Origin of the sequence: Meridianimarinicoccus marinus (genome assembly GCF_040689105.1) — a bacterium.
In the GTDB taxonomy this organism is placed as follows: Bacteria; Pseudomonadota; Alphaproteobacteria; order Rhodobacterales; family Rhodobacteraceae; genus Meridianimarinicoccus; species Meridianimarinicoccus marinus.
In genome coordinates, this window is record NZ_JBFBVU010000016.1 from 1 (window position 1) to 57671 (window position 57671).

At 66.1% G+C, this 57671-nt stretch carries 47 protein-coding genes, 2 tRNA genes and 1 pseudogene (1 of these 50 running past the window's edge); 25 read left to right on the forward strand and 25 right to left on the reverse strand.

Annotated elements, in window-relative coordinates; genetic code table 11:
• A pseudogene (locus AB0T83_RS12890) lies at positions 1-136 on the forward strand (IS481 family transposase); the annotation flags it as partial.
• Positions 137-306: 170 nt separating this feature from the next.
• On the opposite strand, the gene AB0T83_RS12895 reads toward AB0T83_RS12890, so the two are convergent.
• The 4 genes from AB0T83_RS12895 to AB0T83_RS12910 form a co-directional block, all read right to left on the reverse strand.
• Positions 307-382, reverse strand: a tRNA-Thr gene (locus tag AB0T83_RS12895).
• A 42-nt stretch (positions 383-424) separates the two neighbouring features.
• A complete protein-coding gene (locus AB0T83_RS12900) occupies positions 425-1921 on the reverse strand; it encodes a heme biosynthesis protein HemY (RefSeq protein ID WP_366193547.1) in 1497 nt (498 codons plus the stop codon).
• A gap of 11 nt (positions 1922-1932) precedes the next feature.
• Positions 1933-3606 carry a COG4223 family protein gene (locus AB0T83_RS12905; protein WP_366193548.1) on the reverse strand — a complete coding sequence of 558 codons (1674 nt, stop codon included), beginning with the start codon at positions 3604-3606 and terminating at the stop codon, positions 1933-1935.
• A gap of 63 nt (positions 3607-3669) precedes the next feature.
• The gene (locus AB0T83_RS12910; RefSeq protein WP_366193549.1) at positions 3670-4386 is read right to left on the reverse strand and encodes a uroporphyrinogen-III synthase; all 717 of its coding nucleotides are present in this window, start codon (positions 4384-4386) and stop codon (positions 3670-3672) included.
• Between the two features lie 99 nt (positions 4387-4485).
• Here AB0T83_RS12910 and tsaD point away from each other — a divergent pair, with 99 nt between their 5' ends.
• The 3 genes from tsaD to AB0T83_RS12925 all read left to right on the forward strand — a co-directional run bounded on the left by tsaD (position 4486) and on the right by AB0T83_RS12925 (position 6353).
• Positions 4486-5586 carry a tRNA (adenosine(37)-N6)-threonylcarbamoyltransferase complex transferase subunit TsaD gene (gene tsaD, locus AB0T83_RS12915; RefSeq protein ID WP_366193550.1) on the forward strand — a complete coding sequence of 367 codons (1101 nt, stop codon included), beginning with the start codon at positions 4486-4488 and terminating at the stop codon, positions 5584-5586.
• Between the two features lie 72 nt (positions 5587-5658).
• The gene (locus AB0T83_RS12920; RefSeq protein ID WP_366193551.1) at positions 5659-5931 is read left to right on the forward strand and encodes a YciI family protein; all 273 of its coding nucleotides are present in this window, start codon (positions 5659-5661) and stop codon (positions 5929-5931) included.
• Complete coding sequence (locus AB0T83_RS12925) at positions 5931-6353, forward strand: EVE domain-containing protein (protein WP_366193552.1); 423 nt, start codon at positions 5931-5933, stop codon at positions 6351-6353. The genes AB0T83_RS12920 and AB0T83_RS12925 overlap by 1 nt, the downstream gene beginning before the upstream one ends.
• 196 nt (positions 6354-6549) lie before the next feature.
• On the opposite strand, the gene speB is transcribed toward AB0T83_RS12925, so the two are convergent.
• The 4 genes from speB to speA all read right to left on the reverse strand — a co-directional run bounded on the left by speB (position 6550) and on the right by speA (position 11879).
• On the reverse strand, positions 6550-7401 hold the full coding sequence (speB, locus tag AB0T83_RS12930) for an agmatinase (protein WP_366193553.1): 852 nt from the start codon (positions 7399-7401) through the stop codon (positions 6550-6552).
• 9 nt (positions 7402-7410) lie between these two features.
• Positions 7411-8598 (reverse strand): carboxynorspermidine decarboxylase, encoded by a 1188-nt coding sequence (locus tag AB0T83_RS12935; RefSeq protein ID WP_366193554.1) that lies wholly within the window; start codon positions 8596-8598, stop codon positions 7411-7413.
• A 115-nt stretch (positions 8599-8713) separates the two neighbouring features.
• Positions 8714-9925: a saccharopine dehydrogenase family protein gene (locus AB0T83_RS12940; protein WP_366193555.1), complete on the reverse strand. Its 1212-nt coding sequence runs from the start codon at positions 9923-9925 to the stop codon at positions 8714-8716.
• Positions 9926-9998: 73 nt separating this feature from the next.
• The gene (gene speA, locus AB0T83_RS12945; RefSeq protein WP_366193556.1) at positions 9999-11879 is read right to left on the reverse strand and encodes a biosynthetic arginine decarboxylase; all 1881 of its coding nucleotides are present in this window, start codon (positions 11877-11879) and stop codon (positions 9999-10001) included.
• 220 nt (positions 11880-12099) lie between these two features.
• On the opposite strand from speA, the gene AB0T83_RS12950 reads away from it, so the two are divergent.
• The 4 genes from AB0T83_RS12950 (at position 12100) to AB0T83_RS12965 (ending at position 18245) form a co-directional block, all read left to right on the forward strand.
• On the forward strand, positions 12100-14232 hold the full coding sequence (locus tag AB0T83_RS12950; RefSeq protein WP_366193557.1) for a hypothetical protein: 2133 nt from the start codon (positions 12100-12102) through the stop codon (positions 14230-14232).
• A 101-nt stretch (positions 14233-14333) separates the two neighbouring features.
• The gene (locus AB0T83_RS12955; RefSeq protein ID WP_366193559.1) at positions 14334-15242 is read left to right on the forward strand and encodes a sulfotransferase family protein; all 909 of its coding nucleotides are present in this window, start codon (positions 14334-14336) and stop codon (positions 15240-15242) included.
• Between the two features lie 226 nt (positions 15243-15468).
• Complete coding sequence (locus tag AB0T83_RS12960) at positions 15469-16953, forward strand: lipopolysaccharide biosynthesis protein (protein ID WP_366193560.1); 1485 nt, start codon at positions 15469-15471, stop codon at positions 16951-16953.
• Positions 16950-18245, forward strand: coding sequence for a glycosyltransferase family 4 protein (locus AB0T83_RS12965; protein ID WP_366193561.1), 1296 nt, complete (start codon positions 16950-16952; stop codon positions 18243-18245). Before AB0T83_RS12960 ends, AB0T83_RS12965 begins: the two co-directional genes overlap by 4 nt.
• On the opposite strand, the gene AB0T83_RS12970 is transcribed toward AB0T83_RS12965, so the two are convergent.
• Entirely contained in the window at positions 18215-19750 is a 1536-nt protein-coding gene (locus AB0T83_RS12970; protein WP_366193562.1) for a GMC oxidoreductase, read from the reverse strand. The genes AB0T83_RS12965 and AB0T83_RS12970 overlap by 31 nt on opposite strands.
• A gap of 10 nt (positions 19751-19760) precedes the next feature.
• Positions 19761-20732 (reverse strand): NAD-dependent epimerase/dehydratase family protein, encoded by a 972-nt coding sequence (locus AB0T83_RS12975; protein ID WP_366193563.1) that lies wholly within the window; start codon positions 20730-20732, stop codon positions 19761-19763.
• Positions 20733-20991: 259 nt separating this feature from the next.
• On the opposite strand from AB0T83_RS12975, the gene AB0T83_RS12980 reads away from it, so the two are divergent.
• The 3 genes from AB0T83_RS12980 (at position 20992) to AB0T83_RS12990 (ending at position 24256) form a co-directional block, all read left to right on the forward strand.
• Positions 20992-22341, forward strand: coding sequence for a nucleotide sugar dehydrogenase (locus AB0T83_RS12980; RefSeq protein WP_366193564.1), 1350 nt, complete (start codon positions 20992-20994; stop codon positions 22339-22341).
• A gap of 95 nt (positions 22342-22436) precedes the next feature.
• Entirely contained in the window at positions 22437-23153 is a 717-nt protein-coding gene (locus AB0T83_RS12985; protein WP_366193565.1) for a potassium channel family protein, read from the forward strand.
• Positions 23150-24256, forward strand: a complete 1107-nt coding sequence (locus AB0T83_RS12990) for an AI-2E family transporter (protein ID WP_366193566.1) — start codon at positions 23150-23152, stop codon at positions 24254-24256. Before AB0T83_RS12985 ends, AB0T83_RS12990 begins: the two co-directional genes overlap by 4 nt.
• 4 nt (positions 24257-24260) lie before the next feature.
• On the opposite strand, the gene AB0T83_RS12995 is transcribed toward AB0T83_RS12990, so the two are convergent.
• Together AB0T83_RS12995 and AB0T83_RS13000 are read right to left on the reverse strand one after the other, a co-directional pair.
• Positions 24261-26210, reverse strand: a complete 1950-nt coding sequence (locus AB0T83_RS12995; RefSeq protein ID WP_366193567.1) for a hypothetical protein — start codon at positions 26208-26210, stop codon at positions 24261-24263.
• A gap of 253 nt (positions 26211-26463) precedes the next feature.
• Positions 26464-26540 (reverse strand) — tRNA-Met (locus AB0T83_RS13000).
• Positions 26541-26717: 177 nt separating this feature from the next.
• Between AB0T83_RS13000 and AB0T83_RS13005 the strand changes: the two genes are divergently transcribed.
• The 4 genes from AB0T83_RS13005 to AB0T83_RS13020 all read left to right on the forward strand — a co-directional run bounded on the left by AB0T83_RS13005 (position 26718) and on the right by AB0T83_RS13020 (position 32234).
• Positions 26718-28337, forward strand: a complete 1620-nt coding sequence (locus AB0T83_RS13005; protein WP_366193568.1) for a thiamine pyrophosphate-binding protein — start codon at positions 26718-26720, stop codon at positions 28335-28337.
• On the forward strand, positions 28324-29520 hold the full coding sequence (locus tag AB0T83_RS13010) for a CaiB/BaiF CoA transferase family protein (protein ID WP_366193569.1): 1197 nt from the start codon (positions 28324-28326) through the stop codon (positions 29518-29520). The genes AB0T83_RS13005 and AB0T83_RS13010 overlap by 14 nt, the downstream gene beginning before the upstream one ends.
• A gap of 130 nt (positions 29521-29650) precedes the next feature.
• A complete protein-coding gene (locus tag AB0T83_RS13015) occupies positions 29651-31006 on the forward strand; it encodes a tetratricopeptide repeat protein (RefSeq protein WP_366193570.1) in 1356 nt (451 codons plus the stop codon).
• A 22-nt stretch (positions 31007-31028) separates the two neighbouring features.
• Positions 31029-32234: an OpgC family protein gene (locus AB0T83_RS13020; protein ID WP_366193571.1), complete on the forward strand. Its 1206-nt coding sequence runs from the start codon at positions 31029-31031 to the stop codon at positions 32232-32234.
• An 8-nt stretch (positions 32235-32242) separates the two neighbouring features.
• Here AB0T83_RS13020 and AB0T83_RS13025 read toward each other — a convergent pair whose 3' ends face one another.
• From AB0T83_RS13025 to AB0T83_RS13035, 3 genes are read right to left on the reverse strand one after another with little or no spacing between them, the layout of a single operon-like run.
• On the reverse strand, positions 32243-33079 hold the full coding sequence (locus AB0T83_RS13025) for a CE1 family esterase (RefSeq protein WP_366193572.1): 837 nt from the start codon (positions 33077-33079) through the stop codon (positions 32243-32245).
• On the reverse strand, positions 33076-33546 hold the full coding sequence (locus AB0T83_RS13030; protein WP_366193573.1) for a rhodanese-like domain-containing protein: 471 nt from the start codon (positions 33544-33546) through the stop codon (positions 33076-33078). Before AB0T83_RS13030 ends, AB0T83_RS13025 begins: the two co-directional genes overlap by 4 nt.
• A gap of 34 nt (positions 33547-33580) precedes the next feature.
• Positions 33581-34102, reverse strand: a complete 522-nt coding sequence (locus AB0T83_RS13035) for a YHS domain-containing (seleno)protein (RefSeq protein WP_366193574.1) — start codon at positions 34100-34102, stop codon at positions 33581-33583.
• Between the two features lie 205 nt (positions 34103-34307).
• Here AB0T83_RS13035 and gatB point away from each other — a divergent pair, with 205 nt between their 5' ends.
• Complete coding sequence (gene gatB, locus AB0T83_RS13040) at positions 34308-35819, forward strand: Asp-tRNA(Asn)/Glu-tRNA(Gln) amidotransferase subunit GatB (RefSeq protein WP_366193575.1); 1512 nt, start codon at positions 34308-34310, stop codon at positions 35817-35819.
• Between the two features lie 58 nt (positions 35820-35877).
• Here gatB and AB0T83_RS13045 read toward each other — a convergent pair whose 3' ends face one another.
• Complete coding sequence (locus AB0T83_RS13045) at positions 35878-36249, reverse strand: hypothetical protein (RefSeq protein WP_366193576.1); 372 nt, start codon at positions 36247-36249, stop codon at positions 35878-35880.
• A gap of 252 nt (positions 36250-36501) precedes the next feature.
• Here AB0T83_RS13045 and AB0T83_RS13050 point away from each other — a divergent pair, with 252 nt between their 5' ends.
• On the forward strand, positions 36502-36837 hold the full coding sequence (locus AB0T83_RS13050) for a DUF4177 domain-containing protein (protein ID WP_366193577.1): 336 nt from the start codon (positions 36502-36504) through the stop codon (positions 36835-36837).
• A 4-nt stretch (positions 36838-36841) separates the two neighbouring features.
• Positions 36842-38227, forward strand: a complete 1386-nt coding sequence (locus AB0T83_RS13055; RefSeq protein ID WP_366193578.1) for an arylsulfotransferase family protein — start codon at positions 36842-36844, stop codon at positions 38225-38227.
• Positions 38228-38233: 6 nt separating this feature from the next.
• Here the strand turns inward: AB0T83_RS13055 and AB0T83_RS13060 are convergent, their stop codons facing one another.
• Positions 38234-38491, reverse strand: a complete 258-nt coding sequence (locus AB0T83_RS13060; RefSeq protein ID WP_366193579.1) for a BolA family protein — start codon at positions 38489-38491, stop codon at positions 38234-38236.
• A 95-nt stretch (positions 38492-38586) separates the two neighbouring features.
• On the opposite strand from AB0T83_RS13060, the gene AB0T83_RS13065 reads away from it, so the two are divergent.
• From AB0T83_RS13065 to AB0T83_RS13095, 7 genes are all read left to right on the forward strand, one after another.
• The gene (locus AB0T83_RS13065; RefSeq protein ID WP_366193580.1) at positions 38587-39219 is read left to right on the forward strand and encodes a DnaJ domain-containing protein; all 633 of its coding nucleotides are present in this window, start codon (positions 38587-38589) and stop codon (positions 39217-39219) included.
• 52 nt (positions 39220-39271) lie between these two features.
• Complete coding sequence (locus AB0T83_RS13070) at positions 39272-40468, forward strand: BaiN/RdsA family NAD(P)/FAD-dependent oxidoreductase (RefSeq protein WP_366193581.1); 1197 nt, start codon at positions 39272-39274, stop codon at positions 40466-40468.
• A gap of 90 nt (positions 40469-40558) precedes the next feature.
• Entirely contained in the window at positions 40559-41545 is a 987-nt protein-coding gene (gene cobS / locus AB0T83_RS13075) for a cobaltochelatase subunit CobS (RefSeq protein ID WP_366193582.1), read from the forward strand.
• Positions 41546-41687: 142 nt separating this feature from the next.
• On the forward strand, positions 41688-43235 hold the full coding sequence (locus AB0T83_RS13080; RefSeq protein WP_366193583.1) for a CYTH and CHAD domain-containing protein: 1548 nt from the start codon (positions 41688-41690) through the stop codon (positions 43233-43235).
• A 114-nt stretch (positions 43236-43349) separates the two neighbouring features.
• The gene (cobT, locus tag AB0T83_RS13085) at positions 43350-45224 is read left to right on the forward strand and encodes a cobaltochelatase subunit CobT (protein ID WP_366193584.1); all 1875 of its coding nucleotides are present in this window, start codon (positions 43350-43352) and stop codon (positions 45222-45224) included.
• A gap of 97 nt (positions 45225-45321) precedes the next feature.
• A complete protein-coding gene (locus AB0T83_RS13090; protein ID WP_366193585.1) occupies positions 45322-47130 on the forward strand; it encodes an aminopeptidase P family protein in 1809 nt (602 codons plus the stop codon).
• Between the two features lie 81 nt (positions 47131-47211).
• Positions 47212-47574 carry a DUF427 domain-containing protein gene (locus tag AB0T83_RS13095; RefSeq protein ID WP_366193586.1) on the forward strand — a complete coding sequence of 121 codons (363 nt, stop codon included), beginning with the start codon at positions 47212-47214 and terminating at the stop codon, positions 47572-47574.
• A 3-nt stretch (positions 47575-47577) separates the two neighbouring features.
• On the opposite strand, the gene AB0T83_RS13100 is transcribed toward AB0T83_RS13095, so the two are convergent.
• The 8 genes from AB0T83_RS13100 to AB0T83_RS13135 all read right to left on the reverse strand — a co-directional run.
• Positions 47578-49263, reverse strand: coding sequence for a chloride channel protein (locus tag AB0T83_RS13100; protein WP_366193587.1), 1686 nt, complete (start codon positions 49261-49263; stop codon positions 47578-47580).
• Between the two features lie 81 nt (positions 49264-49344).
• A complete protein-coding gene (gene recN, locus AB0T83_RS13105) occupies positions 49345-51000 on the reverse strand; it encodes a DNA repair protein RecN (protein ID WP_366193588.1) in 1656 nt (551 codons plus the stop codon).
• A 33-nt stretch (positions 51001-51033) separates the two neighbouring features.
• The gene (locus tag AB0T83_RS13110) at positions 51034-51882 is read right to left on the reverse strand and encodes an outer membrane protein assembly factor BamD (RefSeq protein ID WP_366193589.1); all 849 of its coding nucleotides are present in this window, start codon (positions 51880-51882) and stop codon (positions 51034-51036) included.
• A gap of 121 nt (positions 51883-52003) precedes the next feature.
• Positions 52004-52924 carry a UDP-3-O-acyl-N-acetylglucosamine deacetylase gene (gene lpxC / locus AB0T83_RS13115; protein WP_366193590.1) on the reverse strand — a complete coding sequence of 307 codons (921 nt, stop codon included), beginning with the start codon at positions 52922-52924 and terminating at the stop codon, positions 52004-52006.
• A 220-nt stretch (positions 52925-53144) separates the two neighbouring features.
• Positions 53145-54740: a cell division protein FtsZ gene (ftsZ, locus tag AB0T83_RS13120; protein ID WP_366193591.1), complete on the reverse strand. Its 1596-nt coding sequence runs from the start codon at positions 54738-54740 to the stop codon at positions 53145-53147.
• A 148-nt stretch (positions 54741-54888) separates the two neighbouring features.
• Positions 54889-56220 carry a cell division protein FtsA gene (gene ftsA, locus AB0T83_RS13125; protein ID WP_366193592.1) on the reverse strand — a complete coding sequence of 444 codons (1332 nt, stop codon included), beginning with the start codon at positions 56218-56220 and terminating at the stop codon, positions 54889-54891.
• A complete protein-coding gene (locus AB0T83_RS13130; RefSeq protein WP_366193593.1) occupies positions 56217-57104 on the reverse strand; it encodes a cell division protein FtsQ/DivIB in 888 nt (295 codons plus the stop codon). The genes ftsA and AB0T83_RS13130 overlap by 4 nt, the downstream gene beginning before the upstream one ends.
• On the reverse strand, positions 57092-57671 hold the 3' portion of the coding sequence (locus tag AB0T83_RS13135; protein WP_366193594.1) for a D-alanine--D-alanine ligase. 356 nt of this gene lie beyond the right edge of the window; 580 of the gene's 936 nt are visible here — the last part of the coding sequence; the start codon falls outside the window, past its right edge; the stop codon is at positions 57092-57094. The genes AB0T83_RS13130 and AB0T83_RS13135 overlap by 13 nt, the downstream gene beginning before the upstream one ends.

A 57671-nucleotide genomic window follows, 5' to 3' on the forward strand; every position in this document is an offset into this window, starting at 1 on the left:
CATCGCAGCCTACAACTTCGCCCGCAGGCTCAAGACCCTCAGCGGGCTTACGCCTTACGAATACATCTGCAAGATCTGGACTTCAGAACCAGATCGATTCACCATCGACCCGATCCACCAAATGCCGGGACTGAACAGGGTGGGGGTACGCGCTCCACAACGCAATCCAGCGTACCCCCAAACATACCCCCATCCTGGGGGTATGTCATCGGATGAGATCGGACGCAGCAGGACATCAAAAAAGAGACGAAGCCCCTTATATAAAGGGGCTTCGTGGATGTCTTTGGCTGATTTTGGATAGTATAGTGGTGCCGCTGAAGGGACTCGAACCCCCGACCCCATCATTACGAATGACGTGCTCTACCAGCTGAGCTACAGCGGCGATGGCGCGGTTGCTATCAGGACTTTCCGACGGGGGAAAGCCCTAGTTTGCAACCTTTTCAGCCTCCTTGACCTCTTCCACTTCGGTGGCCGTCTGGTCGAGAATATCGGCCTCGGGCTCATCAACTTCGGCGGGTTCGGGCTCTTCGGATTTGTCCTCCAGCGCGCCGACGATCAGTGGCAGCATGGCCATTCCAGTACCATCGACCACAGCGCCGCCCTTCTGGGCTTCCTTCCAACTCAACGTGTCGAAGGCATCGCAATTGTCGCAGATTGCGGTCCAGCCGACGTGCACATGGCCGCAATTCTCGCAGACCCATTGCGGCCCGCGCGACGCGGTCAGCGCCTTGGCCAGCCAGGCCTTGACCGTGGTGTCGTCCGAGCCTTCGCCGCGTTCGATCGCCGCCATCAGGGTCAGCGTGCGGGCGTTGGGCATGGTCTCGGGCAGATCTCCCAGGGCCTTGCGCGCTGCCGGGAAGTTCTCAGCGGCGATTTCCAGTTCGGCCAGAAGCATCTTGCTTTCGGGATGGGCCGGTTTGAGCTTCAGCAAGTTGCCGAACCGACTGATCCGGGCCGCCGGGGTTTCGCCCGGTTCGATGGCGGCAAAGGCGGCTGCCAGATCGGGGTGCGGTTCGGTCATCCAGGCCGTCTTGATGACTTTCACGGCGTTGCGCGGCTTGCCCATCGCGGTATAGGCGCGGGCGGCCATGGCGGCGGCGGGCACCAGCGTCGGCGACAGGCGCGCGGCCTCGATCGCCTCGTCATTGGCCATGTCCAGATCACCGGCGGCAATGCGCGCCTCGGCATCGGCCAGCGCCAGCACCGCATCGCGGCGCTTGTGCAGGTCACGCGGAACAGAGCCGTATTTCAGCTTGGCCCCCAGCGTCTTGCGGGCACCCTTCCAGTTGGATTTCTGCGCCTGCAACTGCAACAGCGTGTCCGAGGTTTCCGAGTGACGCGGCTTCAGCACGAAGGCTTTTTCCGCCAGCTTCAGCGCAGTATCGGTGTCGCCCTCGGCCAGTTTCTGCTTCATCAGACCGCGCACGCCGACGAACCGCGTGCGATCGTCGCCCAGCAGCTTCTTGTAGGCTTCCATGGCCTTGGTCTTGTCGCCGGTCATCTCGGCTGCCTGCGCCCGGATCAGGTTGGTCAGGTCGGGACGGCGCAGCAGGCGTTCGGCTTTCGAGGCCTTGCTCACGGCCTCGCTGCCCTCGCCCGCTGCCAGGGCGGTGAAGGCCTCGGCCAGCGCCTTGAAGCCGCGGCGTTCGCGGTTGCGCGAGAAATAGCGGGTGATGGCGGTTTCATCCCCGGCCAGGAACCGCAGGGTGGCAATCAGCAGCCCCAACACCTTCAGGACGATCCAGACGGTCAGCAGCAGCAGCGCGGCGGCCACCAGGGTCTGGACCGGACCGAGGGTGAATTCCCAGTTGGCCACGGCAAGGTGCAGGCCCTCGCCTTCGGTCATCAGAAGTTCCACCCCGAAAATCAGGGCGGCGATGATGGCCACGAAGAGAAGGATCTTGATCAGCGAAATCAGCATGGGGGGCCTCCTCAGTTGGCCAGCAGGGTTGCAGCCAGATCCGACGCGGCAGAGGCCACATCACGGCGCGCTTGCGCCGCCGTGATCCAGTCCGCCAGTTCGGCCTGACCCGCCGGCGGCAACAGTGCCAATTCGGCCAGGGTAGTATCCAGATCTCCGGCGACCAAGGCCGCCTCGGCCCGCGACAGGACCGCATCCGGGTCGTTACCTTCTTTCGGGGTCAGCGACCGGGCACCGGTCTGCGACCTCAGGAAGGCAACAACGCGTCCCGTCGTGTGATCCGCCACGGTTTCACGGATGGACGCGTCCAGCGCCGCGCGCGCCTGTTGCGGAAACGCGCTGCGCAACTGCGCGAGCGATTGCACGCCGTCCTCGGCATGGGCGCTCAGAACCTCGGGCACCTCGGTCAGGTCAGACAGGATCGCCAGAGGGGTCACGTAGGGCGCACCGCGATGGATGGCCCCGTCGAGACTGGCCAGCGCTTCGCGCATGGCGGCGGCATTGGCCTTGGCCTCGGCCGCCGCGGCAGCTTCGGCGGCCTGGGCCTGGGCGGCGGCGGCAACTTCAGCGGCCTGGGCCTGCGCCGTCGCGGCGACCTCGGCGGCCTGCGATTTGGCTTCTTCCTGAAGCGCACGGGCCTGATCGGTGACGGCGGCCATTTCGGCGTTGACCTGTTCGTTCAGCGCCTGTGCTTCTTCCAGTGTCTTTTTCAGCCCGTCCAGCTCGCGCTCATAGGCTTCGAAGGCCGCTTTGGCGGTTTCCGAGCTTTCCTGAAGCGGGCGTTTTTCAACGGCGGTCAGGCGTTCGTTGATCGCCGCCAGCCGGCCATCGAGATCGTTCAGCCCCGATTGCACGCCGGAAATGGCGCCGCTGAGGGAGCTTTCGACATTGCCCACGGTACCGACCACGGCCTCCAGCCGCGAAGCCATGTCGCCGAACTGCCCCTGAAGGGTGGTTGCCACATCGCCAAGCTGGCCCTGAAGCTGCTGGCTGAGCGCCGCGATTTGATCCTCGGCGCCGGTGTCGGCGGGTTTGGACACGGCGTCGGCGATCTCGCCGATCCGGGCTTCCAATGCGCCCATCCGTTCCGATTGGGTCGCCAGCGACTGCGCGGTGCCGTCGTCCTGTGTGCCGAGATAGGTGGCACCACCGAAACCAAGGCCTGCGGCCACCAGCCCGCCCAGAACGGCAGGCAGGAAGCCACCGCCGGATTTTTCTGCGGCCGGTGCCGGCGCGGCGGCGGCGACGGGCGAAGGCTCGGGTGTGGGGTCCTCGACCGGAGCCGTGTCTTCGGCAGCCGATGCCTCGGCCTCGGCCTCGGACAGGTCATCGGCCGTTTCCGTCACCGCAGCTTCGGCCAGTGCATCGGCATCTGCCGCAGGATCGCCCGCGAGCTCCTCGGGCGCGATGCTGTCTTCCCCGGTGGTGTCCTCGGCCTTCGATTCGACGTCGTCCGGGTCGTCGTCGGCCCGCTCCTGATCCTCGGCGGTGTCGGCGGTGTCGTCGCTATCCTCGGTCAGATCCGTGAACTCGGCATCTTCAACCGATTCCCCGGTCTCTTCCGCAGGCTTGGCACCTTCGACGTCATCGGAATCCTGTCCGATTTCGCTTTCCTGAGCGCCATCGAGCTTGTCTTCGATCTCGGGGGTCTGCTCCGGATCGTTTTTCTTGTCCTTGGAACTCAAAACCAAATTCCTTCCCTGTCTCCAGCGTGGAGCATATCCCGCGCACTGGTCACGCTCAAGAAATCATCCCCGCTCCGACAGGTGCTGAATGAGATCCAGCATGGCATCGGCATCGGGGGTGGGCGCAACTTCCATTCGGACGCCACTTTGCACCTGTCCTGCCTCGGCAACAGCAGGGCTGATTGCCGCAAGCCGCAATTCGGCGCGGGCGCGGGACAGATCCGGGGCCAGCAGGCGAGCGCTGCGCGGCGAAAACAGCGGGACCAGCACCGGGTCCGGTCCCTGCAGGCAGGTCCGGGCTTCCTCGGTCAGCGGGCGGGGGTGCTGATCGTAGATCGCCAGATGCGTTGCCGCGATTCCCCGGTCGGCCAGATCGGCCACCAGATCGCGCGCCAGATGCACGCCGCCAAGGTGCAGGACGCGGCCTTCTGGCGGGTGCCGGGCGATCAGGCGCACCAGCCCGCGCGCGTTGCCCGGCCCCTGCAGGGCATCCAAGCCGCAGGCGCGCGCGGCCTCGGCGGTGCGCTCGCCCACGCAAAAGGCCAGAAGCCGACGGCCCCGCACATACCGCGCAAACATCGTGACCGCGTTTTCGGAGGTGAAGGCCAGGGCCCCGACCCCGTCCCAGGTGGCGTCCTGGGCAAGCGTGCGCGCCGCGGGGGTTTCGACAATGTCCAGAACCGGCGCGATCACGATCCGAAACCTGTCGCCCAGCCGCGCGCGCACCTGTGCGGCAAAGCGCGCCGATTGCGCGGCGGGGCGGGTCAAAAGCAGGATCATCGCAGGTCTCCGACGCTGGTGCGGCGGATGCTTGCCGCCTTGCGCCGCCAGTGGTAGCTGGCAGGCATCCCCGACACAACGTCACCGATCGCCCCGCCCATGTCCCCTGCCCCTCTCACCCTGCTCGGTCTGGAAAGCAGCTGCGACGACACCGGTGCCGCAGTGGTGCGGACCCGTGCCGATGGCGGCGGCGAGATCCTGTCCAATGTGGTGATCAGTCAGGACGATCTGCACGCGGCCTTCGGCGGTGTGGTGCCCGAGATCGCCGCCCGCGCCCATGCCGAGAAGATCGACATCGCCGTCGAACAGGCGCTGTCCCGAGCCGGCCTTCGGCTGGATCAGATCGACGCCGTGGCGGTGACGGCGGGACCGGGTCTGATCGGCGGTGTGCTGTCCGGCGTCATGTGCGCGCGCGGGTTGGCAGCCGGGGCGGGTCTGCCGCTGGTGGGGGTGAACCACCTGGCTGGCCATGCGCTGACCCCGCGCCTGACCGACGGGCTGGCGTTCCCCTATCTGATGCTGCTGGTCTCGGGCGGGCATTGCCAGTTCCTGATCGCCCATGGCCCCGACCGGTTCACCCGCCTTGGCGGCACCATCGACGACGCCCCCGGAGAGGCCTTCGACAAGACCGCACGACTTCTGGGCCTGCCGCAACCCGGCGGTCCGGCAGTGGAAGGCGCGGCACGGGACGGCGACGCGCGCCGGTTCGCTTTCCCGCGCCCGCTGCTGAACCGTCCGGGGTGCGACATGTCCTTTTCGGGTCTGAAAACCGCTGTGCTGCGCGCCCGCGACCAGTTGCTTGCGGCGCAGGACGGCCTTTATCCTCAGGACGTCAACGACCTCAGCGCCGGGTTTCAGGCGGCGGTGGCCGATGTCCTGACCGAAAAGACCCGCCGCGCGCTGGCCGCCTATCTGGACCTTCAGCCCCCCGCCCCGACCATCGCCGTCGCCGGGGGCGTTGCCGCAAATGATGCACTTCGCAGCCGCCTGTCGGCGCTGGCCGCCGAGCACGGCATTTCCTTCGTGGCCCCGCCGCTGGCGCTCTGCACCGACAACGCGGCGATGATCGCCTGGGCCGGGCTGGAACGGCTGCGGGCGGGGCTGACCGACGATGCCGCCGTCATCGCCCGCCCACGCTGGCCGCTGGACCCGGATGGACCGGCCCTGCTTGGCGGCGGCCGCAAGGGCCCCAAGGCCTGATCGCGAAAGGCGGCTTGTCCCGCCCCGGTCCGCGCCCTAGCCTGCGCCCGAACCCACCACACGGAGACCCCCATGCTGCACGTGCTCATCTGCCAGGACAAACCCGGCGCCCTGGAAACCCGCAAGGCCAACCGCGAGGCGCATCTGGCCTATCTCAAGGACAGCGGCATCGTCGCCCAGGCCGGGCCGGTGCTGAACGAGGCCGGCGAGATGGCGGGCTCCATCATCGTGCTGAACACCGACAGCCGCGCCGAGGCCGAGGCCTGGGCCGCAGGCGATCCCTACGCCAAGGCCGGTCTATTCGCTTCGGTGCAGATCCAGACCTGGAACAGGGTGATCGGCTGATGGCCTACTGGCTCTTCAAATCCGAACCCTCCACCTGGTCCTGGGAGGATCAGGTGGCCAAGGGCGCGGCGGGCGAGGAATGGGACGGCGTGCGCAACTACCAGGCCCGCAACCACATGCGCGACATGAAGATCGGCGACCGCGGGTTCTTCTACCACTCGCAGAAGGAAAAGGCCGTGGTCGGCATCGTCGAGGTCTGCGCCGAGGCCCATCCCGACAGCACCACCGAGGATGACCGCTGGGACTGCGTCGACATCAAGGCCATCCGCCCCTTCGCCACCCCGGTGACCCTGGCCGATTGCAAGACCAATCCGGCGCTGGAAAACATGGTTCTGCTGAACAACACCCGCCTGTCAGTGCAACCGGTGACCGAGGCCGAATGGCAGGCTGTCTGCAAGATGGGCGACACCGACCCGGACTGACCCTCAAACAGGGGGCGGCTCCCGCCCTCTGTCGATGCAAGGCATCTCCGCCGGTTGGGCCCGGCAGCGCCGTACCGGCGCTGCGCCCGCGCCTGAGTGCCCGGTCGCAAAGCCGGCTCAAGGTCCTGTTTTCTTCTTGGCGAAAATACTCCCGCCGGAGGCAAGAAATCTCGGGCCGCTGCCACACGGCACACACTCAGGCCAGCGCCATCACCCCGTAGGCCACCTGCGCCGCGGTGAAATCCGACACGGCACCCCCGGGCCGGGGCGCCAGTTCCACCACGTCACAGCCGACCAACTGCCGCCCCTTCAGGGCATGGGCAACAAGGTGCAGCGCCTGCCAAAACCCCAATCCTCCAGGCACCGGCGTGCCCGTGTCCGGCATCACGGCCGGGTCCAGCCCATCCACGTCGAAACTGACATAAACCTGCCGCGGAAAGTCTCCCGGCAGATCCACCGCATGCAGCCCGCCAGTGACCAATTCCTCGGCATCTACATGGAACACCCCGAACTTGCGACGATAGTCCGCTTCCTGCGCGCACAGGGCGCGCACCCCGAATTGCGCCAGCGCGATGTTTTCTTCCTCGACCAGCAATTGCATCACCGAGGCGTGGGAGTACCGCTCGCCCTGGTAGGCCACTCTCAGGTCCGCATGGGCGTCGATCTGCACGATGCCCACGGGACCCGCCAGCGCTGCCGCCACGCCGCGCACCGCGCCGTAGCTGAGTGAATGCTCGCCGCCCAGCACCACCGGCACCCGGCCCGCCGCCACCGCAGCCTGCGTGCGGGCGGCTATCCGCGCCATCACATCCGGCAAGGGGCCATCACAGGCCACCGCGGCTTCGGTGAAAATCCCGGCCTCGCAGGGCTCCCCCCCGCGCCACAGGCGCTCCAACTCGACACTGGCCGCCAGCAGGGCCGCCGGGCCACCGGCGGTGCCCGCGCCATAGGACACCGTGCGTTCCAGCGGCACCGGTATCACCCGGAACTTCGCGGTTTCGGGGTCACACTCGGCGGCGCTCAACTCACCATCCAGAAATGGGGTCATGACGGCTCCTCAGCCCAGCCGCATGCGAAAATCGTCATAGCCGAATTCGCGCAGCACATTCAGTTGGTCGGTGTCGGAATTCCACAGGGCAAGCGCCGGCAGCGGCACCCCGTTGAACGTATTGGTCTTCACCATCGAATAATGGGTCTGATCCAGAAAGGCGAAACGTTCGCCCACGGCAAACTCCGTTGCCGGGCGGAAATCGCCGATCACGTCGCCGGCAAGGCAAGACGGCCCGCCGATGCGGATCTCTCCGCCGGTGCCTTCGGGACGTTCGCCCAGCAGATCGGGACGATAGGGCGCTTCCACCACGTCGGGCATATGGCAAGTGGCCGACAGGTCCGAGATTGCCAGCGGCACCTCGTTCTCGGTGCGATCCAGCACCTCGCCCACAAGGATCCCGCTGTGCAGGACCACCGCCTCGCCGGGCTCCAGGAACACCTCGACCCCGTGGTCCTCACGGATCCTGCGGATCAGCGCGATCAGCCCGTCGCGGTCGTAATCCGGCTGGGTGATATGATGGCCGCCGCCGAGGTTGAGCCAAGACAGGGCGTCCAGCCAGGGCCCCACGGTCGGAGCAATCGCCTCCCAGGTGCGAGCCAGCGGCGCGAACCCCTGCTCGCACAGGGTGTGCATGTGCAGCCCGTCGAGGCCCGCCAGATCCTCGGCCCGGATCTGCGACACCGGATGACCCAGCCGCGAACAGGGGGCTGCCGGGTCATAGCGGTCGGTCCAGCCTTCGGAGTGCTGCGGGTTGATGCGCAGGCCGATCTCGACATCCTCGCCGTTCCACCGCGCCTCCTCCACCAGTGGGTGAAAGCGCCGCAACTGGCCCAGAGAGTTGAAGATCACATGGTCCGACAGGGCCAGAACCTCCTGCAGGTCCTCGGGCTTGAACCCGGCACTGAAGGTGGCGACCTGGCCGCCGAACTCCTCGCGCCCCAACCGCGCCTCGTGCAGACCCGAGGCCGCCGTGCCCGCCAGATAACGCGTCACCACCGGCGCCAGCGCCGGCATCGAACAGGCCTTCAGCGCCAGGAATATCTGCGCGCCGGAGGCTTCGGCCACTTCGGCCAGGATCTCGCAGTTGCGCGCCACCTGCGCCTCATCGACCACGAAACAGGGCGAGGGCACCGAGGTCAGGTCAAAACTGGCAAACCGCGCACGGCTGTCGGCGGCGATATCGATGGGGGGCATGGCGCACTCCTGAAAGCAGGGCCGGAATTGGGGTCGATGCGGGGCCCGGAACAGGCCCCTTGGCCTGTGACCGGCGCGGGCGGGGCTCGATGCCCTGCCCGCGCCGCGCGCCGCTTCAGAAGGCGACCGGGCCGTCCAGTTCCTCGACCTGCCACGGCAGCCCTTGCGTGTTCAGCATGTCCATGAAGGCATCCGGGTCCAGCTGCTCCATGTTCCACACCCCCGGCTCACGCCAGATGCCCTTCAGCACCATGGCGGCGCCGATCATCGCCGGCACCCCGGTGGTATAGGCCACGGCCTGACTGCCGACCTCGGCGTAGCATTCCTCGTGGTCGCAGATGTTGTAGATGTAGAAGGTCTTCTCGCCCGACCCATCCGCGGCCTCGCCGGTGGCGATATCGCCGATGCAAGCCTTGCCCTTGGTCAGTTCGCCCAGATCGCTGGGATCGGGCAGCAGAGTCTTGAGGAACTGGATCGGGATGATCTCCTTGCCGTCATGCATCACCGGGTCAATCCGGGTCATGCCGACGTTTTCCAGCACCTTGGCATGGGTGATATAGGCATCGCCGAAGGTCATCCAGAAGCGCGCCCGCTCGATCTCGGGGAAGTGGGTCGACAGGCTCTCCAGTTCCTCGTGATACATCAGGTACATGTTCTTCGGCCCGACGCCGGGAAAGTCGAATTCCACCTTGTGGGTCATCGCCGGGGAAGTCTTCCACTCGCCCCCTTCCCAGTGCCGCGCCTCGGCCAAAACCTCGCGCAGGTTGATCTCGGGGTTGAAATTGGTGGCGAAGGCCTGGCCATTGTCACCGCCGTTGGCGTCCAGCACGTCGATCTGGCGGATGGTCTTCAGCTTGTGCTTGCGCAGCCATGTGGCAAAGACCGAGGTCACCCCCGGATCGAAGCCCGATCCCAGGATCGCGGTCAGCCCGGCTTCGCGGAACTTCTCCTGATAGGCCCATTGCCAGCTGTATTCGAACTTGGCCTCATCCTCGGGCTCGTAATTGGCGGTGTCCAGATAGTTCACTCCGGCCTCAAGGCAGGCATCCATCAGCACCAGATCCTGATAGGGCAGCGCCAGGTTCACCACGATCTCGGCACCGGTCTGGCGGATCAGCGCCACGGTGGCGGCCACATCCATCGCGTCCAGCGCGTGGGTCGTCACCTCGGCGCCGAAGCGCGCTTTCACGCTGGCTGCGATGGCATCGCATTTCGACTTGGTGCGGCTGGCCAGATGGATCGGCCCGAAGATATCGGGGTTCATCGCCATCTTGTGCACGGCGACCGAGCTCACGCCCCCCGCCCCTACAACCAGAACATTGCCCATTCGCTTGTCTCCCTCATCCTGGGTCTGCCCCGCTGTCGTCGGACCCGCGGGGCGATCGTGCGTTCGTGTCGGCTTATTCGAAATAGGTATAGCCCGACAGGCTGTCCTTGTAGGCCGAAATCAGGGTGCGGCGCTCTTGCGAGGTCACGTCGCGCTTGGCCACCGCCTGATCGACGCGCTTGCGGAAGGCTGCAAGACAGTCCTGCGGATCGTATTCGACGTAGGACAGCACCTCGGCGATGCTGTCGCCCTCGACCTCATGCTCCACCGTGAAGCCGCCCTCGCCGTCCAGCGCGATGGTCACCACATTGGCATCGCCAAAGAGGTTGTGCAGATCGCCGAGGGTTTCCTGATAGGCGCCCACGAAGAACACACCGATCAGATAGTCCTCGCCGTCGCGAAGATCATGCACCGGCAGCGCCTTGTGCATGCCGTCGCCAAGGACAAAGCGCTTGATCTTGCCATCGCTGTCGCAGGTGATGTCGGTCAGCACCGCGCGCCGGGTCGGGGCCTCGTTCAGCCGCTGCAACGGGATCACCGGGTGGATCTGGTCGATGGCCCAGACATCCGGCAGCGACTGGAACATCGAGAAATTGCAGTGGTAATAGTCGACGTAGTTTTCCAGCTGGTCGCGCAACTCGCTGGCACCCTCCTGCGCGCGCTCGACCTCGCTGATCCGCGACAGGGTATACAGGAAAGTGCGTTCGGCCCGGCCCATCTGGCGCAGGTCCAACACGCCGCGCCGGAACAGGGCGCGCAATTCGTCCCGGTAGTAGACCGCGTCGTTGAAACACTCCTGCACCCGGTTGCCATCCAGATAGCTTTCGATTGCCATCATGTCGGTCAGCAGGTGATGATCGCCGTCGCGGGCGACGGGCTTGTCGGGCACATCGTACAGGGTGGCGTCCAGCACGTCGAAGATCAGCATCGACGACAGGGCCACCACGAAGCGGCCCGATTCTGTGACGATGGTCGGATGCGCCTCGCCCGCGTCATCCATGGCATGGGCCACGGTCTCGACCACCGCGAAACAGTATTCCTCGACCGAGTAATTCACCGAGTTCTCGGTGGGCCGCTTTTCGCCGGTGTAGTCGATGCCGAGCCCGCCGCCCAGATCCATATAGGTCAGCGGCGCGCCCAGACGGCGCAATTCGGTGAAGAAGCGGCAGGCTTCGGTGGCGGTGCGGCGCACGTCGATGACATTGGGCACCTGGCTGCCCAGATGGCTGTGCTGCAGCACCAGGCAATCCATCAGCCCGCTGTCTTCCAGCCGGTCGATGAGCTGCACCAGCTCATAGGTGCCCAGACCGAAGATCGACCGGTCGCCGGAACTGGCTTCCCATTTGCCGCCCACCGACTGGGTCAGCTTCACCCGCACGCCCAGCAGCGGCTTGGTGTCCAGTTCCTCGGCCACGCGGCGGACGATTTCGAATTCGTTGAGGCTTTCCAGCACAATCACCGTGCGGAAGCCCAGCTTGCGCGACAGGATCGCCAGCCGGATGAATTCGTCATCCTTGGTGCCATTGCAGATGATCAGGCTTTCTTCGGCCAGCGGCTGCGCCAGCGCGACGATCAACTCGGGTTTCGAGCCGGCTTCCAGACCATAGCCGCGCGCCCTTCCAACTTCGACGATGCGGCTGACGACCTCGTGCTGCTGGTTGACCTTGATCGGAAAGACGCCGCGATAGGCGCCCTTGTAGCCGACCTCGGCCATGGTCGCGTCGAAGGCATCGCACAGGCGGTTCAGCCCGTAGTCCAGAAACGACTGCACGCGCAACTGGATCGGGGTGCCGATGCCGCGGGCGCGCAGATCCTCGACGATCATCGGCAGCGCCACGGGCGGGCTGCCCGGCGCCAGCGGATCCCGCAGCCCGACATTGCCGTCGGGCAGGACCGTCACAAGGTCATGTCCCCACGCGTCGATTCCATAGTCGATGTCCTGCACTGCGCCCACCTGACTTGCTCCAAAAATCCCCGGCACTGTCCGGGAAGCGCCTTGTGGGTGCAACCCCCGTACGATGCAAGCTTGAAAACATGTCTGCCGCTTCGGCGCCCATCCCTGCGTCAACCTGCGCCTGTCGGCCCGCGCAAATACCGGAATATCTTTCATCGGAAGGGGTTTATTGTTTGCAGCTTGTGTCGGCGGGCCACTACCCTGACCGCAACGACATCGCGTGCAGTATTTGGTCAAGGGATCGGTCATCGTGCCCCAGATTTGTGTGAAATCCGTCCGCACCGCCGCCCTCGGGGCGCTGGTGGCCGCCACTTCGGCCCTTGCCGCCACCCCGGCGGTCGCCGCCGTGGCTGGCCTGTCCCATCCCCTTGTCTGGCCGATCCTGCCGATTGTTCTGACCGGGCTGATCTGCGGGGTCGTGGCGCTGCGCGGGTACCGCGATTTCGCAGCGCTGGCCGGCGTGTTCCTGCTGGGCTCCATGGGCCAGTGGATGCTGGTGCAGGATCCGTATTTCCCGGCGCTGAAGCTGACGCCCCTGTCGCTGCGGGTCGGCCTGGGTCTGGCGGCGCTGGCGCTTCAGGCGGGCGTTACTGTCTGGGTGCTGCTGCCCGACATCCGGGTCGGCCTGTTGCGGCGGATCGGCTGGGGCGGCGGGCTGCGGCTGGTGGTGGTGCTGGGATTGCTGGGGCTGTTCGCGGTCTCTCCCACGCTCTACGTCGCCTATGGCTATCTGCCCAGCTATGCGGTGCAGATCGTACTGTGGGGCGGGCTGGTCGGATTGCACCTGCTGACGCTGGGCGGGCTGTTGCTGGTGCCGGGGCCGGATCTTGGCCTGCGGCTACCGGGCTGGATTTACGCGGCGCTGGCGGTGGCGGGCAGTCTGGCGGTGGGCGTTCTGGCGATGCAGGCGATCCCGCATGTGGGCGACGAGGTGCCTTATATCCTGCAGGCCAAGCTGTACCTGCAAGGCGCGCTGACCGCCCCGGCCCCGCCCGAGGCCCTGCGGCCCGGTCTGGAATACTACCTGCTCGACATCGTGGACGGACGCTGGATCCCGACCACCGCGCCGGGCTGGCCGATCCTGCTGGCGCTGGGGTTTGCCGCCGGGATGCCGTGGCTGATCAACCCGCTGCTGACCGGGGCGACGGTGCTTCTGGCCCGCAGCTTTGCCCTGCGCAGCAGCGGCGCGGTGGCGCAGGCCAATCTGGTGGCGCTGCTGATGGCGGTCTCGCCCTGGGTGCTGGCGGTCGGCGGATCCTACATGACCCATTCGACAGCGGTGTTCATGGCGGTGCTGGCGTGGTGGTGCCTCAGCCGTGGCGGCTTTCTGCGCCACGGCGAAGCGCGCCCGTTGTCGGTGGGTTGGGCCGTTGCCGGGGGCCTCGCCATGGGCTGGCTGTTCGCGACGCGGCAGTTCGAAGGCGTGCTGATCGGCGTGCTGACCGGGCTGGCCCTAGTGGCGCATCGGCCCTTCGGCTGGCGTCCGATCCTTGGCTATGCCCTGGGCTGCATCGCCACCGGCGCGATCTACCTGATTGCCAATTTCGCGATCACCGGCAATCCGCTGGTGGCCCCGCTGGCCGCCTATCTTGAGGGCTACTGGCCCGACACCCGCAATGCCTTTGGCTTCGGCCCCGACCTTGGCCCGCCCGCGAAAAGCTGGGGCGCGCTGGATTTCCGCCCCGGACACAGCCCGTTCGAGGGCGCCATCAACACCGCCAACGGGCTGGCATCGCTGAACCGCGAGGCGCTGGGATGGGCGACGGGCTCGTTCCTGGCGGCGGGGCTGGCGCTGACCTTTGGCAATTGGCGGCGGATCACCCGGTTCGACCTGTTTCTGGGGCTGGTGCTGCTGGGCACCATCGGCGGCATGTTCTTCTACTGGTTCACCGGCACTTTCTTCGTCGGTCCGCGCTATTGGTACATCGCCTGCCTGCCGGTGTTCTGGATAAGCGCCTGCGGGCTGACCGCCTTTACCGCCCGCGTGCCCGAAGAAACCGCGAAACGCGCTGGCAGCGTGATTTGGCTGCTGTGCCTCAGCGCCCTGGTGGTCTTTCTGCCGTGGCGCGGGGCCGAGAAATACCATCAGTACCGCGAGAATTACGCGGGGCTTGAGGCCCTGCACGAAGCGGACCGCTTTGGACATGACCTGGTGTTCGTCACCACCGAGGGCGACATCGGCCCGGCGCTGGTTCTGAACGATCCGATGCTGCCCCCCGGCAAGCCGATTTACCTGAAAGACATGGGAGCAGCGCAGAATGCGGCGGCGGCCGCGGCCCTGCCCGATCGCGGGGTGCGCCATGTGACCCTGTCTTCGGACGGGGCGGGGGAACACCCGCCCGGCGGGAACTGAAAGGAAATTCGGCGTGAATAATTCATGCGTTCACCCGGCCTTTCCCTTCGCGCTGCAGGATTGGTCGCATGCCAATCCCCCTCGGAACAAGGAGACCGCCAATGGCGCGCATGCCTGATTTTCTGATCATCGGCGCCGCGCGCGCCGGTACCACGGCCCTGTATGAATACCTGCGGCAGGCGCCGGATGTGTTCATGCCCGACGGCAAGGAGCCGAACTTTTTCTGCTACGAGGGGCTGAAGCTGGACTGTCAGGGACCGGGCGCCGATTTCATCAACAATTCGATCACCGATCTGGCCCGCTATCAGGCCCTGTTCGATCCGGCCCCCGAGGGCGCGATCCTGGGCGAGGCGTCTCCGCTGTACCTGTACGAACCCCGCTCGGCGGAACGCATCCACCATCACGTGCCCGGCGCGCGGCTTGTGGTGATCCTGCGCAATCCCATCGAACAGGCGTTTTCGCATTTCATGCGCGCCCAGAAGCTGCGGATCGAACCGCTGACCGATTTCACCGAGGCGCTGAAGGCCGAGGACGACCGCCGCGCCAAGGGCTGGCAGCCGATGTTCGGCTATTCCAGCTTCCCACGCTACGGCGAACAACTGGCGCGCTTCCTGGCCCTGTTCCCCCGTGACCAGATCCTTGTGCGCCGCTACGAGGATTTCGACGCCGATCCCGTCGCCATGGTGGCCGAGGTTCAGACCTTCATCGGCGCCGACACCGCGCACCGGCCCGATGTCGGCAAGCGGCACAATGCCGGGGGCGTGCCCCGCAACGCGGCGTTTCAGGATTTCCTGATGAAGCCCAATCCGATCACCGGAACGCTGGGCGCGGTGCTGCCGCGCCGCCTGCGCTGGCAGGTGCGCGACTGGATCGCCGGGTTCAACTTGCGTGACCAGCGCCCCGCGATCACCCCGGAGGCCCGCGCAATTCTGGTGAGTCGCCTGCAGGACGACGTGGCCCAACTGGGCGAATTGCTGGGCGAGGATTTCTCGGGATGGCTGCGCGGGTGAGTCCGCCGACACACACAAGGCCCGATTCGGCCCGCAACCGTGTCGCCGGTCACGCAGACAAGTCCAGAAAACCAACTGGTTGGAGGGTGATTCTGGTGTATCACTCCATTAACGAGGCCACGGTAACTAGTACCCTGTGGCGCCAGCGATCGTCAGAATCGGATGCGGTGCGCGGATTGCACCGTGCCGCGAAGGACAGGGGCCGTACCGACCGGACATTGTAACCATGGCGACCAAACAAAGATTTTCCAAAGGCGTCGCCTGGATGGCCGTGGGCAACTGGTCGGAACAGTTGGTCAATTTCCTTGTGTTCATGCTGTTGTCGCGCCTGCTGGGGGCCGAGTCCTTCGGCCTGTTGACCATGGCCATCGTGCCGGTCCTTCTGGGCGAAGGTCTGGTGCGCGAAACCTTGTCGGAATACGTCTTTTCGGCCCGTGACATCACGGATTCGGACATCAACACGGTGTTCTGGGCGCTGGCGGCCTTTGGCGGGCTGTTGTCACTGATCCTGTTTTTTGGCGGGCCGCTGGTTGCGGCCTTCTATGGCATCAAGCAGGTCCAGTACCTGATGTGGGCCGCGGTGCCGATCGTCTTCACCACAGCGATCACCGCGGTGCCGGTGGCCCTGCTGCGCCGCCAGATGCGCCTGCGCCCACTGGCCATCCGGGCGGTTGCCGGGGTTGTCAGCGGCGGCATCGTCGGGCTGGGACTGGCGCTGACGGGATTCGGGGTCTGGGCGCTGATCTTTCAGCGCATCGCCCTGAACCTGACCAACGTGGTGCTGGCCTGGCGCGCGGTGGACTGGCGCCCCAGCCTGCAATTCGATCCCCGGCGCCTGCGGATGCTGACCTCTTTCGGCTCGCATGTGATCGGAATGCGCGGGGCCGAGATGGCCAATATACAGATGCCCTCGATCGTCATCGGGGCGACCCTGGGGCCGGCCAGCCTGGGCTATTACACGATCGCCTGGCGGCTGGTCGAGATCTGCTCGTTCCTCATCGTCACGCCGCTGCGCATGGCGGCGCTGCCCTCGTTCACCGCGCAGCGCAGCATCGGCAATACCGCCGGAGAGTTGCTGCTGGATATCCTGCGCGTCGCCAGTTTCGTGGCCCTGCCGGCCTTTTTCGGGCTGGCCTTCGTCTCGGAACAGGTGGTGGTGTTGTTTGGCGGTGCGAAATGGCTGCCCGCAGCGCCTGTTCTGTCGATCCTAGCGTTCTACGGGTTTTTCCTGTGCATCTCGAAGATTGAAGAGGCGTTTGCCTTCGCCTTCGGCCATGTGCGGGAACTGGCGTTCCTGGCCAATGCGGCGCTGATCTCGGGCACGCTGGCCCTTGTCGCGCTGAGCGGGCAAAAGCTGGAATGGATGGTGATCGCCTATGTGGCGACCGCCTATCTGCTGTCGCCGCTGCGCTGGTGGTTGATCGGACGCCATGCCAACCTGTCCATCCCGCGCCTGATGCGCCCGCATTTCGCAACGCTGGTCGGGGGTCTGGTCATGGTGGCGGGGCTGTGGGTGATTGATCCTTACCTGCTGGGAATTCCGGCCTTTCCGACGCTGGTGATCAAGGCCGTGGTCGGCATCGGCCTTTACGCCGGTGTCGCGATGATCACCATGCGCCGGCGGCTGGCGATGACCCAAAGCTACCTCAGCGGCCTGTTCCGACCTGCCGCGCCCGCTGCTGCGCCCAAAACTCAGGACACGCCCTCATGAGAAGCCTCGACATCCTGATGTTCACCACTTTCTATCCGCCCTATTCCTTCGGCGGCGATGCCATCGGCACCCAGCGGATGGCACAGGCGCTGGTGGAACGCGGCCATCGGGTGACGGTGGTGCATGACGAAGACTCCTTCCTGATCCTGGGCGGCAAGCCCCCGGCGGGCGATCCGCCCGACGACGGGGTCATCCGCATCGGCTTGCGCAGCCGCTCGGGCCTCGCGTCGAACCTGCTGACCCAGCAGACCGGCCGCCCGGTGGTGCACGCCGCCCGCCTGCGCGAGATCACGGCGGAACGGGACTATGACATCACCTGGTACAACAACGTCTCGCTGGTGGGCGGGCCGGGCATTCTGGACTATGGCAGCGGCCTGAAACTCTATGAGGCACATGAACATTGGCTGGTCTGCCCCTCGCATGTGCTGTGGCGCTATAATCGAGAGCTTTGCGACAAGAAGGACTGCCTGCGCTGCGTGCTCAGCTTCAAGCGCCCGCCGCAGATGTGGCGCTATACCGGCTATCTTGACCGGCAGATGGACAAGGCCGATCTGATCGTCGCGAAAAGCGCGTTCAGCCGCCGCAAGCATCGCGACTTCGGCCTGCGGCGAGAGATGCAGGTGCTGCCCTATTTCCTGCCCGATCTCGACCATCAGGCCACCGAACCCTTCACCGGGCACCCCCGCCCCTATTTCCTGTTCGTCGGACGGCTGGAGAAGATCAAGGGCCTGCAGGACGTGTTCCCGGCGATGGACAGATATCCCGATGCCGACCTGCTGATCCTGGGCGACGGCGACTATGCCCCGGCCCTGAAGGACCTGGCAAAGGACAACCCGCGCATCCGCTTCCTGGGCCGCAAGTCCCCGGATGAACTGGCGGCCTATTACCGGGGGGCGCTGGGGCTGATCGTGCCCTCGGTCTGCTATGAGACCTTTGGCATCATCCTGATCGAGAGCTTCCGGCTGGGCACCCCGGTCATCGCGCGCCGCCTGGGCCCCTTCCCCGAGATTGTCGAACATGCCGGCGCCGGCACCCTGTTCGAGACCGAAGACGAGCTGATCTCGGCCATGACCACCCTGCAAGGCAGCGCGCCGGAGCGGGCGGCCCTGTCCGCCGCCGCCCGGCAGGCCTTCGAAACCACATGGCGCGAGGATCGGGTTCTTGCGCAATACGGCGCAGCGCTGGCGCGGGCGGCGCATCGCGCGGGCAAGACCGAGCTGGCGCAGGTGCTGGACGCCGGGGCCTTCGAAAACGGTGCCAGCTACGCGGGCGCTTCGGTGGCAATGCGATAGGCGTTGGCCATCACCGGCAGGGTGATGGTGGTGGCGGCAATCGCCGGCAGGACCGAGGCATCGACCACATGCAGACGCGATGCCCCCGCCGGCCGGCCAAGCCGGTCCGACCGGCGTGCGTCGGGTATTTCGGACATGGGCAGGCTTGCGCCGACGTGAAAGCTGGAGCCCGGCGCGCCCAACCTGGTGGCGAAGGGCAACCCGGCCAATCCTAGGTACCGCAGCCCCCTGGCCAGCTTGCGCCCTGCAGATTGCAGGCGGGCATGGGTGTCCTCGGGCAGGCGCACCTGCGCCTGCAACCGGCCATCGGCAGCCCGCCGCAGCGTGATGCGGGCGCAATGATCCGAATGCAGGAACAGTTGTGTCACGATCAGCCGCCGCGCCAGCACCGGCCAGACCGGCGCGATGAACGGCAGCTTGGCGCCATAGGTCTGCCCCAGATCGCGGGCGTAGAAATCGTTCCACGTGTAGACCTGCCCGTGCACCAAGTGCGGCGAGATCGCCTCGTCGGACATTTCCACGAACATCTGCGGCAGCGTGTGATGCGGCAGCCGGTCGGGCCGCCGCCGGTTGGGTCGGATCTGCAAGGCGGGCAGGAACCCGTGCTGGCTTTCGCGTAGGGTCAGGCTGTCGGCGTCGAATCCGTTGGACGCCAGCAGGATCCTTGCGGTTTCCAGCACCCCGGCTGCCAGAAACACCCGGTCGCCGGTCACCCGGCGGCCGTCCGACAGGTGAACCTCGACGCCGGTGTCGGTCTCGCCGATGGCGCGCACGATCTGTCCGGGGCGATGGTCCAGCCGGGGATCGCCCAGCATGTCGCGCAGCGTGTCCGCCGCCGACCACATGGCCCCGGTGGGACAGCCATGCAGGCACATTCCGCAGTGGCGGCAATCGTCGCGCACCGCCTGCCGCGCCGCCCCGATCCGAAGCCCCTGCGCCGCCAGTTTGTCGGCGCGTGTCACCGCTCGCGCCAGCAGCACCTGCGCTTGCGGCGAGGGCGTCAACAGCGACGGTGCCTCGGGCAGCCCATCAGGCAGAAGATCGGCCAGCGCATCGCGGCGCGCCGACACCGGCAGGAACCCCAGCACCGCGCGGTAATGCGGCGCCAGATCCTGCGCCGTGATCGGCCAGCCTGCCATGTCGCGCGCCGCATAGGGCAGCACCGCTGTACCCCAGAGGTTCGACAGCCCGCCCACCGCACGCGACGCACGCAGGGCAACCGGCCCGGCCTCGGCAAAGGTTACCGCCGCAGGCTCCATCGCGAAATCCGAGCTGAACTTGCGGATCTGGCCGGGAGAGGCATTGTATTGGCCGGCCTTGTAGCGCGCGACATCCGATGCCTCCCAGGCCGCCGGAACGGTCCCTGCCAGCGCATCGCGCGGGGCCGCATGCTCCGGCTCCAACGTCTTGCCGCCGTCCAGCAGGATCACCGCGCGCCCCAGCGCCAGCCGCGCCTTGACGGCGGCAATGCCCGAGGGGCCGGACCCGATGACGATATCGGCCACGGGGAAGCCCCTAGTCGGCCATCTGGGCGCGTTTCTCGGCGATGATGTCGTCGATGATTTCGGACAGGGGCCGCTCGGGCCGGAAGCCGGTGACCTCTTTCAGGCGCGAAACGTCCGGCAAGCGACGGTTCATGTCCTCGAACCCCTCGGGATAGACCGTGTCATAGGCGACCAACTCGATCGGCGAGGTTGATCCGGTGGCGGCGATCACCTGCTCGGCCAGCGCCTTGATCGACACTTCCTCGTCATTGGCGATGTTGAACACCCGGCCCTGCGCCTCGGGGGTTTCCATCAGCCGCATCAGCGCCTCGATCACGTCTTTCACATGGCCGAAGCAGCGGGTCTGCTCGCCGGTGCCATGCACCTTCAGCGGACGGCCTTCCAGCGCGGCCTGCACGAAATTGGGCAGCACCATGCCATAGCGCCCGGTCTGGCGCGGCCCGGTGGTGTTGAAGAACCGCAGCACCACGACCGGCAGATCCTTCTCGCGGGCATAGGCCAACGCCAGGAATTCATCCAGCATCTTGGCGCAGGCATAGGACCAGCGCAGGTTCCTGGTCGCCCCCAGCGTCAGGTCGTCGTCTTCCGAGAAGGGGAACTTGCGGGCTTTGCCGTAGACTTCCGAGGTCGAGGCAACATAGACCGGCGTCTTGTCGGCCAGAGCGGCAGTCAACACGTTCTCGGTGCCGTTGATGTTGGTCAGGATCGAGCGGCTCGGCTCCTCCATGATCAGCTTGACGCCCACGGCGGCGGCCAGATGGAAGACCAGATCGGCGGCGGCCACCATCCGTTCGACCAGATCGCGATCCAGAATGCTGCCCTCGGTGAAGGTCACCTTGCCGCTGGCCATCGCGCCCGACAGGTTCTCAAGCCGCCCGGTGGACAGATCGTCCAGCACATCGATGCTGTGCCCCTCGGCCACCAGCCGGTCTGCCAGATGCGAGCCGATGAACCCTGCGCCGCCCGTGATCAATACCTTCATGTCACCTGAAACCCTTCAAATCGCCGTTGCGTCAAGGTCTAGCACCCTGTTTGCCCCGTGGCCAAGGATGCGTCGTCGCAATCGGGCGGGTTGGTGAATCCGCGGGCGCAATGCCTGTCCATTGACCAGCAGCGGCTCGCAGCGTCCCGCCCCGCGACCTGACGCCGCGACAGTTTAACCAGATGTCGCTGCAACTCGTGGTTTGCAACCGGAGTGTGCTAGGGTGGCCCGGTCCCATTGTTCAACGCCGTATAGTCCCATGAATACCGAGTTTTCGCTTAGCAGCACCCTGAAAGACAAAATCAAATCGGATCAGGCCCATGTGGCCGTGGTCGGCCTTGGATACGTGGGGCTGCCATTGGCCTTGACGGTGCATGAGGCCGGGTTCCAGGTGACCGGGGTCGATCTGAACTCCGACCGCGTGGCGGCCATCAATGCCGGCCAGCGGGTCATCACCTATCTGGCCGAGGATCGCATCGCCACTGCGGTGGCCAGCGGGCGGTTCGGGGCCAGCGACGATTTCGCCGCGATCCGTGCCGCCGACATCATCCTGATCTGCGTGCCGACCCCGCTGGACAGTGCCGGCGATCCCGATCTGGCCTATGTGCGCAAGGCCGGGGCCAGTCTGTCGGCGCATCTGCAACCCGGTCAGCTTGTGGTGCTGGAAAGCACGGTCTGGCCCGGCGCCACCCAGACGGTACTGCGCCCGCTGCTGGAAAACAGCGGCCTGAGCGCGGGCAAGGACTTCTTCCTGGGGTTCTCGCCCGAACGCGAGGACCCAGGCAACGCGGTGCATCACACCAACACCATTCCCAAGATCGTCGGCGGCGACGATCCCGTCACCCGCGACCTGCTGAAAACCTTCTACGAAAAGGTCGTGTCGCAGGCGGTGCCGGTGGACAGTTGCGCCATTGCCGAGGCGGTGAAACTGGTGGAAAACACCTTCCGCACCGTGAACATCGCCTATGTGAACGAGATGAAGGTGGCGCTGGACCAGATGGGCATCGACATTTGGGATGTGATCCCCGCCGCCGCCACCAAGCCCTTCGGCTACATGCCCTTCTATCCCGGTCCGGGGATCGGCGGCGACTGCATCCCGGTGTCGCCGGTGTTCCTGTCGTGGCGGGCCCGCGACGTGGGATCCGCGCTGCCGCTGGTGGATCTGGCGCGCAGCTATACCGACACCACCCCGGCAACCATCGCCCAACGGATCATCGCCGATATGTCGGTCAAGGCCGGTGTCGCGGCGGCGCAGGCCCGGGTGCTGCTGCTGGGGGTATCCTACAAGAAGGACATCGAGGACAGCCGCGTCAGCCCGGCCATCGCCATCCTGCGCCATCTGGAAGCAGCAGGCGTCACGGTGCACTACCACGATCCCTATTTCCCGGTGATGCCCCTGACCCGCGATGATCCCGATCTGGCAGGCCGGCAAAGCATCGATCTGACCGCCGGGGCGCTGGCGGGGTATGACGCGGTGCTGGTGACCACGGATCACACCCATGTGGATTACGCGCTGGTGGCCGAACATGCCCGGCTGGTCTTCGACAGCCGCAATGTGTTTGACGGACGCGGCATCTCCATCGACCGGGACAAGTTCACCAAGGTCTGAGCCGTCCGCCAACCCCCTATTTCCTTCCCCCGACATGGACAAGGCCGCCACGGCGTGGCCTTGTCGGTGCAAACGTCTCGCGAGAATTGTCGAAGATGCCTTTGCTGAAACGCTATCATGCCGCCGTCGCCCGCCGCAGGTGGAGCCTGCTTCTGGCCCTTCTGGTCATCTCCATGTTGCTGGAGCCCGCATTCGGCAAGGCAAACTGGGTGGAAACGCTGACGCTTTGCCTGCTGGCGCTGACGTTCATCGGCACAATCCAATCCGCCAATATCGCCCGGCCCAAGCAGGTTGCCGGGAATTTCCTTGTCGCGCTCTGGTTCCTGACCAGCATGGCGGACAGGTTCGGATTGGACACTGGCTCGCTGCTGGCGGTCGAAACCGCCTTTCTGCTGGGCGGCACCCTGTGGCTGGTCTTTGACTATCTGTTGCGCGAACGCGCCGGAAATATCGACAGCCTGATGGGGGCCGTATTCGGCTATGTGCTGTTGGCGCTGGTCTGGTCGGTTCTCTACATGCACATTGAAAACCTGCGGCCCGGTGCCTTTGCATTGCGCGACGCTCCTGCCGAGCATGGCCAGTTGGTCTATTTCAGCCTCGTGACCATCACCACGCTGGGCTATGGCGATATTCTTCCGGTGGATCCGCTGGCCCGGATCTGCGCCGGGTTCGAGGCCGCGGTCGGAACCCTGTATGTGGCGGTGCTGATCGGAAGCATTGTCGGGGCGTTTGGAAATTCCGCCAGTCCGCGCCACACTTCGACCTCCCGTCCCGCGTCCGACCCGGGCGCATCCGAAAGGCAAGACCCATGACCGACGCCCCCGCCCCCAAGCCGCCCCGCAGCACAGACGCCATCGCAATCGACCTTGCCATCCGCATGGGTTTTCTGGCGCTTTTTGCCTATCTGTCGCTACGGCTGGTGGCGCCCTTCGCGGCCATCGTGACCTGGTCGGTGGTTCTGGCAGTGGCGCTGCACCCGGTCTATGCGTGGCTGGCCGCCCGTCTGGGAGGACGCAGGAAACTGGCAGCAACCCTGCTGACACTGGTCGGGCTGCTGGTCATCCTGGGCCCGGCGGCGGCGCTGGTCACCAGCACCGTGCGCTCGGTCACCGGTTTTGCCGAGAAAATCCGCACCCAGTCCCTTGAACTGAAAGTGCCGACGTGGCTGTCCGAAATCCCGGTGATCGGACCCGATCTGAACGAGGCCTGGTCCATGATGACCGGCAACCTTGAGACCTTCTTGCACGACTATGGCGCGACGGTCCTGAACCTCGGCACTCACCTGTTGGGAATCGCAGCCGGTCTGGCAGGCGGAATCCTGCAATTCGCCATCTCGATGATCATCGCCGGGTTTCTGTTCGTACCCGGTCACAAGCTGGCAGAAGGGATCCGCCATTTCGGTCGCCGGATCATTGGCGACCGTGGCGCCGGGTTCGTGGATCTGGCCGGTGCCACGATCCGCAACGTGGCGCGCGGCGTGATCGGAGTGTCGCTGCTGCAGGCGCTGCTGCTGGGCATCGGCCTGATCGTGGCGGATGTGCCGGCGGCGGGGCTGCTCACTCTGGCTGCCCTGATCCTGGCCATTGTCCAGATCGGCGCGGCGGTGGTGATCCTGCCGCTGGTGATCTGGGCCTGGACCTCGATGGGAACGCTGCCGGCGCTGCTGTTCACCGCCTACATGGTCCCGGTCGCCACCGTCGACAATATCCTGCGACCCATCGTGATGGCACAGGGGCTGACCACGCCGATGCTGGTGATCCTGCTGGGAGTGATCGGGGGCACCGTCTCGTTCGGGCTGATCGGCCTGTTCATGGGACCGATCGTGCTGGCGGTGTTCTATGAACTGCTGATGTTCTGGGTGGAGGCCCCGCGCGCCCTGGCCGCCGACGACGCCCCGGCCCCCACAGAAGATTGACGCCTCAGCGCAACCCGGCCAGCGCGGCCAGATCCCAGACCGGGCGCGGCCCATCCCTGGGCCCGGTGCCGAACAGGATGCGGCGCGGCACATAGAACCGCGCGTTGACCGAGGACTGCGCCAGTGTCGGCAGCAATCCGACCTCGGCCGCGTCCTGCGAAGTCGCCACGAGGACATAACCCTCGGCTTCGGCCAGCGGCACCTCGCCCGGCTGCGCAGCCCCTTCGCGCACGATGAACTTCGGCGGCACCTCGGGCAGGTCAGAGCGGGTCACGTAGTAGTAGATCATGACCGGCGAGGCCGCGCCGCGCACCAGCCCTTGCGTGGCAAGCGCCTGCTCCGAAAAGGCGGCACTGAGCAGATCCTGCAGAATGCGGACATCATCGGCGCGGAATTCGGCGGGATCCATGTCCTCCAGACGCCACCCGGCAGCAAAGGACTTGCTGGCAGTGTTCGGCGCCCAATCGTCGGGCCGCGCCAGCCACAGGCCCGCCACCACCCCGACCAGTGCCAGCCCGGTCGCCAGCTGCGGGCGCGCCACAACCGGCGCCAACCGCCAGAACACGATCAGCGACAGGATCGGTACCGGCGCGAAGTGATGCGGCAGCACGCGATAGGCCTGCAGGTAGAACAGCGCGAAGTACCCCAATGCCACCAGCGACAGGGCCCGTGACAGGCGATCCTGCCAGAACCATGTCAGCACCGCGAGGCCCGGCAGAAGGCCGCAGGGCACCAGCCAGAACCAGAACCGCTCGACCTCGGCCACGGAGACAAAGCGCAAGCGGCGCAGCAGGTTGCCCGAGCTGAACTCATCCCCCGGCACCGGCAGGCCGAACTGCACCATGACCATCGGCGCCACCCCGGTGACCGCCATCGCCGCCATCGTCAGCCCGCTGGCCAGGAACAAGCGCTTCCAGGGGATCGGCCGCCAGACCAGGAACACCGCCCCCAGCCACATCCCGATGAGGCCGACCGCCGAAGGGATCGACAACAGCAGCAGAAGCAGAAAGGCGAACAGCCAGAGGTACTCGCGCTGCAGGAAGAACCAGACGACCCCCAGCGCGGCGACCACCACCAGCGGTTCGCGGGCCAGCGGCAGGGCTATATCGGCAAAGGACGGATGATAGGTGGCGTGCCACCCGAGGGTGGCGGCGAACAGCACCAACGCAAGGACCAATGCCACCACCGCGCCGTTGCCCAGCGGCGCCGGGCGGTGCCAGCGCACCAGCCCCAGAACCGCCACCGTCAGAAAAGACAACTGAGGCAGCACCGACAGCCGTGCGGACAATTCGTTCTCGCCGAAAAACCGCAGGGTGAACGAGCTGAACACCACCGCCGACGAGGTGGACAACGACGGGTAGGACGCCATGTCGCCCGCCTCTTTCGGCCAGAAGGGGGTGCCAGTCAGAACCATGTTGCGCAGCGAATAGTAGCTGTGCACCCCATCGCCGTTGAAGTTTTCCCAGACGAACTTGGGCAGCAGCACGGCCAGCAACAGCAAGGGCACCGCCAGCAGCGCGGCCATGTCCTGCCCGGCGTTCTGGGATACGCCCTCGGGCAGCCCGCGACGCGCCACCAGCAGGGCACCGGGCAGCGCGGACAGGACCAGAAACAGGCTGAAGCCCGCCCCAGTCAAGGGTTGGGCCAGCGCCATCCCGATCGCACCGGGCGCCAGTGTCAGCCACAGCAGCGACCAGATCAGCCCCTTTAACACGACCGAGGTCATGCCCTGCACCGGCCCCGACAGTCCCAGCGCCAGAAGGATACCGGGCGCAAAGATCAGGGCCGAACTGGTCAACGCGGTGACCGCGACACCCAGATAGATGACCACCGATCCCTGCCCAACGGGGCGGCTAGTGGCAAATTCGGCGACCGGACCGGCAAATGCCGACAGAACGGCCAGAATCAGCAGGCCGAAGCCCAACCTGACGCCGTGTCCCCCCATACGGTTCATTGCCTGCGTATTGTCCAAATCATGGCTCCCGTCCTGCTCGATGGCCCATGCTCTGCGGCGCGCGGGGAAATATATTCATACCCGGATATTCAACCCTGCCCAACGTGAAACTCAAGCCGGGGTATCCATCCCGCGTCGATGTTTCACGATCCGTTCAGCACAGGCATGGGGCGAATGGCGCAGGGTCCCCGAAAGACCAAGCAACACTGCGCCGAAAACCAGGCAGATGGGCGAGAACTGGAAGGGGGAGATCTGGTAGCGGAGGAGGGACTTGAACCCCCGACACGCGGATTATGATTCCGCTGCTCTAACCAACTGAGCTACTCCGCCAAAGAGTGCGCGCTGACTAGGAGACTGGAGCGGACCCGTCAAGAGTGAAATACCGAAATCGGGGAAGTTTCTGGGCGGCGCTCTCGCGCGGACGTGACCGAAGCACGATGGACACCGGCGCCTGCCGTGGTAGCCAAATGGCAGGGGCACTCTGGCCCCGATTGGACGGAGGCCCCGATGACCCACCAGACCCGTGCTGCCGATGTGCTGGCGCAGCGACTTTACCAGGCCGGGTGCCGCCATGCCTTCGGGATGCCGGGCGGCGAGGTGCTGACCCTTGTGGATGCCCTGGACCGCGCCGGGATCGAGTTCGTTCTGGTCAAACATGAAAACGCCGCCGGCTTCATGGCCGAGGCGGTCTGGGCGCGCACCGGGGCGCCGGGCATCCTTGTCGCCACGCTGGGACCGGGGGCGCTGAACGGCATCAACTCGGTCGGCAACGCCCATCAGGATCGGGTGCCGCTGATCGTCCTGACCGGCTGCGTGGACGAGGACGAGGCCCAGACCTACACCCATCAGGTGTTGGATCACGCCGCCGTCTTCGCCCCGCTCACCAAGGCCAGCCTGCGCCTGTCGGCGGGCAGTGCCGATGTGATCGCCGACAAGGCCGTCACCATCGCCACTGAGCCCCGGCCCGGCCCGGTGCACGTCGATGTTCCGATCAGCGTGGCCGCCGCCGACGCGCCGCCGCCCTCGCCTTTCGCACGGCGGCAACTGGCCGCGCCTGCCGCCCCCGCCGGACCGGATCTGGACACTGCCCGCGCCTGGCTGGCCGAGGCCGACCGCCCGATCATTGTGGTCGGACTGGACGCGCTGAACGAAGGCGCGGGTGCCGCGGTGCAGGACTTCGCCGAGGCCCACGGCGTGCCCTTCGTCACCACCTACCGCGCCAAGGGGATCGTGGACGAATCGCACCCCCTCTGTCTGGGCGGGGCCGGCCTGTCGCCGCTGGCCGATGCCACGCTGGTGCCGCTGGTGCAAAGCGCCGATCTGATCCTGACGCTGGGCTATGATCCGATCGAGATGCGGCCGGGCTGGCGCAATATCTGGGATGCCAGCGTGGACCGGGTAATCGAGATCGCGCCGGTGCCCAATCATCACTACATGCATCAATCCAGCCTGACCTTTCAGGCCGGGGTCGCCGAAAGCCTTCAGGCCCTTTCCGCAGGGGTGGCGCCCCGCGCCACATGGCCCGGCCAAGAGCCGCAGGCGGCGAAAGCCGCGCTGGCCCGTGCCTTTCCCGCCGATGCCGACTGGGGCCCCGGTGCCATCGTCGCCACCGCCCGCGCCACCCTGCCGCCCGAGACCATCGCCACCGTGGACAGCGGCGCGCATCGCATCCTGCTGTCGCAGATGTGGTCCTGCCCCGGCCCGCGCAGCCTGCTGCAATCCTCGGCCCTGTGCACCATGGGCTGCGCCATCCCGCTGGCCCTGGGCGCGGCGATGGTCGACCCCGACCGCCCGGTCGTGGCCTTCACCGGCGACGCGGGCTTCCTGATGGTCGCGGGCGAGTTGGCCACGGCGCAGGAACGCGGCCTGAAACCGATCATCGTGGTTTTCGTCGATGCGAGCCTTGCCCTGATCGAGTTGAAACAGCGCCAGCGGCAACTGCCCAACCGCGCTGTGGACTTCGCCCGCCATGACTATGCCGCCATCGGTCTGGCTTTCGGAGGCCACGGGGTCACGGTGTCGGATCGCGACGGGTTGCAAGCCGCCCTGAGTGACGCCCTGACCGCCGACCGCTTTACCGTCATTGCCGCAATCTTCGACCGGGAAGCCTATGATGGCCGGATCTGACCCGCGCGCTGCGCTGGACGGGATCGTCGTGCTGGATCTCAGCCGGATTCTGGCCGGTCCCACCTGCACCCAGCTTCTGGGCGATCTTGGCGCCACCGTCTGGAAGATCGAGAACCCGAAGACCGGCGGCGACGACACCCGGCAATGGGGTCCGCCTTATGCCCCCGGCGCCGATGGCAGCGACAGCGACCTGTCGGCCTATTTCATGAGCGCCAACCGCAACAAGCGCTCGGTCGCCGCCGACCTCAGCGACCCGGACGACCGCGCCATGCTGGAGGCGCTGGCCGCCCGCGCCGACATCGTGATCGAGAATTTCAAACCCGGCGGGCTGATCCCCTTTCGGCTAGATCACCAGACGCTTTGTGCGCGCCATCCGGGGCTGATCTATTGCTCGATCTCGGGGTTCGGCCAGACCGGCCCCAACCGCGACAAGCCCGGCTATGACCTGATGGCGCAGGGCTATGGCGGCATCATGAGCCTGACCGGCGCCCCCGACGGCCCGCCGATGAAAGTGGGCGTGGGCATCGCCGACGTGATGTGCGGGATGTACGCAACCATCGGCATCCTCGCCGCCCTGCGCCACCGCGACGCCACCGGCGAAGGCCAGCACATCGACCTGTCGCTGGTCGACAGCCAGATGGCCTGGACGATCAACGAAGGGGTGAACTACCTGACTTCGGGCGAGCTGCCGGTGCGGCGCGGCAACGCCCATCCCAACATCGTGCCCTACGATGTCTTTGCAACGCGCGACGGCCATGTGATCGTGGCAGTGGGCAATGACGCCCAGTTCCGCCGCTTCTGCGATTTCCTGAACCGCGCCGATCTGGCCGCCGACCCGCGCTTTGCCACCAATCCGGGGCGACTGACGCATCGCGATGCACTGCTGCCCGAAATCGCCGCCGCCCTGCGCTTCTGGACCACCGACGCCATCATCACTGGGCTTGAGGCCCGCAAGGTGCCGGTCGGCCCGGTCAACACGCTGGACCGCGCCCTGGGCTCGGATCAGGCCCGGGCGCGCGATGCGGTGGTCGAGATGCCGGGGCCGGCCGGGCCGCTGCGCCTGCTGGGAAATCCGCTGAAACTATCGGCCACGCCAGTCCGCTATGAACGCCCGCCGCCTCATTTCGGCGCCGACACCGAGGCGCTGAAAGCCTTCCTTTCCGCCAAAAAGGCTCCCGAATAGGCTGTATTTCCCGGCATCTGGACGCCTTCGCCCTACACGTTCGTACACAAACCCGTTGGTTCGCGCTTCGTCGCTGGACAGGCCCGCGATCGCTTCCCACAACAGATAGGAACCCAAGTGGAGAGTGACCGTGCAGACAGATCTATTTGGCAGCGACGTTTCGTTGGACAATTCCGCCTCGTTGGCGGAATGGAACGCGCTGCAACTGGCGTTTCTGGCGCATGGGGCTTCGACACCCGACCATCTGGGGGCCACCCTGAAGGCCGCCCCCGACTTTGCCCTCGGCCACGCCACCAAAGGATTGTTCCTGTTGCTGCTGGGGCGGCGCGAGTTGATCGCCACCGCGCGCGAGGCCCTGCAGGCCGCCCGTCAGGGCCGCGCCGACAGCGCCCGCGAGCGCGCCTTCATCGACGCGCTGGCCGCCTGGCTTGACGGCAGTCCGGAACGCGCGGCGGACCGCGTGGAAAGCGTGCTGGACAGCGATCCCACAGACACGCTGGCCCTGAAGATCAGCCACGCGATCCGCTTCATCCTGGGGCACAAGGGCCGGATGCTGGCGCGGCTGAACGCAGCTCTGCCCCGGATCGGCGAAGATCACGCGGCCAAGGGCTATCTTCTGGGCTGCCACGCCTTCGCGCTTGAGGAAAACGGCTTTTACGCCGACGCCCGCAAGGCCGGTGAGGCTGGGTTGGAGCGAGCCGCCGACGACGCCTGGGGCCTGCACGCGGTGGCGCATGTGCACGACATGACCGGTGACAGCCGGGGCGGTCTGGCCTGGCTGACCGGCAAGGAAGCCGCCTGGGCCCATTGCAACAACTTCCGCTTCCACGTCTGGTGGCACAAGGCGCTGATGCATCTGGATCAGGGTGACCATGCCACCGTTCTGGACCTGTACGACCACAAGATCCGCGCCGAGCATACCGACGACTACCGCGATATCTCGAACGCCACCTCGTTGCTGATGCGGCTGGAACTGGAGGGCGTGCCGGTGGGCGACCGCTGGGAGGAACTGGCGGATCTGTCCGAAACCCGCATCGGCGACGGCTGCCTGATCTTTGCCGATCTGCATTATCTTCTGGCGCTGGTCAGCGATGACCGCGACGCCGCCACGCACCAATTGGTAGCGCGTATTGTGGCCGACGGACAGGCACAGGCGACGGACTATGCGCCGGTCTTTGACCATCCCGGCGTTGCCGCTGCCCATGGGCTGGAAGCCTTTGGCGAAGGCAACTACGCGCAGGCCTTCCAGAGCCTCGCCGCCGCCCGCCCGGCCATGCAGCGCGCCGGCGGCAGCCATGCCCAGCGGGACGTTTTCGAACGCATCACCATCGATGCGGGCATTCGCGCAGGGCAGTTGGGCAAGGTCGAGGATATTCTGGACGCGCGCAGCGCCCTGCGCGACGGGGCCGAGGACAGCTTTGCCCGCCAGCGGCGCGAAATGATCAACGACCTGAGGCGTCCCGCTTTGGCGGTCCCCGCCCAGTAACGAGCCGGAAAGACCCGATCCCATGAGTGCCCTGAGTTCCAACCCCCCGCAGGCCCGGCCGGCGCCGGCGGCCGCCACCCCCGCGCCAACGGCCCGCGTCCGCGATATCCGCCTGGATTTCTACCGCGGCATTGCGATGTACATCATCCTGATGGCGCATATCCCCTACAACACCTTCACCAACTGGATCCCGGCGCGGTTCGGCTTTTCAGACGCGACCGAGATCTTCGTGTTCTGCTCGGGCATGGCCTCGGCCATCGCTTTTGGCCGGGTCTTTGTGGATCGCGGCTGGGGCATGGGGGCGCTGCGGATTTCTTACCGGGTCTGGCAGGTCTACTGGGCGCATATCGGGTTGTTCTTCGCGGTGGCCATGACCCTGGCCGCGCTGGACGCCACCGGTCTGTTCGAGCGCGACTATATCGGCGACCTGAACCTGTATCCGTTCTTCGTCGACAACACCCAGCAGCAGCTGATCGGGCTGATGACCCTGCGCTATGTGCCGAACTACTTCGACATCCTGCCCATGTACCTGGTGATTCTGGCCATGATCCCGCTGATGATGGGGCTGGCGCGCATTCATCCGTACCTGGCCCTGGGCGCCTCGGCCGCGATCTGGCTGGTGACGCAGACCGGCGCGCTGTCGCTGCCGGCGGAACCCTGGACGGATCGCGAGTGGTTCTTCAACCCTTTCGGCTGGCAGTTGATCTTCTTTACCGGCTTTGCCTTCATTCGCGGCTGGCTGCCCGCGCCACCGGTGCGCAAGGATCTGGTGCTGCTGGCGGTGCTTCTGTTGCTGGTGACAATTCCCTTCGCCCGCTGGCAGATTTTTATCCATGTGGACTGGATCAAGGACTGGCGGGCCGACCATCGGGTGCTGATCGCCAAGACCGACTTCGGGCTGCTGCGCTATGTGCACTTCCTGCTGCTGGGTTATGTGTTCTGGGTTCTGGCCGGGCCCGGCGGGTCGCACATCCGCGCCCATGGCGAGGGGTTGGTGTCACGGGTTTGGGGCTTCGTGATGAAATGCATCCTGAAGGTCGGGCAACAGTCGCTGGCGGTGTTCATCACCTCCATGTGGCTGGCGCGGATGCTGGGCGCATGGCTGGACGTGATCGGGCGCACCACGCCCAGCTTCTGGCTGGTCAACCTGACCGGCATGGCGCTGATCACCCTGACCGCCTTTGGCGTCGCCTGGATCAAGGGCCACCCCTGGCGCAAACCGGCCTGAGCCGGAGACTAGCTGCCGCCGCGCGTCTCGATCCAGTCCAGCACCAGATCGGCCCAACCCTCGGGCACCGTGTGGCCGCCGTCGAACAGGGCAAATTCCAGCGCCGTGCCGGGGGCGCAGCCGGACCAGCGGCGCAGCAGGAAACTGCCTTCGCGCGCAGAGAACGAGGCATCGGGACGCGGGCAGCCATTGGCGGCCCGCCAGATGCCCAGGGCTTCGAATACATTGCCCTGAAGGGCGCGCCCGCCGCGCAGCGGTCGGCCTTCCAGCGGCACGGTGGTGTCACGCCAGCCATGGGTCTGAAGCAGGCGCACCGGGCCCTGGCAGCTTTCGGGATGGGGCCGCCAGAAGGTGCCCGCCACCGGCACATAGGCCGCGAATGCCTCGGGCGTGTCGCAGGCCACATAGGTGGCCATGAAGGCGCCGTTGGAAAACCCGCCCAGCACCACACGGGCGCCGTCGATACCGAAGCGGGCGACGGCATCGGCCCGCACGGCGTCGAGAAATGCGGCTTCGTCGCGCGGATCGTCGCCCCGGCCGCTGAAATTCCAGCGGTAGCCCGAGGGCCTGGTGGTCATCGGCGAGCCATTGGGCGCGATCACCGCCCAGCCGCGGTCCAGAAACGGCTGCGCGACGGTGGCCGCGCGGATACTGGACGCGCCGCTGCCGCCCAGCCCGTGCAGCCAGATCAGCGCAGGCACAGGTCCGGTGGTCCCTTCGGGCAGGGCGATGTGATAGGCGCCGCCCTTGACCTGGCAGGCCAAGGCCGGGTCCGGGCAGGCGGCGGCAGGCGTCCCCGCCAGCGCCAGCGCCGCGCATAGCATCCAGGATTTTCGACGCGTCATTGCAGCCTTTCGGTCACGGGCAATCCGCGCGCCAGCCAGCCCGGCCCCGCGCGCGACCCGAGCATCCCCTCGGGCACATCCACAAGATTGCCAATCCCGGCCGATTGCAAGCGCGCCGTGAGCTGGCTGGACCGCACGCCGCGCGCGCAGATCAGCGCGATGGGCCGGGCCGGATCGGCGGCGGTGATCCGCGCCAGTGCCTCGGTGAAATCCGGGCGGCGCATGTCCAGCGGCACCGCCCCCGCGCCCACGCCGGTGGCCGCCCATTCATCGGGACGGCGAATGTCGATCAGAAAGATCTGGCCTGCGGCGGCCAGATCATGGGCTTCGACCGGGGTGATTTGCCGGCCGTCGAAGGGGCGGCGCAGGATCCAGGCGTACCAGCCGCCGGCGGCAAGTGCCGCGCCGCTGAGCCCGCCCAGAAGCAGGGTTCGGCGTGACAGAGGGCCACCCGGTCGCAGTCGCATGATGCCGTCGCCTCCCTTGCCGGTGGGTCGCCGGTCAGTTCACCTGCGGCGCGTCGGACGACCACTTGGGAATGGTGCTGTCCGAGGCCGGGGCAGGTTCCAGCCCGACCCAGTTGCTTTCGGACAGTTGCAAGTTACCCGGAATGTCCTCTTCCCAGAAGCCCACAACGGTCTTGGTGATGTTCAGGTACAGCTTGCCGTCGACGATCCGCCACAGCGTCGGGTTGCCCGGCACCTTGCCACCCTTGGCCACGCCATAGGCGCAATGGCCATCGTATTGCGGCAGGTATTTCTCGGGATCCGCCAGGAAGGCCGCCCGATTGGCCTCGGACGCGAAGGCGAAGGTAGCGCCGTTGTAGTCGGCGGTCAGGCTGGTGCGGCCCTTTTCCGGAGACGGCTGGGACTGGCCGACCGCAACCTGATCGAGACCCCAGTAGGACACCACGTCATAGCCCGACACGGCATAGCCGGTTTCGTCGATGAATTGCTCCCCGGCCCAAAGCGCCGAGGTTGCGGCGGCAGAAAAGGCCAGCGCCAGAAGGGAAGAGCGGAACATGAGGGATCTCCATCTTGTCAAAGTCACACAGTGAATACCCGCTCAAGAGCCCCCCCGCATCCCACCCTCCCGCGACTGTGAAGGGTTGTGTGCGGGGGTCATGGCAAGGGCCCGGCAGCCGGCGCCTGCCAGCCCGGCGCACCGCCCCTTGCCAGCCCCGCGCCCCTGCCCTAGAACCCGTCCCGTTGACAGCAGGAGAGACAGCATGCTCGACCTCACCTATGAGGCCCCCAAGCCGAAAGTGATCGCAGGCGCCAAGCAGGACTGGGAACTGGTGATCGGCCTTGAGGTGCATGCGCAGGTGTCCTCCAACGCCAAGCTGTTTTCCGGCGCCTCGACCCAATTCGGCGCCGAGCCCAATTCCAACGTCGCCTTCGTGGACGCCGGGATGCCGGGGATGCTGCCGGTCATCAACGAGGGCTGCGTGGCGCTGGCGGTCAAGACCGGGCTGGGCCTGAAGGCGCAGATCAACCTGACTTCGGCCTTCGACCGGAAGAACTATTTCTATCCCGACCTGCCGCAGGGCTACCAGATCAGCCAACTGTATCACCCCATCGTTGGCGAGGGCGAGGTGATCGTGGACATGGCACCGGGCGTCGCGCGCAAAGTGCGGATCGAGCGCATCCACCTTGAACAGGACGCCGGCAAGTCGATCCACGACATGGACCCGCATATGTCCTTCGTGGACCTGAACCGCACCGGTGTCGCCCTGATGGAGATCGTCAGCCGCCCCGACATTCGTGGCCCCGAAGAGGCCGCCGCCTATGTCGTCAAGCTGCGCCAGATCCTGCGCTATCTGGGCACCTGCGACGGCAACATGCAAAACGGCAACCTGCGCGCCGACGTGAACGTCTCGGTCTGTGCGCCGGGCGCCTATGAGAAATACCAGGCGACGCAGGACTTCAGCCATCTGGGCACGCGCTGCGAGATCAAGAACATGAACTCGATGCGCTTCATTCAGCAGGCCATCGACTATGAGGCCCGCCGCCAGATCGCCATTCTGGAAGACGGCGGCGAGATCGTGCAGGAAACCCGCTTGTATGACTCGGACAAGGGTGAGACCCGCTCGATGCGGTCCAAGGAAGAGGCGCATGACTATCGCTATTTCCCCTGCCCCGACCTGCTGCCGCTGGAAATCGAACAGGCCTGGGTGGACGAGATCGCCGCGACCCTTCCCGAATTGCCGGACGAGAAGAAGGCCCGTTTCATCACTGAATTCGGCATGACCGAATACGATGCCAGCGTGCTGACCGCCTCGGCCGAAAACGCCGCCTATTTCGAGGATGTCGCCAAGGGCCGTGACGGCAAGCTGGCCGCGAACTGGGTCATCAACGAGTTGTTCGGCCGCCTGAAGAAGGAAGACCACGACATCAGCGAAAGCCCGGTGTCGGCGGCCCAGCTTGGCGGCATCATCGAGCTGATCTCGAAAGGCGACATTTCGGGCAAGATTGCCAAGGATCTGTTCGAGATCGTCTATACCGAAGGCGGCGACCCGGCGCAGATCGTCGAGGATCGCGGCATGAAGCAGGTCACCGACACCGGCGCCATCGAGGCTGCCGTGGACAAGGTCATCGCCGAAAACCCGGCGCAGGTGGAAAAGGCCAAGCAGAACCCGAAACTGGCGGGCTGGTTCGTCGGTCAGGTCATGAAGGCCACCGGCGGCAAGGCCAACCCCAAGGCGGTCAACCAGATCGTGGCGGCCAGGCTGGCGCAGTAATCCGCCACATCTGTCACTGGAAATGCCGGGCTGTCCGAATGGGCGGCCCGCTGCCGTTTCAACCCTCGGCCACGGGATGCAGAATCACCCGGCGGCCCAGGGTCACGACCCGGAAGCAGCGCCGGTCGGCGGCGCGGCGCAGGTCGTCCTCCTGCAGCGAAGCGCAGAACCGGCCCCGGCGATAGTCCCAACTGCCGACAAAGGGCTTGCCAAGATAGGTGCCGACCAACAGGCCATCCGGTTCGACCGTGACATCGACCCCATCGCCGCGCAGTTGATAGCCCACCACCGCCTTGCGGAACGCCTTGCCGCGATCCAGTTCCTGATGGCCCGGCTGCACCGGCGCGTCGGACGACAGAACCACCGGATCAGTGGTGCCGCAGGCGGAGAGCACGGCACACAACAGACTTGTTGAAAAGGGAATCTTCATGGAACCCCGGAAACCTCCGGCAAGGCCGGAACCGGCTCTCCGCCCGCGTCGAAAGTATCGCGGAAAGCCCTGACGCCGGCCCAGTTTCGGCGGAATAGGTAAACGAAGCCCTTGCCCGGCCCCGTTTTGCATCGGTCCCGCCCTGTGACCTCGACGCGACGGCTGGACGCGCGTTCGCTCACGCGACATGTTGGGGCCTTCCCGCAGGGCATCAGAGGCCGATAATTGCCGGGCAACGCCAAGAGGTTCCCAATGTCGCATTTCGAGTACAAGGTCACCCCCGCCCCCGCCCGTGGCGTGAAAGGCAAGGGCGGCAGTGATGCCGGCAGCCGCTTTGCCGCGACCCTGTCCGAGGCGCTGAACAAGGAAGCCAAAGACGGATGGGACTTCCTGCGCGCCGAGACCCTGCCCGTCGAGGAGCGGCAAGGCCTGACCGGCACCAAGACCGTGTTCCGCTCGATGCTGGTGTTCCGCCGCAGCGTGGATCTGTCCGAGGAGGAGGCGACCAAAGCCGCGCTGCGGTTGCTGGAAGACCGGACGGATGACCGAACCGAAGACCGCACGGAAGACCGAACGGACGAGGGCTGAGCCCATGGCCACCCCGGACAAGACGCCCGACCCCGCCAAATGGGTCTTCCTGACGACGCTGACCCTGTCGGTGCTGGCCATCACCTTTCTGGCGGGCCTGTACCTGGCGCACAGCCGCCACCCGCTTTACCGGTCCTTCATCGGCTTCACCAAGAACATCAGCCTTGTCTTCGAAGAGCGCGAGAACCTTGTTCCCGACGGCGAGCCCATTCATTTCCTGCAACCGGCGCGCAAGCCCGGCGACGGGGTGACGGTCAACGGCCTGCCCGACGACGGCGCGACGATCCTGATCGCGGGCTTCTTCGACGAGGGCAACGCGGCCCGGCTGATGCGCCGCGACGGCACCCTTCTGGCCGAATGGCCGCTGCGGTTTTCCGAGCATTTCCCCGACCCGTCACATCTGCGCTTTGCCCCGGCAACGGATCGCAACATCGACACCCACGGATCTCTGGCGCTGCCCGATGGGTCGCTGGTCTTCAACTGGGAATACGGCGGCAGCGTGAAGCTGTCGCGCTGTGGCGATGTGGTGTGGACGGTGCCCGAGATCACCCATCATTCCATCGAACGGGCGGAAACGGGCGGCTACTGGGTGCCGGGCCGCGCCTATTTGGGGGCGGAGACCGATGACATCTATCCCCCCGTCACCCGGCTTAAGAAGAAGGTCGCCTACCCCGAGGATCTGATCCTGCGGCTGGACGAGGACGGCAAGGTTCTGGATCGCAAATCGGTCCCCGAAATCCTGTGGGACAACGGGTTGCAAGGGGTGATGACCGCCGGTGGCTTCAGTTTCGATCCCCGGAGCGACTGGGAAGACGAGTTGGTCCATGTCAACAAGATCACCGAGTTGAGCAGCGCGCTGGCCCCGGCCTTCCCGATGTTCGAGGCCGGCGATCTGATGCTGTCGCTGCGCACCCACAACCTCGTGTTCGTGGTGGATCCCGACGACTGGCGCGTCAAGTGGCACCAGACCGGGCCCTGGCTGCGCCAGCACGATCCCGAATTCAACGCGGACGGCACCATCACCGTGTTCAACAACAACCGCTTCCTGACCGACCTCGGCCCGCTGGACCGCTCCCTGCCCGACACGCCGATGGTCAGCAACATCCTGCGCATCGACCCGGAAACGCGGGCAACTTCGGTCGCGGCAGGCATGGCCCCCGAGCAGGCGTTCCTGTCGGTGATCCGGGGCAAGCATGACCCGGTGCCGGGCGGCGGCTTCATCATCACCGAATTCGAAGGCGGACGCGCCTTCCAGACCGACGCGGAGGGCCGTGTCGTCTGGGAATTCCTCAACCGCTATGACGACACGCAGGTGGCCGAACTGACCGAAGCCCGGCTTAACCCCGAAGGCTATTTCACCGTGACCGACTGGAGTTGCCCGCCGCGCTGACCGGGGTCAGGCGTCGATCTCCAGCGCCAGCGCGTGGATCCGGTCCAGAATGTCCTTGCCAATGGCGGTATGAACGGCGCGATGACGTTGCAACCGGCTCTTCGCCGCCAGTTCGGCTGCGGCAATTTTGACACGGAAGTGACTTTCTCCGCCGTCCTGGTACCCCGCATGCCCGCGATGCATCTCACTTTCGTCAATGACTTCCAGACGTTCCGGCCCGAATGCTTGTGAAAGCCTTGTCTCTATTTCCTCGGCAACCGTCATTTTTGGTCCTGCCCCCTTTTTCTTGGCGTCAGAAAGGTTAAACTCTGGCGCCTTCGAAGAAAACGGTCTTACGCGAGTCGGACAGGAGTATGCCCATGGCAAAGAATGATCCTTTTGGTTTTGACATGTCGGTCTCCTCGGCCAAGAAAAGGCGGACCCGTGGCAAGCGCGGCATGTCCGGCGCCTTCGAAACCTCGACCCGCGTGTGCGAACATGACGGTTGCGATCTGGCAGGCCAGTATCGCGCCCCGAAATCCCCCGATCACCTGGATGAATACCTGTGGTTCTGCAAGGATCACGTGCGCGAGTACAATCTGAAGTGGAACTTCTTTAACGGCAGCACCGAAGAGGAAATGAACGCCCAGATCGACAAGGACCGGGTCTGGGACCGTCCCACCAAGCCCTTCGGCAAACCCTCCGAGGAACAGCGCGCCTGGTCGCGGCTGGGCGTGGACGACCCGCATCAGGTGCTGGGCGAGAACGCCACCCAGAACCCCGGCAAGTCGATCACCGGCACCCGCCGCCTGCCGCCCACCGAACGCCGGGCGCTGGAGATTCTGGAAGCCAAGGACCACTGGACCAAGATCGAGATCCGCAAGCAGTACCGCAGCCTGATCAAGATCCTGCACCCGGACATGAACGGTGGCGACCGCTCGGACGAGGATCGCCTGCAGGAGGTCGTCTGGGCCTGGGATCAGATCAAGGAAAGCCGGTCCTTCCGGGACTGAGCCGCCACTGTGGGCAAGGCGCAACCTGCCGCCCCGACATCGGACAGGTTGAATGCCCGCTCCCACGCCCCTTCCCGCCCTGATCCTTGGCGCCGGTGCCGCCGGCCTGATGTGCGCGGCCCATGCCGGGCCGGGTGCTGTGGTGATCGACCACATGGATCGACCCGGCGAGAAGATCCGGATCTCGGGCGGCGGGCGCTGCAATTTCACCAACATGTACGCCGGGCCGCAGAACTTCCTGTCGGCCAACCCGCATTTCGCCAAATCCGCGCTCAGCCGCTATACGCAATGGGATTTCGTCTACCTGATGGGCCGCCACGGCGTCACCTGGCACGAGAAGACCCTTGGACAGCTGTTCTGCGACGAGAAATCCGAACGGGTGATCCGGCTGCTGCTGGACGAGGTTGCGGCCGCGCAGGCCGAGGTCTGGCTGAAGACCGAGGTGCGCGAGATCCGCCACGCGGACGGGCGATTCGTGGTGGATCTGATCCGCGACGGGCAGCCGCTGACGGTCACGACCCGGGCGCTGGTGGTGGCCTCAGGCGGCAAGTCGATCCCCAAGATCGGCGCGACCGGTCTGGGCTATCGCATCGCCGAACAGTTTGGACATGCGCTGACCGACACCCGCCCCGGTCTTGTGCCGCTGACCTTCGGCGACAGTTTCAGCGACCTGGCGGGGGTGGCCTGCCCGGCCCGGCTGTCGTGCAACGGCACCAGTTTCGACGAGGCGCTGCTGTTCACCCATCGCGGCTTGTCGGGCCCTGCGATCCTGCAAATCTCGAACTTCTGGCACGAGGGCGAGGATGTTTCCGTGCGCCTGTGCCCCGATCTGGATTTCCTGAGCAGCCTGAAAGAGGAACGCCAGCGCGCCGGGCGCCGCGATCTGGAAACGGTGCTGGCGGGCCTGCTGCCAAAGCGGCTGGCCGCTCAGGTGGTGCGGGACAGCGGGCTGAAGGGGCGGCTGGCCGATCTGTCTGATGCCGCCCTAGCCCCCCTGCTGGACAGGCTGACCGACTGGCACCTGCGCCCCACCGGCACCGAGGGCTATCGCAAGGCCGAGGTCACACTGGGCGGCGTCGACACCGCCGGTCTGTCGTCGCGCAGCATGGAATCGCGCAGCGTGCCGGGGCTGCATTTCATCGGTGAGGTTGTCGATGTGACCGGCTGGCTAGGCGGGTACAACTTCCAGTGGGCGTGGTCCTCGGGATGGGCTGCCGGAACCGCCATCGCCGCCCGCGGCCACGGTTGACAGCCGCGCGCGCCTTTTATCGGGCCGACCTGCCCCTTGCACGCGCCGGGGATATGTTGCACCACGGCGCGACCACCCTGAAGCGGCACGATGGCGGACGATACTATGGATCTGAACAGCAAACCCACGGAAAATATCTCGGTCCGCGATGTGTTCGGCATCGACACGGACATGACGGTCAAGGCGTTTGCCGACAAGACTGACCGCGTGCCCGATGAGGATCCGACCTATAAATTCGATCCCGACACCACGCGGGCGATCTTGGCGGGCTTTGCCCACAACCGCCGCGTGATGATCCAGGGCTATCACGGCACCGGCAAGTCGACCCACATCGAACAGGTGGCCGCGCGCCTGAACTGGCCTGCGGTCCGGGTCAACCTCGACAGCCACATCAGCCGGATCGACCTGATCGGCAAGGATGCGATCAAGCTGCGCGACGGCAAGCAGGTGACCGAATTCCAGGAAGGCATCCTGCCCTGGGCGCTGCGCAACCCCTGCGCCATCGTGTTCGACGAATACGACGCCGGGCGTGCGGACGTGATGTTCGTGATTCAGAGGGTTCTGGAACATGACGGCAAGCTGACGCTGATGGATCAGAACGAGATCCTGACCCCGCACCCGTCCTTCCGCCTGTTCGCCACCGCCAACACCGTTGGTCTGGGCGACACCACCGGCCTGTATCACGGCACCCAGCAGATCAACCAGGCCCAGATGGACCGCTGGTCGCTAGTGGCGACGCTGAACTATCTCAGACATGACGCCGAGGTGATGATCGTCCTGTCCAAGGCGCCGCATTACAACACCGAGGCCGGGCGCAAGACCGTCAGCCAGATGGTCACCGTCGCCGATCTGACCCGCACCGCTTTCACCAACGGCGAACTGTCCACGGTGATGAGCCCGCGAACCGTCATCACCTGGGCCCAGAATGCCGAGATCTTCCGCGATGTGGGCTATGCCTTCCGCGTGAGCTTCCTGAACAAATGCGATGAGCTGGAGCGTCAGACCGTCGCCGAGTTCTACCAGCGCTGCTTTGATGAGGAACTGCCCGAAAGCGCCGCCAGCGTCAGCCTGGGCTAGCTTCGCCCTGCCATTTGCCCATTCCGGCCCGCGCCTTGTCGCGGGCCGTTTTGCATCTGGACCCTGCCCGCGTGCGGCTTGTCGTGGGCTCGGCGACCGCGCACAGCTTGTCGTGTCTTCGGTGCTGACTTAGATCTGGGGTATGGATGAAATTGAATTGAAATTCGTGGCCAGCGCGGACCAGACCGCTGCGTTGTGCAGGCAGGTGCCCAACCTGTCGGGTCTGGTCGCCCAGCCCACCACCCGGCAGCTGCGCAGCATCTACTACGACACGCCGGATCAGGTGCTGCGCCGCAACGGCATTGCCCTGCGGTTGCGGTTCGACGGCACCGAATGGGTCCAGACCGTCAAGGCCAAGAACAAGCGCCACGGCGGGCTGCACACCACGCAGGAATCCGATTGTCCGGCGGACGGCGAAACCCTGCGCCTGAAGCGGATCCCCGATACCGCCCTGCGCGCCCGCATCACCGCCCTGTGCCGCCGTCGCGATCTGGCGCCGATCTGCGAAACCCGGATGGAGCGGACCGCCGCCCTTGTCGACATCCCCGGCGAGGGCCGGGTGGAACTGGCCATCGATCGGGGCGAGATCCGGGCCGGGAACCGCTGCGCGTCCTATCACGAGGTCGAACTGGAACTGGTGAGCGGCGAGATTGCGGCGCTGTTCACCCTGACCGGTCGCCTGTTTCCCGAAGGCGGGCTGCGGTTCGCGCCAATCTCCAAGGCGGCGCGCGGCTACATGCTGGCCGCCGACGGGCGCATCGCCGCGGCGCCGGCCCCCCGCAACGCCCATCCGGTGCCCCTGACCCCCGAACAGACAGGCGAGACCGCCGCCCGCGAGGTGCTGCGCGAATGCTTCGACCAGATCATCCGGAACATCGATACCGTCCGCGACACGGACGATCCCGAAAGCGTGCACCAGTTGCGCATCGGCCTGCGCCGCTTTCGCAGTGCCAGCGCCCTGTTTCGCCCTGTCATCGGTCATCCGAAGCTGACCCAACTGAGCGCCGAGGCCCGCTGGCTGAGCCGCGAGGTCGGACAACTGCGCGACCTCGACGTAGCGTTGAGCGAACTCGTCCTGCCCGAGGCAAAGGCCTGTCCCGAAGAACCCGGCTTTGCCCAGTTGGCCGATCTGCTGGAGACACGACGACAGGCGCAGCGCGACAGATTGCGCGAGGTTCTGACCTCGGCCCGGTCCCAATCCTTCGTGCTGGACCTTGCCCGTTTCATCGAAACCCGCGGTTGGCTGCGCCCCGATGACTTCGCGCAGGACTATCGCCTGTCCCGGCCGGTGAAAAAGCTGGCCCGCCGCGCGCTCCGCAAGCGCTGGACCGCCTGCGAGACACGGGCCAAGGGAATCGAAACCCTGTCCATCGACGCCCGCCACACCCTGCGCAAGGAGTTGAAAAAACTGCGCTACGCAGTGGAGTTCCTGTCCCCGCTGATGCCCCGGAAACGCACGAAAGCTGCCTTGAAGCAGCTGAAGCGGTTGCAGGATGTGTTTGGCGACCTCAACGATCTGTCCACGGTCCAAGGACTTTTCCTTGCAGCCAATGCGCCGGGGCGGAAAGATCCGGACGTGCAGCGCGCGGTGGGACGCTTGCTGGGCAGCCGCCGGGTGCAGGCCGACCTGCAATGGTCCGAGGCGCAAGACCTCTGGCACGATCTGCGTGCCCGCAAACCTGCCCTCTAGGCCGGCGACGTCCCGCGCGCCGCCTCTGGTCAAGCCTCGCGGGAAAGGACATAAACGGGGCAACGGCCCGGCCTGACCGGCGCCATCCCTTTCCGACCCGCTGCCGAGGCTGCCATGTCCGCCAAATCCGACAATCCCGCAGATCCGTTCAAGAAGGCGCTCGCCGAAGCCACGCGGGTTCTGGCCAATGATCCGGACGTCAGCGTCAGCTTCTCGGTCGACCCCTCGGGGATGACCGACGAGAACATGCGCCTGCCGCAGGTCAGCCGCCGCATGACCAAGGCCGAGGTGCTGCTGGCCCGTGGCACGGCGGATGCCTATGCCATGCAACGGCGCTACCACGACGTGGGCACCCATGCGCGCTATACCCCCGAGGGGCAGTTGGCGCGCGATATCTACAACGCGCTGGAAACCGCGCGCTGCGAAGCCGTGGGCGCCCGCGCCATGCCCGGCACCGCCGGCAACATCGACGCCAAGATCGCCACGGAAGCGGCCAAGAAGGGCTATGGCCAGATCGAGGAAATCGCCGACGCGCCACTGTCGGTCGCGGCGGGCTATCTGCTGCGCCATCTGGCCACCGGGCGGGCGTTGCCTGAGGGCGCCGACAACGTCATGGACCTGTGGCGCGGCCAGATCGAAGCCAAGGCCGGCACCACCCTTGAGGGGCTGGAAGACTGCCTGACCGACCAGACCGCCTTTGCCCGATTCGCGCGCCAGATCATCGCGGACCTGGGCTATGGCGATCAGCTGGGCGAGGATCCGGACGGCGAGGATGAAGATCAGGAGGACGAGGCCTCCTCCGAAGACGATCAGGATCCCGACAGCACCCCGTCGGACGACGAGGACAGCGAAGAGGACAGCGACGCCGCCCCCGAGCAATCGCAGGAGGACGCGGGCGATGCTTCCGAGGCGCAGGTCACCATGGATCAGATGGCCGATGCCGAGATGTCCGAGGAATCGGACCTGCCCGACGGCGACGCGCCGCTGGATCCACCGCCGCCTGCGCCGGTTTCGGATGCCGATCCCGACTATCGCGTCTTCAGCACCCAGTACGACGAGGAAATCCGCGCCGAGGATTTGGCAGAGCCGATCGAGCTGGAACGCCTGCGCGCCTATCTCGACCAGCAGCTGGAGCCGCTGAAAGGCGCGGTCAGCCGACTGGCCAACAAGCTGCAACGCCGGCTTCAGGCGCAGCAGAACCGCAGTTGGGAGTTCGACCGCGAAGAGGGCATTCTGGATGCCGGGCGCCTGGCGCGCGTGGTCGCCAACCCGACCACCCCGCTCAGCTTCAAGGTCGAGAAGGACATGGAGTTCCGCGACACGGTGGTGACGCTGCTGCTGGACAACTCCGGCTCGATGCGCGGACGCCCGATCTCGATCGCGGCGATCTGCGCCGATGTTCTGGCCCGCACGCTGGAACGCTGCGACGTGAAAGTCGAAATCCTGGGCTTTACCACCCGCGCCTGGAAAGGCGGCCAAAGCCGCGAGGACTGGCTGAACGAAGGCCGCCCGCAACAGCCCGGCCGCCTGAACGACCTGCGCCACATCATCTATAAGTCCGCCGATGCGCCTTGGCGGCGGACCCGGCCAAATCTGGGCCTGATGATGAAGGAAGGGCTGCTGAAGGAAAACATCGACGGCGAGGCGCTGGAATGGGCGCATCGGCGCATGGCGGTGCGGCCCGAGGCGCGCAAGATCCTGATGGTGATTTCGGACGGCGCGCCGGTGGATGATTCGACCCTTTCGGTCAATTCGGCCAACTACCTTGAAAAGCATCTGCGCGATGTCATCGCCATGGTCGAAAAGAAAAAGCTGGTTGAGCTTCTGGCCATCGGCATCGGGCATGACGTGACCCGCTATTACGACCGCGCGGTGACCATCACCGACGTGGAACAACTGGCCGGGGCCATCACCGAGCAACTGGCGGCCCTGTTCGACAGCGATCCGCGCGCCCGCGCCCGCGTCATGGGCATTGCCCGCGCCAGCTGACCGCCTGCCCCCTGTTCGCCCGCCGGGGCCTTTGCTAGGCTTCGCCCGCGCGCCGACCCCCGGCGCGCGTGGCTATTTTTTCAGGGCGGAGAGCGTTTTGTTCCAATCCTTCGAGACAACTTCCAACCCCGCCACCGGCGCGCCGCGTCTGGCCGCCCTGCGCAAGGCCATCGCGACGACCGGGCTGAGCGGGTTTCTGGTGCCGCGCGCCGATGCGCATCAGGGCGAATATGTGGCCGACTGCGATGATCGTCTGGCCTGGCTGACGGGCTTTACCGGATCGGCGGGCTTTGCCGCGATCCTGCCCGATATCGCCGGGGTCTTCGTCGACGGGCGCTATAGGGTGCAGGTGCGCAACCAGGTGGATCCGGGGGTGTTCACCCCGGTGGCCTGGCCCGCGACCGGACTGGCGGAGTGGCTGAAGACCCACGCCCGGCCCGGCATGAGCATCGGCTTCGACCCGTGGCTGCACACGGTTCAGGAAATCGACACCCTGCGCCGCGACCTGCGCGGCACCGAGATCACTCTGGTGGACTGCGAGAACCTTGTGGATCAGGTCTGGACCGACCGCCCGGCCCCGCCCGCCGCGCAGGCCTGGGCGCATCCCTCGCAACTGGCGGGCAAAAGCGCTGCCGACAAGCGCGCCGATCTGGCCGCCGACCTGCGCAACGGCGGCCAGCGCGCGGCGGTCCTGACCCTGCCCGACAGCATCGCCTGGCTGCTCAACATCCGCGGCGCCGACATTCCGCGCATTCCCATCGTGCAGGGGTTTGCCATCCTGCATGACGATGGCGCCGTCGATCTGTTCACCGATCCCGCCAAGGTGGCCGGGCTGGAGGATCATCTGGGCGATGCCGTTCGGATTGCCCCGCAGGACGCTTTCGGCACCGCCCTGCGCGGGTTGACCGGCCCGGTGCGCATCGACAAGTCCAGTGCGCCGCAGGCGGTGCAGATGCATCTGGCCGACACCAAGACCGAGGTCGTCCTGGATCGCGATCCCTGCGTGTTGCCCAAGGCCTGCAAGAACCCGGTCGAGATCGCCGGGGCCGAGGCCGCACATCTGCGCGACGGCGCGGCCATGGTCCGCTTCCTTCACTGGCTGGACGACACCGCCGGCGATGGCACGGTGACCGAGATCGACGCCGTGACCCGCCTGGAGGCCCTGCGCGCCGAGACCGGCGCGCTGAAGGACATCAGCTTTGACACCATCGCCGGGGCCGGTCCCAACGGCGCCATCGTGCATTACCGCGTGACCGAGGACAGCAACCGCGCTCTGGAGCCGGGCGGGCTGTTCCTGATCGACAGCGGCGGCCAGTACGAAGACGGCACCACCGACATCACCCGCACGGTGCTGGTGCCGGGCGGCTCTGCCGATCCCGATGCCGTGTCTGCCCATACCCGCGTTCTGCAGGGGGTCATCGCGCTCAGCCGGGCGCGGTTCCCCAAGGGGGTGACCGGGCGCGATCTGGATGCGCTGGCGCGCTTCGCGCTGTGGACCGCCGGGCAGGACTATGACCACGGCACCGGCCACGGGGTTGGCGCCTATCTGTCGGTGCACGAAGGCCCGGCGCGGATCTCGCGCACGGGCGGCGAGGAACTGCGCCCCGGCATGATCCTGTCGAACGAGCCTGGGTATTACCGCGAAGGCGCCTTCGGCATCCGCATCGAGAATCTGATCCTCGTGGAACAGTCCCCGCCCCTGCCCGGCGGCGACGACCGCGAGATGCTGTGTTTCCGCACCCTGACCCATGTGCCAATCGACCGGCGCCTGATCCGGGTCGATGACCTGAGCCGGGCCGAGCGCGACTGGGTCGATGCCTATCACGCCGAAACCCGCAAACGGCTGGCGCCGCTGCTGACGGGGGCCGCGCAGGACTGGCTGCTGCGCGCGACCGATCCGCTCTGATCCTGAAAATCGCGTGTAAGTCGGCCCGATCCGGTCTAAGGAACGGGCCATACACTTAGTTTGAAACGAGTAGGGGAACGCATGTCCGATACGTCCAATTCAAATGGTGTCGCGCTCACCATCCGCGAATTGCCCGGCAAATGGGTGGTCTATGCCTCGGGTGCAGTCTATGCCGAAACCCAGAACGCGCTGGAACTGGTTGAAGGCGACGGCGCGCCGGAAATCTTCATTCCCCGCGCCGATGTGGCCATGGCGTTCTTCGACAAGTCCGACACCTCGACCGACTCTGCGCAGAAGGGTACGGCAAGCTTTTACTCGATCGAAACCAAGAGCAAGGTGATCGAGGATGCGGCGTGGTCCTATGAAAACCCCAGCTCTGCGGCTGCGGCAATCAAGGACCATCTGACCTTCGACACCGACAAGGTCACCGTCGAGGAACACTGAGCCTCAGGAATGCTCCTCGGCCGCGGTGGCGGCCAGGGCGCGGTTGTAAGCCTTCAGGGCGTCCAGATGATACAGGGCGCCCACCACGTCGACCTCGCCGGCGGTGTCGCCTTGCTGGATCACCGGAAGGAAGTCGCTTTCAGTCTGCTCGAACAGCGGCATCGCCTGTTCCAGCGTGGCGGTGCGCTCCAGGCTCAGCCCCTCGGCGATCAGCGCCCGCGCGGCCTCCTCCCCCGGATAGCGGGGATGTTCGGGCTTGCGCATGACCACGGATACCCGGTGCAGCGCCAGCAGGTATTGCTGCGGCCCCCCGGCCAGATGGATGCCGCGTCGCTCCAGTTGCGTCAGGAAAAACGAGCGGTGCACCATGGTGCTGGCCAGCGCCGTGGACAATCCCACCGATGTCATCACGACGATCCCGGTTTGCCAGTCGCCGGTCAGCTCGAACACGATCAGCGTGGTCGAGATGGGCGCGCCCAGCACCGCCGCCGCCACCGCCCCCATGCCCGCCAGCGCGTAGAGCGTCTCGCTGCCCGACACCTCGGGGAAGACCCCGGTGGCGATCAGCCCGAAGGCCAGCCCGGTCAGCGCGCCCATCATCAGCGAGGGCGAGAAGATGCCGCCGCCCATGCGCCCGCCCATGGTTATGGCCACGGCGATGCACTTCAGCACCGCGAAGACCACGGCTTCATGCAGCACCAGTTCGCCGGTCAGGGCGCGGGCCGTGGTTTCATAACCGACCCCGATGACATGCGGATAGAAGATCGCGATGGCACCCAGGAAAACTCCGGCCACCGCCGGGCGAGCCCATCGCGGCAGACCGGTTTCCGCCTGGATGTCGTTGGCCACCCCTTCGGTCCACAGCACCAGTTTCATGAAGATCACGGCCACCAGCCCGCAGACCAGACCCAGCAGCAGGAAAGCCGGCAGTTCGACGAAGAAATCCAGCGTGTTCTTGCTTGGCAGGACGAATTCGGTCACCCCGCCGAATTCCAGCCGGTTGATGACCGTGCCCGCAACCGAGGCGATGGCAATGGGTGCGAAAGCATGGATCGCAAAGTGCCGCAGCACGACTTCCAGCGCGAACAATGCCCCGGCGATCGGCGCGTTGAACGAGGCCGAGACCGCCGCCGCCACGGCGCAGCCCAGCAACTCGCGCCCATGCAATCCGTCCGCGTGCATCCGGCGGCTGACCCAGCTTGAGATTTCGCCCGCCAGATGGACCACCGGTCCCTCGCGCCCGGTAGAGCCGCCGGTGGACAGGGTGATGAGCGAGGCCAGCGTCGAGGCGACGCCCGCCTTGCGCTCCAGCCGCCCCTCGTGCAGGGCCGCGCCTTCGATCACATCCGCGACCGAGCGCACGCGGCCATCGTCGGTGAACCGGTCAAGAAGGATCCCCACGGCCAGCCCGCCGAGGATCGGGATGATCAGCACCCACCACCACGGCAGATCACCGGCAACCGAGGCCAGCGAAACGTCGTCGGTGCCATAGAAGGTCGTCTGCAAAACCTGAATGCCCTTGCGGAACCCCATCGCGGCCAGACCCGATACGCAGCCCACCAGCAGGGCAATGAACCAGAACTGGATGGTGCCCGGCCCTTTCAGGCGCAGCGCGTCGCGGATGCTGGCAACGTGGCTGCGCAATCGCGCCACCGCCTGCCTTGCAATCCGTCCCAGCCGCAGGCCCATGCTACACCCCCGCCCGACCGTGAACCCGGTGCCCCTGCGCGGGGCTGGTCCGGGTCATGCGGAAGGGGCGCAGCACCAGCCCTATCCCGCCAACAGCGCCCGCGCGGCAGAGCGCGCGTGATCGGTGATCTGGTCGCCCGACAGCATTCGGGCGATTTCATCGACGCGGGCATCGGGGCCCAACGGCACCACGTTCGACAGGGTCCGGCCTTCGGTCACCGCCTTTTCCACGCGCCAGTGGTGCTGGCCCAGTGCGGCCACCTGCGGTGAATGGGTGACCACAAGAACCTGGCCCTCGGCGCACGCGGCCAGAGCGGCCAGACGCCGGCCCACCGCATCCGCCGTGGCCCCGCCGACGCCGCGGTCGATCTCGTCGAAGATCAGGGTCAGCCCGGTGTCGCCGGCGGTTAGGCAGACCTTGAGTGCCAGCAGGAACCGGGACAGCTCGCCACCCGAGGCGATCTTGTCCAGCGGCCCGGATGGCGCGCCGGGGTTGGTGGCCACGGTGAATTGCACCGCGTCGATGCCGTCCGGGCCCGGTGTGGCGGGGCGCACCTCGGTGGTGAATTCCGCGCGTTCCATCTTCAGGGGCGCAAGTTCCGCCGCCATGGCCGCATCCAGATGGCGGGCCGCGGCCTGCCGGGCCTGTTGCAGCGCCTCGGCGGCGGTCTTATAACCGGTCTGTGCCGCAGCTACCGCCGCTTCCAGCCCCGCGATGTGTTCGGCGCCGTGATCGATGGCCTTGAGTCGTGAGCGCAACGCGCCCGCCAGTTCGGCCAGATCATCGGGCAGCACGCCGTGCTTGCGGGCCAGCCCGCGCAGGGCAAACAGCCGCTCCTCGACCTGCTCCAACTCCATCGGATCGAAGGTCAGCGCATCGAGACAGGCTTCGACCCCGGCCTGCGCCTCGGCCAGCTCGGTCATGGCCCGGTCCAGCGCGGCCAGCGGCTCCTGGATCTTGTCCTCCAGCAGGTCGCCCGCGCCTTCCAGCCAGCGGATCGCCCCGGCCAGATTGCTTTCTGCCCCCTCGCCGCCCAGTACCTGCGCGGCGCGCTGCACGTCGTCGCGCACTTTCTCGGCGCCCTGCATCAGGCGGCGGCGGGTGTCCAGATCGGCATCCTCGCCCGATTGCGGATCGAGATCGTCCAACTCCTTGACCGCGTGGCGCAGGGTGTCTTCCTCGGCTCGGGCGGCCTCCAGACGGGCGCGGGCCGTGGCTTCTTCCTTGCGGGCCGCTGCTAGTGCTTTCCACGCACTTGCCACGGTCGCCTGAAGGTCGCCATGTCCGCCAAAAGCGTCCAGAAGCGCGCGATGGCCACGTGGGTCCAGCAGGCCGCGATCATCGTGCTGGCCGTGCAGCTCGACCAATGTGCCGGACAGAGCGCGCAGCACATCGCCGGAACAGCGGCGGTCGTTGATCCAGGCGGCCTTGCGCCCGTCGGGGGTGTTGGTGCGGCGCAGCAGCAACTCGCGCCCGCCGGGCAGACCGGCCTCAGCCAGAACCGCCTGCGCGGGATGATCCTCGGCAATGTCGAACAGGGCCGTGACCTCGCCACGCTCGGCCCCCTGCCGGACCAGATCGGCGCGCCCGCGCCAGCCCAGAACGAAGCCCAGACTGTCCAGCAGGATCGACTTGCCGGCGCCGGTTTCTCCGGTCAACACGTTCAACCCCGGCTGAAACGTCAGCTCCAGCCGGTCGATGATCAGGATGTCGCGTATATCCAGTTCCCGCAGCATGCGGTGCTGTCTCCCGTCATGCCGTGGTGTGCGTCAGAGCCATTTTCCCTGGATCGACTGACGGTAGATACCGCTCAGCCAACTGGATCCGACAGGTTCCAGCAACAGGCCCTGCCCGGTCAGCAGGACGTAGCTGTCGTTGTACCATTCGCTGCCCTGATAGTTGTAGCCCAGGATCGCACCGGCAGTCTGGGCTTCCTCGACCAGGCCAAGGGCGAGATAGGCCTCGACCAGTCGATGCAGCGCCTCGGGCGTGTGGCTGGTGGTCTGGAAATCCTCGACCACCACGCGGAACCGGTTGATCGAGGCCGCGTAATACAGCTTGCCCAGATAGTAGCGCCCGATCTCCATCTCCTTGCCGGCCAGATGGTCGAAGGCGAGATCGAATTTCAGGATCGCCGAGTCGGCATATTCGCTGTCGGGATAACGTTCGATCACGGTGCGCAGGGCTTGCAGCGCCTGAAAGGTGATGCCCTGGTCGCGGCCCACGTCGTCGATCTGATCGTAGTAGCTGAGCGCCAGAAGGTATTGCGCATAGGCGGCATCTTCGTCCGCCGGGTAGAAGTCGATATAGCGCTGCGCGGCCGAGCGCGACTCCTCGTAGTTCCGGTCCCAGTGGAAAGCATAGGCCTGCATGATCAGCGCCCGCTTGGCCCATTCCGAATAGGGGTACAGCCGCTCGACCTCGCCGAAGTAACGGGCCGAATCTTCCAGGTTGCCGGTTTCGAGTTCGTATTCCGCCCGGTCGTAGATTTCCTTGGGCGAGAAGTTCTCGAAACTGGGCTCGCGGTTGTCCACGCAGCCGCTCAGCCCTCCTGCCACCAGAAGCACGAGAATCGATTTCCGCAGTGACCCGGATACGCGCATGCCTGTTCTTACCAATCCCGAGGTTTTGTCCTCAATTGGGACGGGGTTATCACGAAAGAATGGCGGGAAAAATGGGGATTGCGGAACCCGGCGCGCAAAAATTGCGCGCCGTTCCGCCGTTTTCTGCCGGAAGATGTCAGGCGCAGAGCGCCAGATCGCTGGCCTGCACGCCGACGCCGGGCAGCGACTGGGCCATTTCGGCGTCACATTCGATGATTTCAAACGCCTCGGGATCGGCAAACACCGCCCGCAGCAGCGCGTTGGTCAGGCTGTGCCCGGCGCGAACGCCGGTATAGCGGCCCTGGATCGGCATGCCCGCCAGCGCCAGATCGCCAAGTGCGTCCAGCATCTTGTGGCGCACTGGTTCGTCCAGATGGCGCAGACCGCCGGGGCTGAGCACCTCATCGCCGTCGAAGACCACCGCGTTTTCGGTGGTGCCGCCCAAAGCCAGACCGGCAGCGCGCATCGCGTCCACGTCGGACTGACGGCAGAAGGTCCGGCTGTCGCACAGATTGCGGACGAAGGCGCCGTTGCGCATGTTCAGCGAGCGCGACTGATGGCCGATGGCGGCATCGTCATAGTCGATGCGGAAGTCGATGTGGAAGCCGTGCGACGGGGTCAGCGTGGCCATGGCATCGCCCCGCGTGACGGTGACCGGCTTGAGGATGCGGATGACGTGCAGCGGTCCGGCCTGCCGGACAAGGCCCGCGGCCAGCATCTTGCGCACGAAGGGGGCCGCACTGCCATCGAGGATCGGAACCTCGGGCGCGTTGACCTCGACCAGCGCGTTGGTGATGCCCAGACCGGCGAAGGCGGCCATCAGATGCTCGATGGTCGACAGGCTGGTGCCGCGATCGTTGACAAGGCGGGTGCACAGCGGGGTCTGTTCAGCGCGGTCCCAGCGGGCTTCCAGCACTGCGGCCTCGCCGGTCAGATCACTGCGGCGGAACACGATCCCGTGGTTGCGCGGTGCCGGGTGCACAATCATATGCACAGGGCGTCCGGAGTGGAGCCCGGTCCCCTTGAAGTGCATGTCTTTTGCGACGGTCATCTGCATTGGGAGTGATCCTGCTTCAACAGTTTCAACAGTTTGCAGATGTTAGGTATGGGAGGGGGAGCCAGGTCTCAACTCAATCTTCATGACGGTCTGAAACATCCAATTTTTTCGGTCGGCAGGTTTCCGCTCATGGACGTTCGCAGCCGCAGCAAGATTTTGCTTTAAAAAGAAAAAGGGCCGCTTCACGCGACCCTTCATTTGTTTCAGACCGTGTAAAAAATCAGTTGGCCTGGCGCCGCAGGAAGGCCGGAATCTCGATCTTGTCGAGGTCGGCATCATCCTCGGGCAGGTCCTGGGGCATCGATTGCATCGGCGGCTGGTGCCGCGCCGAGGGGCTGGCGGGACGCTGTTCGGTGCCGTGGCCGGTCATCCGGTTGATCAGCGAGTTGATCCCGAAGCGGGCCTTGTCATGGCCCGGATCGGCCACGGCGGCTGCCGGTGCCGAAGCAACGGGACGGGCCGCGGTCTCGTACCCTTCGGGGGCCTTGCGGACGGCGGCTTCCAGACGGCGCAGTGTTTCTGCGGACGGGGTTCCGGCAGAGCGCGCGGCGATGCCGGCGGCTTCGGCAGCCGGGGCCGGCGCATAGGCGGGCGGCGGTAGATCATCGCTGACTTGCGGTCGCTGTGCTGCGGGGGCTTGCGGCTGCGGGTCCAGATCGTGGAACAGCGTCGGCTCCTCTGCCACAACCGGCGCGGCGGCAGGTGTCGCCACGGCTGCTGCTGGCGCGACTGCAGGGGCTTCCACCGGTGCGGGGGCTGCGGCTTCGGCGTGCTTCTCCTCGGCAGCAACCTTGTTGGTCAGCGGCGTCGCAAGACTGCGGCGCGGCACCGGGGTGTCGGCGGCTTCCACGGCGGCATCGATGCCGGTAGCCACGACCGAAACGCGCATGCAGCCTTCCATGTCGGTGTCCAGGGTCGAGCCAACGATGATATTGGCGTCCGGATCCACTTCCTCGCGGATGCGGTTGGCTGCCTCGTCCAGTTCGAACAGAGTCAGATCGTAGCCGCCGGTGATGTTGATGAGCACGCCGCGCGCACCCTTCAGAGAGATCTCGTCCAGCAGCGGGTTGGCGATGGCCTTCTCGGCGGCCTGGATCGCGCGCTGTTCGCCCTCGCCCTCGCCGGTGCCCATCATAGCCTTGCCCATCTCGTCCATCACGGCACGAACGTCCGCGAAGTCGAGGTTGATGAGGCCCGGACGGACCATCAGGTCGGTCACCCCCTTGACGCCCTGGTACAGAACGTCGTCGGCCATCGAGAAGGCCTCGGTAAAGGTGGTCTTTTCATTGGCCAGGCGGAACAGGTTCTGGTTCGGAATGATGATCAGGGTGTCGACGACCTTCTGCAGGCATTCGATCCCCTCTTCCGCCTTGCGCATGCGCTTGGCGCCTTCGAACTGGAACGGCTTGGTTACGACGCCGACGGTCAGCACGCCCAACTCCCGCGCGGCCTGCGCGATGATCGGGGCCGCCCCGGTGCCGGTGCCGCCGCCCATGCCGGCGGTGATGAAGCACATGTGGCTGCCGACCAGGTGATCGACGATCTGTTCAATCGATTCTTCCGCCGCCGCGGCGCCGACCGAGGGCCGTGCCCCCGCGCCCAGACCTTCGGTCACCTTGATGCCCATCTGCACCTTCGAGGCCGACCGGTTCTGCTGCAGGGCCTGCGCATCGGTGTTGGCCACCACGAATTCGACGCCTTCCAGCGCCTTTTCGATCATGTTGTTGACCGCGTTGCCGCCGGCCCCGCCCACACCGAAGACGGTGATCTTCGGAGTCAAATCATCCTGCTCGGGCATTGTCAGGTTCAATGTCATGTCTGGATCCGCCTGTAGTTAATTTACGGACTTTGCGCCCGCGCGTGCTCATTGGCAGCAAGTGTATCCGCCCCGTGGCGCTGGGTCACGCCAAAAACTGTTAATTCGGGTCAAAAACCACAAGATTTGGCGGCTTCGCGCCGCCGATCTACCAGTTGTCCCGGAACCAGCGCACGGCGCGGCGCAGCGATCGGGCCGGATATCGATGGGTTTCGATGTCGAAATCCCAGCATTCGTCCTGTGGATGGGCCGCGAAAAGGCACAGCCCCACGGTCGCCGCGAACCCCGGCCCGGCGGCGGCCTGCGGCATCCCCTGGATGCGCAGCGGCCGGCCCAGCCGCACCTGCTGGCCCAGCATCCTTGTGGCCAGCGCCGACAGTCCCGGCACCTGGCTGGCACCGCCGGTCAGCACGATCTTCTGGCTGGGCAGATGATCGAATCCCGCGGCCTCCAGACGGGCGTGCACGTCTTCGAGAATTTCCTCGACCCGGGGCCGCATGATGCCGATCAGTTCCGAGCGCGAGATCTCGCGCCGGTCGTGCTCCCAATCACCGGTCTCGCCGGTCAGGGGAATCATCTCGCGGTCGTCGCGGCCGGTGGCTTCCAACCCGCCGTGCAGGGTCTTAATGCGCTCGGCCAGATCCAGCGGAATACCCAGCCCCTTGGAGATGTCCCGGGTCACATGCGCACCGCCGATGCGCACCGTGTCGGCAAAGATCATGTGTCCGCGCAGGAAGATCGAGATGCCGGTGGTGCCCGCGCCCATGTCGATGCAGGCCGCGCCCAGTTTCTGTTCATCCTCGACCATCGCGGATATGCCCGCCACATAGGCCGACGACGCCAGCCCGGCCAGTTCCAGATCACAGCGTTTCACGCAGTGCAGGATGTTCTGCACAACGGCCCGATCCACCGCCAGAAGATGCATGTCGGTGGTCAGCGTGTTGCCGATCTGACCGCGCGGATCTGACAGCCCCGACCGGTAGTCCAACGCGAAATTCACCGGCTGCGCGTGCAGGATGGTGCGATGACCGCCAATGTCCGGGGTGTCGCAACTGCCAAGCACGGCGGCCACATCGCTTTCGCTGACCTCCTGCCCTGTGACGTCGATCTCGCCGGTCACCCCGTAGGAGCGCGGATTGGCCCCCGAGAAACAGACGATGGCGTGGTCCGCCCGCACCTGCGCCATCTTCTGGGCCGCCTGCACCACAGTGCGAATGGCGCGTTCGGTCTCCTGCATGGCCGAAATCTCGCCGTGCCGCATGCCGCGTGCGCGTGTCGTGGCGGCGCCGATCACCCGGAATTGCGACTGCCCGGCCATCGGGCCAACCCCGTCCACCGTGGGCAGGTCGCCGCCGTCGAAGCGCAGGATCAGGCAGGTGGCCTGATGCGTGCCCATGTCCAGAACCGCCACCACGCCGCGCTGCATCGCGGCCTTGCGCATCTGGCGCATCGCGCGTTGCGTCTCGAATACGTCCATCATTGGCTTGCAAGTCCCTGTTCGAATGTTCGGGTGAGGCGCAGATATTCCATCGCCCCCGGCCCCAGCCGGACCGTCGGACGGCCCGGATTGCGCATATCCACGACCGGCACGTCGCGGTTGAGAAGATCCAGTGCTGCGTGAATGGCCAGCGTCCGTTCCAGCGCCTGCCGCGCACCGGTTTCGGGTAGCCGGATCACCTGGTCGCGGTCCAGTATCACGTCCCAGCGCCGTTCGCCGCGCCGGGTCAGGGCCCGCAGGCGGTCCTGGATCGGCTGGGCCGAGGCGATCAGGGCCAGCGCCTCGGGGATCGCCGCATCGGCCCCGGTCCCGGTGACCAGCGGCAGATCGGGGCGACCGTCGCGATGGTCGATATAGGCAATGCGGTGGCCGGTAGCGTCCAGCATCTCCAGCGCGAAGGGCCGGCGCCAGATCACTGCCGGTTCCCGCTCGCGCACGGCGATGCGCAGGGCGCCCCCCAGTTCGACCGACACCTGCACCTGCGCCACCGCGTCCAGTTCGGCGACGCTGGCCTGCAACAGTTCTGGATCGAGCCGGAACCAGCTGACCGGAAACTCCAGCGACAGCCGCTCGCGGATCGCCTCGGCCAGCACCGGCGAAGCCCCGGTCACCGCCATCTGCCGGATCTGGAACTCGGGCCGGGCCTCGACCGAGGCAAGGATGTCTCCGGTCCAGCTTTTCACCATGTTTATCTGCGCGGGCTGAGTGATCCAGGCCGCTGCCCCGCCGACAACAAGCGCTGCGGGCATCACCGCCGTCACCAGCCGCCGGAACAGCGGCGACAGCCACAGTCGCGTCATGCGATAGGCGGCGCGGCTGGGCGCCGGATCGCTCTGGTCGCGGCGGCGGTGGATCAACGGTCGCATGAGGCGTCCTCCACCATCCAGCGCACAAGGGTCGGAAAGTCGATGCCGCAATGCGCGGCCTGTTCGGGCACCAGCGAGGTCGGCGTCATGCCGGGCTGGGTGTTGGTCTCCAGCAGGATCAGCCCGTCCAGCCCGCGGCTTTCATCCCAGCGGAAATCGGTGCGCGACACGCCCCGGCATCCCAGCGCCTCATGGGCGCGCACTGCGTAGTCCAGACAGGCGTCGAAAATCTGGGGCGGCACATCGGCAGGCAGCACGTGGCGCGACCCGCCGGGGGCGTACTTCGCCTCGTAGTCGTACCAGCCGTCCATCAGGATGTCGGTGACGGTCAAGGCGCGCGACGCGGCCCCGCCGACGCCCGCGCCCAGAACAGTGGTGGTCATCTCGCGGCCCGGCGCGAATCGCTCCACCATCACCCGGTCCGGCATTTCGGGGGCCAGTTGTGGAGGGCCGTTGGCGGCCTCATGCACCAGATAAACCCCGACCGAGGAGCCTTCGTTGTTGGGCTTCACCACATAGGGCGGATCCATCACGTGCCCGGCGCGCACGGCCTCGGCGTCGAAAATC

Excerpts from the sequence above, each read along its gene's own strand:
- AB0T83_RS13130 (WP_366193593.1), bottom strand. The coding sequence starts at position 57,104 with ATGCGACCGTTGATCCACCGCCGCCGCGACCAGAGCGATCCGGCGCCC.
- cobT (WP_366193584.1), top strand. The coding sequence starts at position 43,350 with ATGTCCGCCAAATCCGACAATCCCGCAGATCCGTTCAAGAAGGCGCTC.
- AB0T83_RS12935 (WP_366193554.1), bottom strand. The coding sequence starts at position 8,598 with ATGCCCCCCATCGATATCGCCGCCGACAGCCGTGCGCGGTTTGCCAGT.
- lpxC (WP_366193590.1), bottom strand. The coding sequence starts at position 52,924 with ATGCAGATGACCGTCGCAAAAGACATGCACTTCAAGGGGACCGGGCTC.
- AB0T83_RS13080 (WP_366193583.1), top strand. The coding sequence starts at position 41,688 with ATGGATGAAATTGAATTGAAATTCGTGGCCAGCGCGGACCAGACCGCT.
- cobS (WP_366193582.1), top strand. The coding sequence starts at position 40,559 with ATGGCGGACGATACTATGGATCTGAACAGCAAACCCACGGAAAATATC.
- AB0T83_RS12975 (WP_366193563.1), bottom strand. The coding sequence starts at position 20,732 with ATGAAGGTATTGATCACGGGCGGCGCAGGGTTCATCGGCTCGCATCTG.
- AB0T83_RS13005 (WP_366193568.1), top strand. The coding sequence starts at position 26,718 with ATGACCCACCAGACCCGTGCTGCCGATGTGCTGGCGCAGCGACTTTAC.
- AB0T83_RS13065 (WP_366193580.1), top strand. The coding sequence starts at position 38,587 with ATGGCAAAGAATGATCCTTTTGGTTTTGACATGTCGGTCTCCTCGGCC.
- AB0T83_RS13020 (WP_366193571.1), top strand. The coding sequence starts at position 31,029 with ATGAGTGCCCTGAGTTCCAACCCCCCGCAGGCCCGGCCGGCGCCGGCG.
- AB0T83_RS12960 (WP_366193560.1), top strand. The coding sequence starts at position 15,469 with ATGGCGACCAAACAAAGATTTTCCAAAGGCGTCGCCTGGATGGCCGTG.
- AB0T83_RS12955 (WP_366193559.1), top strand. The coding sequence starts at position 14,334 with ATGGCGCGCATGCCTGATTTTCTGATCATCGGCGCCGCGCGCGCCGGT.
- AB0T83_RS13050 (WP_366193577.1), top strand. The coding sequence starts at position 36,502 with ATGTCGCATTTCGAGTACAAGGTCACCCCCGCCCCCGCCCGTGGCGTG.
- AB0T83_RS12995 (WP_366193567.1), bottom strand. The coding sequence starts at position 26,210 with ATGAACCGTATGGGGGGACACGGCGTCAGGTTGGGCTTCGGCCTGCTG.
- AB0T83_RS13035 (WP_366193574.1), bottom strand. The coding sequence starts at position 34,102 with ATGTTCCGCTCTTCCCTTCTGGCGCTGGCCTTTTCTGCCGCCGCAACC.
- ftsA (WP_366193592.1), bottom strand. The coding sequence starts at position 56,220 with ATGATGGACGTATTCGAGACGCAACGCGCGATGCGCCAGATGCGCAAG.
- AB0T83_RS12985 (WP_366193565.1), top strand. The coding sequence starts at position 22,437 with ATGCCTTTGCTGAAACGCTATCATGCCGCCGTCGCCCGCCGCAGGTGG.
- AB0T83_RS13100 (WP_366193587.1), bottom strand. The coding sequence starts at position 49,263 with ATGGGCCTGCGGCTGGGACGGATTGCAAGGCAGGCGGTGGCGCGATTG.
- AB0T83_RS12980 (WP_366193564.1), top strand. The coding sequence starts at position 20,992 with ATGAATACCGAGTTTTCGCTTAGCAGCACCCTGAAAGACAAAATCAAA.
- recN (WP_366193588.1), bottom strand. The coding sequence starts at position 51,000 with ATGCTGCGGGAACTGGATATACGCGACATCCTGATCATCGACCGGCTG.
- AB0T83_RS12940 (WP_366193555.1), bottom strand. The coding sequence starts at position 9,925 with ATGGGCAATGTTCTGGTTGTAGGGGCGGGGGGCGTGAGCTCGGTCGCC.
- AB0T83_RS13060 (WP_366193579.1), bottom strand. The coding sequence starts at position 38,491 with ATGACGGTTGCCGAGGAAATAGAGACAAGGCTTTCACAAGCATTCGGG.
- speB (WP_366193553.1), bottom strand. The coding sequence starts at position 7,401 with ATGACCCCATTTCTGGATGGTGAGTTGAGCGCCGCCGAGTGTGACCCC.
- AB0T83_RS12965 (WP_366193561.1), top strand. The coding sequence starts at position 16,950 with ATGAGAAGCCTCGACATCCTGATGTTCACCACTTTCTATCCGCCCTAT.
- AB0T83_RS13010 (WP_366193569.1), top strand. The coding sequence starts at position 28,324 with ATGGCCGGATCTGACCCGCGCGCTGCGCTGGACGGGATCGTCGTGCTG.
- AB0T83_RS12920 (WP_366193551.1), top strand. The coding sequence starts at position 5,659 with ATGCTGCACGTGCTCATCTGCCAGGACAAACCCGGCGCCCTGGAAACC.
- AB0T83_RS12925 (WP_366193552.1), top strand. The coding sequence starts at position 5,931 with ATGGCCTACTGGCTCTTCAAATCCGAACCCTCCACCTGGTCCTGGGAG.
- AB0T83_RS13055 (WP_366193578.1), top strand. The coding sequence starts at position 36,842 with ATGGCCACCCCGGACAAGACGCCCGACCCCGCCAAATGGGTCTTCCTG.
- AB0T83_RS12990 (WP_366193566.1), top strand. The coding sequence starts at position 23,150 with ATGACCGACGCCCCCGCCCCCAAGCCGCCCCGCAGCACAGACGCCATC.
- AB0T83_RS13030 (WP_366193573.1), bottom strand. The coding sequence starts at position 33,546 with ATGCGACTGCGACCGGGTGGCCCTCTGTCACGCCGAACCCTGCTTCTG.
- AB0T83_RS13025 (WP_366193572.1), bottom strand. The coding sequence starts at position 33,079 with ATGACGCGTCGAAAATCCTGGATGCTATGCGCGGCGCTGGCGCTGGCG.
- gatB (WP_366193575.1), top strand. The coding sequence starts at position 34,308 with ATGCTCGACCTCACCTATGAGGCCCCCAAGCCGAAAGTGATCGCAGGC.
- AB0T83_RS13045 (WP_366193576.1), bottom strand. The coding sequence starts at position 36,249 with ATGAAGATTCCCTTTTCAACAAGTCTGTTGTGTGCCGTGCTCTCCGCC.
- AB0T83_RS13095 (WP_366193586.1), top strand. The coding sequence starts at position 47,212 with ATGTCCGATACGTCCAATTCAAATGGTGTCGCGCTCACCATCCGCGAA.
- ftsZ (WP_366193591.1), bottom strand. The coding sequence starts at position 54,740 with ATGACATTGAACCTGACAATGCCCGAGCAGGATGATTTGACTCCGAAG.
- AB0T83_RS13070 (WP_366193581.1), top strand. The coding sequence starts at position 39,272 with ATGCCCGCTCCCACGCCCCTTCCCGCCCTGATCCTTGGCGCCGGTGCC.
- tsaD (WP_366193550.1), top strand. The coding sequence starts at position 4,486 with ATGTCCCCTGCCCCTCTCACCCTGCTCGGTCTGGAAAGCAGCTGCGAC.
- AB0T83_RS12910 (WP_366193549.1), bottom strand. The coding sequence starts at position 4,386 with ATGATCCTGCTTTTGACCCGCCCCGCCGCGCAATCGGCGCGCTTTGCC.
- AB0T83_RS12900 (WP_366193547.1), bottom strand. The coding sequence starts at position 1,921 with ATGCTGATTTCGCTGATCAAGATCCTTCTCTTCGTGGCCATCATCGCC.